Origin of the sequence: Mycobacterium sp. AT1, from assembly GCF_002043095.1 — a bacterium.
Lineage (GTDB): Bacteria > Actinomycetota > Actinomycetes > Mycobacteriales > Mycobacteriaceae > Mycobacterium.
This window is the reverse complement of the sequence record NZ_MVOC01000033.1, coordinates 1-55,991: the sequence shown is the minus strand read 5'-3', so window position 1 is coordinate 55,991 and position 55,991 is coordinate 1. Positions and strand designations below refer to the sequence as shown.

At 67.3% G+C, this 55,991-nt stretch carries 57 protein-coding genes, 2 pseudogenes and 1 riboswitch (1 of these 60 running past the window's edge); of the genes and pseudogenes, 16 read left to right on the top strand and 43 right to left on the bottom strand.

All coding sequences use genetic code 11. From position 1 onward, the window contains the following. The 15 genes from B1790_RS15640 to B1790_RS15575 all read right to left on the bottom strand — a co-directional run. Positions 1-798, bottom strand: partial view of an alpha/beta fold hydrolase gene (locus B1790_RS15640; protein ID WP_233165145.1) — the 5' portion only. It extends 270 nt beyond the left edge of the window; the window shows 798 of its 1,068 coding nt (coding positions 1-798); it begins with the start codon at positions 796-798; the stop codon falls past the left edge of the window. A 23-nt stretch (positions 799-821) separates the two neighbouring features. Beyond that, positions 822-1,991: an alanine racemase gene (gene alr, locus B1790_RS15635; RefSeq protein ID WP_079924174.1), complete on the bottom strand. Its 1,170-nt coding sequence runs from the start codon at positions 1,989-1,991 to the stop codon at positions 822-824. 47 nt (positions 1,992-2,038) lie between these two features. Then, complete coding sequence (locus B1790_RS15630; protein ID WP_079924172.1) at positions 2,039-3,430, bottom strand: glutamate decarboxylase; 1,392 nt, start codon at positions 3,428-3,430, stop codon at positions 2,039-2,041. A gap of 12 nt (positions 3,431-3,442) precedes the next feature. Continuing rightward, on the bottom strand, positions 3,443-4,897 hold the full coding sequence (locus tag B1790_RS15625; RefSeq protein ID WP_079924171.1) for an NAD(P)H-hydrate dehydratase: 1,455 nt from the start codon (positions 4,895-4,897) through the stop codon (positions 3,443-3,445). Positions 4,898-5,040: 143 nt separating this feature from the next. Beyond that, positions 5,041-5,919, bottom strand: a complete 879-nt coding sequence (locus B1790_RS15620) for an SDR family NAD(P)-dependent oxidoreductase (protein WP_079924169.1) — start codon at positions 5,917-5,919, stop codon at positions 5,041-5,043. A 78-nt stretch (positions 5,920-5,997) separates the two neighbouring features. Beyond that, entirely contained in the window at positions 5,998-7,452 is a 1,455-nt protein-coding gene (locus B1790_RS15615) for an APC family permease (protein ID WP_079924168.1), read from the bottom strand. Positions 7,453-7,495: 43 nt separating this feature from the next. After that, positions 7,496-8,833 carry an NAD(P)/FAD-dependent oxidoreductase gene (locus B1790_RS15610; protein ID WP_079924167.1) on the bottom strand — a complete coding sequence of 446 codons (1,338 nt, stop codon included), beginning with the start codon at positions 8,831-8,833 and terminating at the stop codon, positions 7,496-7,498. 18 nt (positions 8,834-8,851) lie between these two features. Further along, the gene (locus tag B1790_RS15605) at positions 8,852-10,282 is read right to left on the bottom strand and encodes an aminobutyraldehyde dehydrogenase (RefSeq protein WP_079924166.1); all 1,431 of its coding nucleotides are present in this window, start codon (positions 10,280-10,282) and stop codon (positions 8,852-8,854) included. Next, the gene (locus B1790_RS15600; RefSeq protein WP_079924165.1) at positions 10,282-10,665 is read right to left on the bottom strand and encodes a hypothetical protein; all 384 of its coding nucleotides are present in this window, start codon (positions 10,663-10,665) and stop codon (positions 10,282-10,284) included. Before B1790_RS15600 ends, B1790_RS15605 begins: the two co-directional genes overlap by 1 nt. Continuing rightward, entirely contained in the window at positions 10,662-12,512 is a 1,851-nt protein-coding gene (locus B1790_RS15595) for an NAD(P)/FAD-dependent oxidoreductase (protein WP_158083826.1), read from the bottom strand. The genes B1790_RS15600 and B1790_RS15595 overlap by 4 nt, the downstream gene beginning before the upstream one ends. A gap of 677 nt (positions 12,513-13,189) precedes the next feature. Then, a complete protein-coding gene (locus B1790_RS15590; protein WP_142271327.1) occupies positions 13,190-14,242 on the bottom strand; it encodes a helix-turn-helix domain-containing protein in 1,053 nt (350 codons plus the stop codon). 133 nt (positions 14,243-14,375) lie between these two features. Beyond that, a complete protein-coding gene (locus tag B1790_RS34700; protein WP_158083825.1) occupies positions 14,376-14,534 on the bottom strand; it encodes a hypothetical protein in 159 nt (52 codons plus the stop codon). A gap of 116 nt (positions 14,535-14,650) precedes the next feature. Further along, entirely contained in the window at positions 14,651-15,406 is a 756-nt protein-coding gene (locus B1790_RS15585; RefSeq protein ID WP_079924161.1) for a siderophore-interacting protein, read from the bottom strand. A 4-nt stretch (positions 15,407-15,410) separates the two neighbouring features. Beyond that, positions 15,411-16,088, bottom strand: a complete 678-nt coding sequence (locus tag B1790_RS15580) for an O-methyltransferase (protein WP_079924160.1) — start codon at positions 16,086-16,088, stop codon at positions 15,411-15,413. A gap of 70 nt (positions 16,089-16,158) precedes the next feature. Continuing rightward, positions 16,159-16,632: a CGNR zinc finger domain-containing protein gene (locus B1790_RS15575; protein WP_233165144.1), complete on the bottom strand. Its 474-nt coding sequence runs from the start codon at positions 16,630-16,632 to the stop codon at positions 16,159-16,161. A gap of 81 nt (positions 16,633-16,713) precedes the next feature. Here B1790_RS15575 and B1790_RS15570 point away from each other — a divergent pair, with 81 nt between their 5' ends. Next, on the top strand, positions 16,714-17,595 hold the full coding sequence (locus B1790_RS15570; protein WP_079924157.1) for an alpha/beta fold hydrolase: 882 nt from the start codon (positions 16,714-16,716) through the stop codon (positions 17,593-17,595). A 13-nt stretch (positions 17,596-17,608) separates the two neighbouring features. Here the strand turns inward: B1790_RS15570 and B1790_RS15565 are convergent, their stop codons facing one another. The 4 genes from B1790_RS15565 to glmS all read right to left on the bottom strand — a co-directional run bounded on the left by B1790_RS15565 (position 17,609) and on the right by glmS (position 21,460). Beyond that, positions 17,609-18,355 carry an SDR family oxidoreductase gene (locus tag B1790_RS15565; RefSeq protein WP_079924191.1) on the bottom strand — a complete coding sequence of 249 codons (747 nt, stop codon included), beginning with the start codon at positions 18,353-18,355 and terminating at the stop codon, positions 17,609-17,611. A 90-nt stretch (positions 18,356-18,445) separates the two neighbouring features. Further along, positions 18,446-18,853, bottom strand: a complete 408-nt coding sequence (locus tag B1790_RS15560) for a VOC family protein (RefSeq protein WP_079924156.1) — start codon at positions 18,851-18,853, stop codon at positions 18,446-18,448. A gap of 90 nt (positions 18,854-18,943) precedes the next feature. Continuing rightward, complete coding sequence (locus tag B1790_RS15555; RefSeq protein WP_079924155.1) at positions 18,944-19,534, bottom strand: TetR/AcrR family transcriptional regulator; 591 nt, start codon at positions 19,532-19,534, stop codon at positions 18,944-18,946. A gap of 57 nt (positions 19,535-19,591) precedes the next feature. Further along, complete coding sequence (glmS, locus tag B1790_RS15550) at positions 19,592-21,460, bottom strand: glutamine--fructose-6-phosphate transaminase (isomerizing) (RefSeq protein WP_079924154.1); 1,869 nt, start codon at positions 21,458-21,460, stop codon at positions 19,592-19,594. Between the two features lie 56 nt (positions 21,461-21,516). Here glmS and B1790_RS15545 point away from each other — a divergent pair, with 56 nt between their 5' ends. Together B1790_RS15545 and B1790_RS15540 are read left to right on the top strand one after the other, a co-directional pair. Continuing rightward, positions 21,517-22,362 carry a dienelactone hydrolase family protein gene (locus tag B1790_RS15545; protein WP_079924152.1) on the top strand — a complete coding sequence of 282 codons (846 nt, stop codon included), beginning with the start codon at positions 21,517-21,519 and terminating at the stop codon, positions 22,360-22,362. A gap of 126 nt (positions 22,363-22,488) precedes the next feature. Next, positions 22,489-23,529 carry an LLM class F420-dependent oxidoreductase gene (locus tag B1790_RS15540; RefSeq protein WP_079924150.1) on the top strand — a complete coding sequence of 347 codons (1,041 nt, stop codon included), beginning with the start codon at positions 22,489-22,491 and terminating at the stop codon, positions 23,527-23,529. A gap of 1 nt (position 23,530) precedes the next feature. Here the strand turns inward: B1790_RS15540 and B1790_RS15535 are convergent, their stop codons facing one another. Further along, the gene (locus B1790_RS15535; RefSeq protein WP_079924149.1) at positions 23,531-24,247 is read right to left on the bottom strand and encodes an SDR family oxidoreductase; all 717 of its coding nucleotides are present in this window, start codon (positions 24,245-24,247) and stop codon (positions 23,531-23,533) included. A gap of 70 nt (positions 24,248-24,317) precedes the next feature. Here B1790_RS15535 and B1790_RS15530 point away from each other — a divergent pair, with 70 nt between their 5' ends. Beyond that, entirely contained in the window at positions 24,318-25,193 is an 876-nt protein-coding gene (locus B1790_RS15530; protein WP_079924147.1) for a LysR family transcriptional regulator, read from the top strand. 28 nt (positions 25,194-25,221) lie between these two features. Then, on the top strand, positions 25,222-25,803 hold the full coding sequence (locus B1790_RS15525) for a GNAT family N-acetyltransferase (protein ID WP_233165143.1): 582 nt from the start codon (positions 25,222-25,224) through the stop codon (positions 25,801-25,803). Positions 25,804-25,808: 5 nt separating this feature from the next. Here B1790_RS15525 and B1790_RS15520 read toward each other — a convergent pair whose 3' ends face one another. The 3 genes from B1790_RS15520 to B1790_RS15510 are packed head-to-tail and all read right to left on the bottom strand — an operon-like array spanning position 25,809 to position 28,830. Continuing rightward, the gene (locus B1790_RS15520) at positions 25,809-27,176 is read right to left on the bottom strand and encodes a hypothetical protein (protein WP_079924189.1); all 1,368 of its coding nucleotides are present in this window, start codon (positions 27,174-27,176) and stop codon (positions 25,809-25,811) included. 2 nt (positions 27,177-27,178) lie between these two features. Then, entirely contained in the window at positions 27,179-27,484 is a 306-nt protein-coding gene (locus tag B1790_RS15515; protein ID WP_079924143.1) for a type VII secretion target, read from the bottom strand. Positions 27,485-27,528: 44 nt separating this feature from the next. Then, positions 27,529-28,830, bottom strand: coding sequence for a transcriptional regulator (locus B1790_RS15510; protein WP_369832355.1), 1,302 nt, complete (start codon positions 28,828-28,830; stop codon positions 27,529-27,531). Positions 28,831-28,995: 165 nt separating this feature from the next. Beyond that, positions 28,996-29,134: riboswitch (cobalamin riboswitch) on the top strand. Positions 29,135-29,171: 37 nt separating this feature from the next. Between B1790_RS15510 and B1790_RS15505 the strand changes: the two genes are divergently transcribed. From B1790_RS15505 to cobG, 6 genes are all read left to right on the top strand, one after another. Then, a complete protein-coding gene (locus B1790_RS15505) occupies positions 29,172-29,381 on the top strand; it encodes a CbtB domain-containing protein (protein WP_079924142.1) in 210 nt (69 codons plus the stop codon). Between the two features lie 40 nt (positions 29,382-29,421). Further along, positions 29,422-30,036: a cob(I)yrinic acid a,c-diamide adenosyltransferase gene (gene cobO, locus B1790_RS15500; protein WP_079924141.1), complete on the top strand. Its 615-nt coding sequence runs from the start codon at positions 29,422-29,424 to the stop codon at positions 30,034-30,036. Then, positions 30,030-31,412: a cobyrinate a,c-diamide synthase gene (locus tag B1790_RS15495; RefSeq protein ID WP_079924140.1), complete on the top strand. Its 1,383-nt coding sequence runs from the start codon at positions 30,030-30,032 to the stop codon at positions 31,410-31,412. Before cobO ends, B1790_RS15495 begins: the two co-directional genes overlap by 7 nt. Positions 31,413-31,438: 26 nt before the next feature. Beyond that, positions 31,439-32,512, top strand: a complete 1,074-nt coding sequence (gene cobT / locus B1790_RS15490) for a nicotinate-nucleotide--dimethylbenzimidazole phosphoribosyltransferase (RefSeq protein ID WP_079924139.1) — start codon at positions 31,439-31,441, stop codon at positions 32,510-32,512. Between the two features lie 492 nt (positions 32,513-33,004). Further along, on the top strand, positions 33,005-33,640 hold the full coding sequence (locus tag B1790_RS15485; protein ID WP_079924138.1) for a precorrin-8X methylmutase: 636 nt from the start codon (positions 33,005-33,007) through the stop codon (positions 33,638-33,640). Positions 33,641-33,656: 16 nt separating this feature from the next. After that, positions 33,657-34,796, top strand: coding sequence for a precorrin-3B synthase (gene cobG, locus B1790_RS15480; RefSeq protein ID WP_079924136.1), 1,140 nt, complete (start codon positions 33,657-33,659; stop codon positions 34,794-34,796). Positions 34,797-34,834: 38 nt separating this feature from the next. Here cobG and B1790_RS15475 read toward each other — a convergent pair. The 7 genes and pseudogenes from B1790_RS15475 to B1790_RS15445 form a co-directional block, all read right to left on the bottom strand. After that, positions 34,835-35,134: pseudogene (locus B1790_RS15475) on the bottom strand (SAM-dependent methyltransferase); the annotation flags it as partial. Between the two features lie 28 nt (positions 35,135-35,162). Continuing rightward, positions 35,163-35,612 (bottom strand): hypothetical protein, encoded by a 450-nt coding sequence (locus B1790_RS15470; protein WP_079924133.1) that lies wholly within the window; start codon positions 35,610-35,612, stop codon positions 35,163-35,165. Continuing rightward, positions 35,609-35,977 carry a glycerol dehydratase reactivase beta/small subunit family protein gene (locus tag B1790_RS15465; protein WP_233165142.1) on the bottom strand — a complete coding sequence of 123 codons (369 nt, stop codon included), beginning with the start codon at positions 35,975-35,977 and terminating at the stop codon, positions 35,609-35,611. Before B1790_RS15465 ends, B1790_RS15470 begins: the two co-directional genes overlap by 4 nt. Continuing rightward, complete coding sequence (locus B1790_RS15460) at positions 35,964-37,916, bottom strand: diol dehydratase reactivase subunit alpha (RefSeq protein WP_079924131.1); 1,953 nt, start codon at positions 37,914-37,916, stop codon at positions 35,964-35,966. Before B1790_RS15460 ends, B1790_RS15465 begins: the two co-directional genes overlap by 14 nt. 19 nt (positions 37,917-37,935) lie before the next feature. Continuing rightward, entirely contained in the window at positions 37,936-38,529 is a 594-nt protein-coding gene (locus B1790_RS15455) for a propanediol/glycerol family dehydratase medium subunit (protein WP_079924129.1), read from the bottom strand. After that, positions 38,526-40,247, bottom strand: a complete 1,722-nt coding sequence (locus tag B1790_RS15450) for a propanediol/glycerol family dehydratase large subunit (protein ID WP_079924127.1) — start codon at positions 40,245-40,247, stop codon at positions 38,526-38,528. The genes B1790_RS15455 and B1790_RS15450 overlap by 4 nt, the downstream gene beginning before the upstream one ends. Before the next feature lie 9 nt (positions 40,248-40,256). Beyond that, positions 40,257-40,685: a diol dehydratase small subunit gene (locus tag B1790_RS15445; protein ID WP_079924184.1), complete on the bottom strand. Its 429-nt coding sequence runs from the start codon at positions 40,683-40,685 to the stop codon at positions 40,257-40,259. A 239-nt stretch (positions 40,686-40,924) separates the two neighbouring features. On the opposite strand from B1790_RS15445, the gene B1790_RS15440 reads away from it, so the two are divergent. The 4 genes from B1790_RS15440 to B1790_RS15425 all read left to right on the top strand — a co-directional run bounded on the left by B1790_RS15440 (position 40,925) and on the right by B1790_RS15425 (position 44,270). Next, on the top strand, positions 40,925-41,698 hold the full coding sequence (locus B1790_RS15440) for a (2Fe-2S)-binding protein (protein WP_142271326.1): 774 nt from the start codon (positions 40,925-40,927) through the stop codon (positions 41,696-41,698). A gap of 274 nt (positions 41,699-41,972) precedes the next feature. Further along, positions 41,973-42,581 (top strand): response regulator transcription factor, encoded by a 609-nt coding sequence (locus B1790_RS15435; RefSeq protein ID WP_158083824.1) that lies wholly within the window; start codon positions 41,973-41,975, stop codon positions 42,579-42,581. Beyond that, the gene (gene cobA / locus B1790_RS15430) at positions 42,544-43,716 is read left to right on the top strand and encodes a uroporphyrinogen-III C-methyltransferase (protein ID WP_369832354.1); all 1,173 of its coding nucleotides are present in this window, start codon (positions 42,544-42,546) and stop codon (positions 43,714-43,716) included. The genes B1790_RS15435 and cobA overlap by 38 nt, the downstream gene beginning before the upstream one ends. Continuing rightward, positions 43,713-44,270, top strand: coding sequence for a histidine phosphatase family protein (locus tag B1790_RS15425; protein WP_079924122.1), 558 nt, complete (start codon positions 43,713-43,715; stop codon positions 44,268-44,270). Before cobA ends, B1790_RS15425 begins: the two co-directional genes overlap by 4 nt. Before the next feature lie 6 nt (positions 44,271-44,276). On the opposite strand, the gene B1790_RS15420 is transcribed toward B1790_RS15425, so the two are convergent. Genes B1790_RS15420 through B1790_RS15410 form a run of 4 tightly spaced genes read right to left on the bottom strand, consistent with a single transcriptional unit; the run spans position 44,277 to position 46,173 of the window. Beyond that, positions 44,277-44,708, bottom strand: a complete 432-nt coding sequence (locus tag B1790_RS15420; protein WP_079924120.1) for an OsmC family peroxiredoxin — start codon at positions 44,706-44,708, stop codon at positions 44,277-44,279. 30 nt (positions 44,709-44,738) lie between these two features. After that, the gene (locus tag B1790_RS15415; RefSeq protein ID WP_079924118.1) at positions 44,739-45,323 is read right to left on the bottom strand and encodes a cob(I)yrinic acid a,c-diamide adenosyltransferase; all 585 of its coding nucleotides are present in this window, start codon (positions 45,321-45,323) and stop codon (positions 44,739-44,741) included. After that, a complete protein-coding gene (locus B1790_RS34695; RefSeq protein ID WP_158083823.1) occupies positions 45,308-45,454 on the bottom strand; it encodes a hypothetical protein in 147 nt (48 codons plus the stop codon). Before B1790_RS34695 ends, B1790_RS15415 begins: the two co-directional genes overlap by 16 nt. Beyond that, a complete protein-coding gene (locus tag B1790_RS15410) occupies positions 45,451-46,173 on the bottom strand; it encodes an MIP/aquaporin family protein (RefSeq protein WP_079924117.1) in 723 nt (240 codons plus the stop codon). Before B1790_RS15410 ends, B1790_RS34695 begins: the two co-directional genes overlap by 4 nt. A 316-nt stretch (positions 46,174-46,489) precedes the next feature. Here B1790_RS15410 and B1790_RS15405 point away from each other — a divergent pair, with 316 nt between their 5' ends. After that, a complete protein-coding gene (locus B1790_RS15405; RefSeq protein WP_079924116.1) occupies positions 46,490-46,888 on the top strand; it encodes a heme-binding protein in 399 nt (132 codons plus the stop codon). A 104-nt stretch (positions 46,889-46,992) separates the two neighbouring features. Here the strand turns inward: B1790_RS15405 and dhaK are convergent, their stop codons facing one another. The 9 genes and pseudogenes from dhaK to B1790_RS34690 all read right to left on the bottom strand — a co-directional run. Then, positions 46,993-47,988: a dihydroxyacetone kinase subunit DhaK gene (gene dhaK, locus B1790_RS15400; protein ID WP_079924115.1), complete on the bottom strand. Its 996-nt coding sequence runs from the start codon at positions 47,986-47,988 to the stop codon at positions 46,993-46,995. Between the two features lie 69 nt (positions 47,989-48,057). Continuing rightward, on the bottom strand, positions 48,058-48,705 hold the full coding sequence (dhaL, locus tag B1790_RS15395) for a dihydroxyacetone kinase subunit DhaL (RefSeq protein WP_079924114.1): 648 nt from the start codon (positions 48,703-48,705) through the stop codon (positions 48,058-48,060). Positions 48,706-48,751: 46 nt separating this feature from the next. Beyond that, positions 48,752-49,531, bottom strand: a complete 780-nt coding sequence (locus tag B1790_RS15390; RefSeq protein ID WP_198952019.1) for an HAD-IA family hydrolase — start codon at positions 49,529-49,531, stop codon at positions 48,752-48,754. Further along, positions 49,528-50,388, bottom strand: a complete 861-nt coding sequence (locus tag B1790_RS15385) for a class II fructose-bisphosphate aldolase (RefSeq protein WP_079924113.1) — start codon at positions 50,386-50,388, stop codon at positions 49,528-49,530. Before B1790_RS15385 ends, B1790_RS15390 begins: the two co-directional genes overlap by 4 nt. Positions 50,389-50,480: 92 nt before the next feature. Further along, positions 50,481-52,301: a GAF domain-containing protein gene (locus B1790_RS15380; RefSeq protein ID WP_079924111.1), complete on the bottom strand. Its 1,821-nt coding sequence runs from the start codon at positions 52,299-52,301 to the stop codon at positions 50,481-50,483. After that, the gene (locus B1790_RS15375) at positions 52,301-53,053 is read right to left on the bottom strand and encodes a 5'-methylthioadenosine/adenosylhomocysteine nucleosidase (protein ID WP_079924109.1); all 753 of its coding nucleotides are present in this window, start codon (positions 53,051-53,053) and stop codon (positions 52,301-52,303) included. The genes B1790_RS15380 and B1790_RS15375 overlap by 1 nt, the downstream gene beginning before the upstream one ends. Positions 53,054-53,072: 19 nt before the next feature. After that, on the bottom strand, positions 53,073-54,605 hold the full coding sequence (glpK, locus tag B1790_RS15370) for a glycerol kinase GlpK (protein WP_255407278.1): 1,533 nt from the start codon (positions 54,603-54,605) through the stop codon (positions 53,073-53,075). Between the two features lie 45 nt (positions 54,606-54,650). Further along, a complete protein-coding gene (locus B1790_RS15365) occupies positions 54,651-55,706 on the bottom strand; it encodes a cobalamin biosynthesis protein (RefSeq protein WP_079924107.1) in 1,056 nt (351 codons plus the stop codon). A 4-nt stretch (positions 55,707-55,710) separates the two neighbouring features. Further along, a pseudogene (locus B1790_RS34690) lies at positions 55,711-55,991 on the bottom strand (magnesium chelatase); the annotation flags it as partial.

Genomic DNA, 55,991 nt, shown 5'->3' with positions numbered 1-55,991 from the left:
CTCGTCGTGCACCTCGAGGGCGTGCAGAAAGCCGACCAGGGTGGCGATAGGCGTGTCGTGCATCATCCTCTCGGAGAACGCGACGACGCTCCTGCTGACCTTCTCGTCGCCGTAGGACGCCGCCCGCAGCACCGGGCCGATCACCGAACTCGCCGCACCGCGGGTGCGGTGGACCATCTTCGGCGCGTAGCGCACGGCGAAGCGGGCGGCTTCCAGCACGGGGTTCTTCAGGACCTCGCCGAGCGGAGAACGCGAAACCCCTTCGGCTGCTGAGGAAATCAGGGCGACGCCGACGACTCGGCTGGGATAGCGCTGCGGATGCTGGCGGGCATGGGACAACACCGTCATCCCGCCCATGGAGTGTCCGACGAGTACCACCGGCCCGCGTGGCGCCATCACCGACAGCACCGTCTCGAGATCCTGTCCCAGCTGGGGGACGGTATAGGACTCGGGTGACGCCTCGCCGGATTGACCGTGCCCGCGCTGGTCGTAGAACACCATGCGGACCTGCGACCCCCACTGTTCGGTCAGCCGCGCCCGTTGAAAGTAGAACGCCCCCATGCGAAGACTGAAACCATGGGCGAAGACCACCGTCAGCGGCGCGTCCTCCGGACCGACCTCCCTGACAGCGAGGGGAACGCCGTCCGACGTCGTCACCACGCATCCTCGGTCGGCGTCGAGAATCTCGAAGTCCTCGTCCAGGTGTGGGTCGACGTCGGTGACGCGGCGTGTCAGGGAGCGCGCCACGGTGGCACCGGCCAGTCCGCCGACCGCCGAGATGCCGGCGACGCCGGCCAACCACTGACCTCTTCGCTTGCGGCTCAACGACTTCCGCCCGACTCGTCGACGTACACCCGAGACACCCGGCCGCGTGGACTGGTGACGACCTCGTAGTTGATGGTGCCCAACGTCGTCGCCCAGTCCTGCGTCGTCGGTCCACCGTCGTCGCCGGGCCCGAAGAGGACGGCGGTGTCCCCCTCACTCACGTCGACCGGTCCCGGCCCGAGGTCGACCACGAACTGGTCCATGCAGATTCGGCCGACGTTCGGTCGGAGTTTGCCGTTGATCAGGACCGACATCCGACCGCTCAGACCGCGGAACACGCCGTCGGCGTACCCCAGCGGGATGAGGGCGACGGTGGTGTCGGCGTCGGCGACCCACGTGTGGCCGTAGGAGACCCCGTCGCCCGCCGCGAGCCGGCGGACGAGGGCGACCGGGCACCTCAACGTCATGGCGGGTCGCAGGCCCATGTCGCCCCTGGCCGGAATCGGGGTCTGCCCGTACACCGCGATGCCGGGACGCACCATGTCGAACGCCAGGTCCGGCCGCGTCATGGCGGCCGGAGAGTTGGAGAGGTGGTGCATCTCGAACTCGACGCCGGCCTCGCGGGCCTGCGTGCGCATCTCCGCGAAGCGTCGAGCCTGGCGGTCGTTGGCCTGGCTGGTCGGATCGTCACCACAGGCCAGGTGAGACATCAGGCCGCGAAGCCTGATCGCCCCGTCCGCAGCCGCGTTGCGCAGCGCAGGCAGCAGGGCCGGGAACTCGGCGGCACCGACGCCGTTGCGGCTCAGGCCGGTGTCCACCTTGACGGTGACGGTCGCGGTGCGGCCCGTGCGTCGGGTCGCGTCGAGCACCTCGCCCAGCTGCCGGGTCGACGACACCCCCAGTTGGACGTCGGCCATCAGGGCGGGTGCGAAGTCGGTGCCCGGCGCATGCAACCAACACAGCACCGGGGCTGTGACACCGTCCCGACGCAGGTCGAGCGCCTCGGAGAGGGTCGCGACGCCGAGTTCCGACGCGCCCGCCTCGACGGCGGCCTGGCCGACGCGCGCCGCGCCGTGACCGTAGCCGTCGGCCTTGACGACGGCCATCACATCGGCAGACCCGGCGAGCTCGCGCAACAGGCGCACGTTGTGCCGGATCGCGCCGAGATCCACCACCGCGGTCGGGACGGCGGTGGAGGTCGGCAGTTCGGTCGGAGGCACGGTCATCAGGCCACGATTGTCTCAGAACCGCCTGCGGCGGCGTTCGAGCCGCCCTAGTGGGCGAACGGCTGCACCTCGTCGAAGTGCCCGTTGGGCTTCAACTCGTCGAGTGTCTTGAGCACGGTCAGCAGGTCGTCTCGCAGTGCTCTCGCCAGGTCGGTGGAGAAGCCCTCGCGGACCACGACCCGCAGCACGGTGACGTCGGTGGCGTCGGCAGGCATCGTGTAGGCGGGTACTTGCCAGCCGTAGGCCCGCAACGCGTGCGAGACGTCGAACTCGGTGTAGCCGCGGTCGCCCGTGAGCTTGAAGCTGACCACCGGTATCGCCGAGCCGTCGGAGATCAGCTCGAAGTGCTCACCGTCCCGCAGCTGATCGCCCAGCCAACGCGCCGTCGTCGACAGGCACGACATCACCTGGCCGTAGCCGGCTCGGCCGAGGCGCAGGAAGTTGTAGTACTGCCCGATGACCTGGTTGCCGCCCTTGGAGAAGTTGAGCGTGAAGGTGGGCATGTCGCCACCCAGGTAGTTGACGCGGAACACCAACTCCTCGGGCAGGTAGTCGGCGTTGCGCCAGACGACGAAGCCGATGCCCGGATAGGTCAGGCCGTACTTGTGGCCGCTGACGTTGATCGACACCACGCGGGGCAGGCGGAAGTCCCAGATCACCTCCGGGTGCAGGAACGGCACCACGAAGCCACCACTGGCGGCGTCGACGTGCACCGGAACGTCCACTCCGCCTTGGGAAGCCAGGTCGTCGAGGGCCGCGCAGATCTCCGCGACCGGCTCGAGTTCACCGGTGTAGGTGGTGCCAAGGATGGCGACGACGCCGATGGTGTCCTCGTTCACCGCGCCGAGAACCTGCTCGGGGGTGATGACGTAGCGCCCCTCCTCCATCGGGAGGTAGACGGGTTCCACGTCGAAGTAACGGCAGAACTTCTCCCACACCACCTGAACGTTGGAGCCCATCACCAGATTCGGCCGCCGCGTGCGCCAGCCGTTCTTTCCGTCGCCGACCTTCTGCCGCCACAGCCAGCTCATCGCCAGACCGGCGAGCATCACGGCTTCACTCGAGCCCACCGTCGACACTCCGACGGCGCTGCTCGGGTCGTCGTCGCGGAGGTTCTCGGCGTGGAAGAGGTCGGCGACCATGCACACGCACCGCTGCTCGATGGCGGCGGTGGCCGGATATTCGTCCTTGTCGATCATGTTCTTGTCGAACGTCTCGGCCATCAGCTTCTCGGCCTCGGGGTCCATCCACGTCGTGACGAACGTCGCGAGGTTCAGTCGCGAGCTGCCGTCGAGCATGAGCTCGTCGTGGATGAAGCGGTAGGCGGCCTGCGGTTCCATCGATTCGTCGGGCATGCGCAGCGTCGGCACTGGCGAGGTCGAGAGCCGGCCGGTGTATGCCGGAGAGATCGAAGCCGACGGTGTGTGCCTGTGTGACATCTGGTGTCCCTTCTAGAGATTCGCGATTGACGAACGGATGTGGCCGAGGATTCCCGAGGCCGACGTTGGGGCGGGCCGTGGTCCCGGGCTGGCAGCCGACAGGCCGGCGGCACGGGCGTGGACGAACGCGGCCATCGCGGCGGCCTCACCGCTGGGCAGCCCGGCGGCCAGCAGCGACCCGATGACACCCGACAGCACGTCGCCCGAGCCTGCGGTCGCCGCCCAGGACTGGCCCGCCGGGTTCAGGTAGACGGGTGGCGTCGACCTGTCCCCCGTCGCTTCGCTCGCCCCAGGATGTTCGGCGATGACCGTCACGTTGCCCTTCAGCAGGACGGTGGCACCGAACTGGTCGGCCAACGCCTGGGTGGCGGCTACCCGGTCGTCTCCCGGCGGGTGGCCGGCCAGCCGGGCGAACTCGCCGGCGTGCGGGGTCAACACCGTCGGCGCCGTGCGACCGCGAAGGAGCTCCGGGTGGGCGGCCAGGATCGTGAGCGCGTCGGCGTCGACGACGACCGGCAGGTCCGTGTCGAGCGCGAACCGCAGGGCGCCCTCGCCGGCATCGTCGGTCCCGATCCCCGGCCCGACCACCCACGTCTGAACGCGACCCGCGTCCTCGGCCGACGACGTGGCGATCACCTCGGGCCAGTGCGAAACGACCTCGGCGGCAGCGGTTCCCGCGTAGCGGACCATGCCAGAGGTGGCGGCCACGGCGGCGCCCGTGCAGAGGATCGCCGCGCCGGGGTAGGTGCTCGAGCCGGCCAGGATGCCGGTCACGCCCTGGGTGTACTTGTCGTCGCGGGGCCCGGGGATGGGCCACCGGGCGGCGACGTCGACCGCTTCCAGACTGACCAGGTCGGCGTCGGGCAGGTCGAGACCGATGTCGACCAGCTCCACCCGGCCGCAATCTCCCAGGGCGTGAACCGGTTTGCGGCCGCCGAAGGTGACGGTCAGCGCGGCCCGGACGTGCGGTCCGTCTGCCGCGCCGGTGGTGACGTCGAGCCCGCTGGGCAGGTCGACCGCCACGACGGGGACGCCGGCATCGTCGACGGCGGCGAAGACGGCTTCGGCGTCGGGGCGCAGTGGCCCGCTGGCGGAGATGCCGACGACGCCGTCGATCACCAGATCCGTTGCCTGCGGCAGGCTTTGGACGGCTTGCCCGCCGGAGCGGGTGAACGCGGCCAGTCCGGCGTGATGGACTCGCTGCGGGTTGAGCACGATCGCGGACGCACGCACGCCACGTCGGCGGAGGAACGTTGCCGCCCAGAGGGCGTCGCCGCCGTTGTCGCCGGAACCGATGACCGCGCAGATCCGCCGGCCGGCGATCCCTCCGGTACGGGCGTGCAATTCGCGCGCGATCGCACCGGCCAGGCCGAAGGCGGCCCGGCGCATCAGCACGCCGTCTGGCAGGCTGGCCAGCAGCGGCGCCTCCGCCTCACGGATGACGTCCGCGGTGTAGTAGTGGCGCACCCGGCCTACGTTACGTGCCGACCCTGTCTGCTTCGGCCTAGTACGGGCGATGACACGCGTTCGACGGCGTAGAGGCGCCGCACGGTGACCCTGTTCATCTCGGAGGTCGCCGTTCTCGGGCTGCCGGCCTCACGCCGCGGTGCTCAGTAGAGCGAATCGAGATGATGGACCGCGGCGATCGAGATTCCCAAGGGTTGGAGGCTGTGGCGGAGATCTTGGTCGAAGACGGCGGCGACGCTCTCGGGCGTGTAGCGAACACCAACCCGCGGTTCAACGACTGCCGGGTGCGACGTGACGCTGACCAGATCCTTGTCCACGCGGATCACCTGTCCGTTGAGGTGCGCAGCGCGGTCACTGAGCAGATACGTGACCACGGCAGCGTTGTCGCTCTCCGACGGATAGTCACGCTCCTCCGGGTTGCTGCCGAGCTGAGCCTCGAGATCGTCCGTCATGTTCGTATGCGCGTTGGGCGAAATGGCGTTCACCCGGATGCCCTTCGGACCCAGTTCGGCCGCCCATGCATACGTCAGGCTGCTCACTGCTCCTTTGGACGCGCCGTAACTAGCGAATTCGGCATGCCCGCACTGGTTTCCAGAGGACACGTTGACGATGGCGCCACCGCCGCCGGCGACCATGGCGCGTGCTGCGTGCACACTCGGAGCGATAGTGCCGTGAATGTTCACCCTCATCACGGCCGCGACCGCCGTCGGCTCGGTGTCCAGCATCGAGCCGACCTGACCGATGATCCCCGCATTGTTGACCAGACCGTCGATCTCCCCGAATTCATCGAGGCAGGTAGCGATCAACAGTGCCGACGCCGCCCAATCGGAGACGTCGGCAGCGAACGAAACGGCCCGTCCGCCGTGCGCGCGAACGTCCGCCGCGACACTTTCGGCGGCCTCCGGGTCGAGATCGTTGACGACGACCGCCGCGCCCTCGGCCGCAATGCATCGCGCGTAGGCAGCTCCCAGTCCAGACCCCGCGCCGGTGACGACGACCCGTCGCCCGTCGAGGATGCCCATCACGTCAGCCCTTCCTGCGTCGAGCCGAGGGGTGCCCCCAGCCGCGAGAGACGTCCTGCAGCGGCAACCGAACCTCGATCACTCGTCATGCGCCGCGGCCTCCTCCCGCCCGATTCGGGCGTAGACGGCGGGCTTCTTCCAGCGGCATATCAGTGCGACACCCGAGCCCGCCAAGATGAATGCCCAGCACAACGCCATGGCAACGACGGCCGACGTACCGGCCAGACCACTGAGCAGGTCGAAACGCACACTCGCGGAGATCAACACCGCGGTCAGGATCAGGCAGACGAAGAACATGAGCGCGGCGTGCATCCGCGACGAGGATCCCGTCCTCATCATGTAGACGCCGGCAGCGAGCGACACGACCACGAGCATGATGATCATGCCGTAGGACAGAAGGCCCGCCGTCGTCGCGTACAGCGTGCCCGAGGCCACGGGCGCGACCGCCATGACGGCAACACCTACCAGCGACAGCACGCTGATGACCATCGACGCTATGTAGGGGGAGCCCTGCCGCGGGTGCGTCACGCCGACCGACGTGGGCAGGATCCCGTCCTGACCGAAGTTGTAGACGTATCGGGTGAGCACGTTGTGGGCCGCGAGCCCGAGCGCGAAGGACGACGTGACCAACAGGACGTTGGCCACGACGTAGCCTCCCTCACCGACGTAGTCGCGCACGCTGGCGGCTGCCGCCCCCGTGACGTCCTCCTCCAGCGCGGCCATGACGGCATTGGGTCCGTAGGCGTTGACGAACGCCCACGCCAGGAGCGCATAGGAGATCGCGATCAGCGCCACCGTGCCGTAGGTGGCTCGTTTGATCGTCCGGTCGGGGTTGGTGACCTCCTCCCGGAAGATGACCGTGGCCTCGAAGCCTCCAAAGCACAGAATCGCGAACAGCAAGCCGGCCGCAAGGCTGCCGGAGAAGATCGAGTCCGGGGTGAAGCTGGTGAAGCCGATTCCGCTGGCACCGCCTCGAACGAACACCGCGACGATGTAGACCAGGATCATCAGGAACTCGCAGCCGAGAAACACGTACAACACCCGGGCCGAAAACTGGATGTTCAGAAAGCCGAGTACGCCGATGGCGGCCACCATGACAACGCCCGCCACCCACCACGGAATGGCGGGCGCTCCGAGTTCGGTCTCCAGCAGATTCATCAGTCCGATTGGGCCGATGCAGTACGCACCGAGGAGTGCGCAGAAGTACGTCAGGATCGCCGCGAAGCCCACTCCGAGTCCAGGAACCTTGCCCAGCCCTACCGACACGATGGCGTAGAAGCCACCCGGCCGCTTCATCGACTGCGAGAGGTTGAGGAGTCCAGTTCCGAGTGCCATCAGCAGGGCGCCGGCGACGAGGAACAGCACAGGGGTGCCCGCGCCGTTGCCTATGAGCATCGCTACTGGCAAGGCCCCCAGGAAGACCACCGCGGGCGCGTTGTAGGCGATGACCGTGAACATCACGTCGAAGACCCCCATTCCACCTCTGAGGCGGCCATCCGAGGGTTTGGTGTCCAATCTGCTTTCAGTGCTCATGGCGAATTAGGCTCCTTTGGGTCATGGGTTGCTTCTGGTGTTGTTAGACAGGGGTCTTCGGCATCGAGTCGACGGCGCCGTGGGACAGCAACTCACCGACCTTTCGTGCCGCGAGCTGCCCGCTCTCGATGGCACCCTCCATCCAGCCCATCCATCGCGGAGCGATGTCGGATCCGGCGAAGGCAACCCGCCCCTCGGCGGCCATGAGGCCACTGTGCCAGCGGGTCAGTTGCCCTGGCGCGAAGGCGACCCACGTGCCGCGGGCGAACTCGTCGGCGTTCCAGTCGTGGCCGTCGACACCGATCACCTCGGCGTCGCCGGGCAAAAAGGCCTTCACCTTCGCTGCGATGTCAGCGGGATCGGTGATGTCGACGACCTCGGGAGAGTGGGCGAACCCAACCATCACGGATCCGTCGTCGATCTCGAATTCCGTTGATAAATAACACATCCCGCCGTCCCAGGCCCACGATGCGAAGTAGTCGGGTGCGCCCGTCACCAGAGTCCAAGGCTTCACCGAGTGTCCGTTGTGCCCGACTGCCGTCGCCCGGACCTTCGGTTCGCTCAACGCGGGCGAGAACTCCACGTCACACCAGGTGTTCAGTGGCGTCGCGACGATGGCCGTCGCGGCTCGGACGGTGTCGCCGCTTCTCGTCGTGACCAGCACGGTGTCGCCATCTTGCTCGATCCTCGCCACTGGACACGACAGCCTTATGTCGGCATCGGCCTCGGCAACCAGGCAGTCGACGAGCGATTTCGTGCCGTTCGCGAATTTCTCGGTGAGCACCGTGCTCATGGTCCACGGACTGTTGCCCATACCGGCGATCCACGTCAGGAACTGAACGGTCGACACCTCGCCGGGCAGGCACCCGTAGTTCAGCGCGACGAAGGCCGAGAAGAACGCGCGAGTCGCGTCGGCGAGGTCCTTCGAGTCCATCCACTCCGCGAATGACACGTCGAGGTCGTCGACCTGCTGTAGGTCCAACGGGGTACCGAAGTCGATTCGCAGAGAATCGTGAATCAGGTGGTAGACGCCGCGTTCGAATCCGGCGATGTCCTCGTAGGGCACCGGCAACCAGCCGTCGCGCTCCGTGCCGTCCAGCCGCATGCGCCAGGTCTGCGGGGCCGGACTCTGAATCGTGCCAAGGGAATAGCGCGCCTTCTCCTTCGCCACGCACGGCTGTCGATGATCGACGCTCCAGGTGCCCCCCAGCTCCACATACTGCTCGGTTCCACCAAAGCGGCGATACCACGTACGCCCGCCAAGGCGATCCCGCGCCTCGAGGAGTAGCACTGTGCGACCCTGCTCTCGCAGATCGCGCATCGCCGTCAGTCCAGCCAACCCGCCACCGACGACGATGACGTCCAGCACGCCCTCTACCATGTTGGCATCCTTTCCGAATTAGACTGCAAGACTGGCCATTACGTGTTTGATTCGGGTGTAGTCCTCGAACCCGTACATCGAGAGGTCCTTGCCATACCCCGAGTGCCGAAATCCGCCGTGCGGCATCTCGGCGACGAGCGGAATGTGGGTGTTGATCCACACGCACCCGAAGTCCAGTTCCGCCGAGAACCGCATCGCGCGACCGAAGTCGCGGGTCCACACCGACGATGCGAGCCCGTAGCGGACGTCGTTGGCCGCCGTCAACGCGTCCGCGTCGTCATGGAAGGTCTGCGCGGTGATGACCGGACCGAAGATCTCGTGCTGTGCCATCTCGTCGCCCTGGCGCATCCCAGTGATGACCGTGGGTAGGACGAAGAACCCGCGGTCCCCCTGGCGGCCACCACCGGTGGTGACCATCGCATGCGATGGAATCCGATCCAACATGGCGGTAACCCGATCGAACTGCGCTGCGTTGTTCAGAGGCGGCACGAAACCGTTTGAATGACGCCCATTTGCGTAGGTAGTCTCGATCGCGGCCACCCTTGCCGTCAGCCGTTCGGTGAACTCAGCCTGCACGCTTTCGTGCACCAGCACGCGGGTGGCGGCGGTGCAATCCTGGCCGGCGTTGAACAGCCCCGCGGTCGCGATGGTCTCGGCAGCCGCGTCTAGGTCGGCATCCTCGAACACGATCACCGGCGCCTTTCCCCCGAGCTCCAAATGCACGCGCTTGACGTCAGCCGCTGCCGACTGCGCCACCGACATTCCTGCTTGCACAGAGCCGGTGATCGACACCATCTGCGGAATGGGATGGGCCACCATCCGCTGGCCGGTCCCCCGGTCGCCTGCGACGACGTTGAGCACCCCGGCGGGCAGTACGCCAGCGGCGATCTCGGCCAGTAGGAGCGCCGAGACCGGGGTCGTATCACTCGGTTTGAGCACCACGGTGTTTCCCGCCGCGACGGCAGGCACGAACTTCCAGATCGCCATCATCATCGGGTAGTTCCAGGGGGCGATCTGTCCGACCACGCCGACCGGCTCTCGACGAATCCACGAGGTGTGGCCCGCCATGTACTCCCCTGCAGACAGCCCATCGAGCACGCGCGCGGCGCCTGCGAAGAACCGGATCTGGTCCACCATCGGGGGGATCTCCTCGACGGCGATCAACGCGGTCGGCTTACCGGTGTTCCTGCTCTCGGCCTCGACGAGATCGCCCGCCCGCGCCTGTAGAGCGTCGGCGAAGGCCAGCAGCGACGACTGACGTTCCGCGGGTGTGGTTCGCCGCCACGACGCGAATGCTGCCTGCGCCGACACGTAGGCCCGGTCCACGTCGTCCTGAACCGATATCGGAGCATCACCGTACTGCTCGCCCGTCGAAGGATCGACCAGTGGCGAACGTTCCGACGTCGACGCGTCGACGTACTCACCCCCGATGAAATTCCTGAGTTCCATTACGCTCCTTCGGTATCCCAGTTGACGGGTGCAATCGACAGCAGCAGCTGCGTGCCCTCCATGCCGCCGTAGCGGACTGTCGCACCCCTCGTGATCACGAGCAGGTCGCCGACGGAGGCCGTCGAGGTGCACTCGTCCTCGCCGGCGAGTTCGACGATCCACGCCTCGCCGCTGATGACGTAGAGCGACTCTTCGTAGGCCAGCGTCCAAGGGTCGGACACCCCGGTGCTGTCGAACACCATCAGGTAGGTGCCGAGCAGGTCGAGGTTCGCTGCGGAACTCCAGTGCGCGATGCGCGCCGGCCCGAACGGCTCGGCGGGCGCGTGCGCGAGCAGTGGGCGCCGCACCCCTGTCCGTCGCGCGTCGAACGCGGAGACGCTCATCGCACTTCCTGACGATGGCGCTCGACCGTCCAGTCTGCGAAGTCGTCGCATCGACTCTGGTCCCAGAATCGGCGCATCGAGAACGGCCAGACCGATACGACCCGACCACTGGCGCCCTTGTACCAGTTGTCGACTCGAGGATCGCCCCAGGCCATTGCCGCGTTCTCCCGATCGATCTCCTCCACGAAGTCCGCCACCACGCGTTTGGGCACGTCGATCGACACCGCGTCGTGATCAGCGGCGAACTCGATCATCCGTAGGATGCGGTCCACGGCGCACTCGATCAGGAATACGAGGCTTCCGTTGACGACCAGGTTGGTGTTCGGGCCGTAGAGCATCGCGAAGTTCGGGAAGCCGTGCACGCTCATGCCGAGATAGGTCTCGGCGCGGTCCTCCCACTGCTCGGTCAGCTCTCTGCCATCCTCGCCGATCACGGTCATCGGTGAGAGGAACCGATCAGCTTGGAAGCCCGTCGCGAACACCAGGACGTCGACCTCGACGTGCCGTCCGTCCGTGGTCACGATCCCGGTAGCCTCGACGTGATCGATGCCCTCGGTGATCAAGGTGACGTTGGGGCGCTTGAGGGTTCGCGCCCACGCTCCGTCATCTCGCAGGATGCGTTTGCTTCCAGGCGGATACGCCGGGACGACGACATCGGCCAGCTCCGGTCGATCACTGAACTGCTCGCGCAACGAGGCCTCCAGGACGTTTCGGAACTCGGCGTTGACCTCGGAGACCGATCCCGGGGCCGTCCAGTCCGGGTCGGCGTGCGTGAAGCGCAACCTGCCCTCCATCGACACCCAGAACTGGTAGAAGCGCAGCCATCGTCGGTAGGCCGGAATTCGTTGCAGCAGTGTCACATACGCTGCGGGGAGTTCGGAGGAGTAGCCGGGTGTGGGCAGGATCCACGGAGGCGTCCGCTGGAACACCGCCAGCGATTCCACCTCTCCCACGATCGCAGGGCCGATCTGGTAGCCACTCGCACCGGTGCCGACCAACGCAACACGCTTGCCCGCCAACGACGCACCGTCCGGCCACACCGCCGAATGCCAACTCTCTCCGGTGAAGGTCGCCAGCCCAGGGATGTCGGGCAGTTTCGGCCTGTTGAGCTGTCCGACCGCGGAGGCCACGAAGTCGAACTCCTCGGTCGATCCGCCCACCTCGACGCACCATCGCTCACCAGTCCAGCTCAGTGACGACACCTCGCAACCGAACCGCACGAACGGCAACACGCCTTCCTCGTCAGCGACGCCCTGTATGTAGCTGCGCACTTCCGCCTGCGTCGAAAAGTAGTGTCGCCAAATCGTTTGCGCAAAGGAGAAGCTGTAGCCGAAGTTGGAGGTGTCCAGCCGACACCCGGGATAGCGGTTCTCCAACCACGTGCCGCCGAGGTCGTGATTCTTCTCGAACAGCACGAACTCGACACCCGCCTGCCTCAGGCGCACTGCCAGTGCGACCCCCGAGATTCCGCCGCCGATGATCGCGACGCGTCGCCCCGCGGCACGGTCACCGAGATCTGGTGGCGGCCGGTCGACATCGACACCCCAGTTCAGTTCGCGGCGCAGAATCGGCAGGTAGCCTGCGTCGCGCTCACCGGTCATGAACTCCAAACAGTCGAGGAGAAACGCGTCCGACAGCGGCCGCAGTTCGAGTGCCGATTCGTCCAGCTCGGCCAGCTGCTCGGCGAGTTCCTTGCGAAGTGCGGCAATGGCTTCCGGGCTCAACCCGCCCTGAGCGAGAGCGCCGACAGCAGGTGTCAGCAGGGCTGGTCGGAAGCGTGCTTCCAGGACTCCGGCGTCGTGCTCCATCGACGCGACCGCCAGCAACAGCGGGATCAACTCCGCCACTGCGAGACCGTCCGCGATCTCATCGCGTGTGAGTACCGCCGCTCCGGTGGAATGGGCGCCAGATGGACACATGGGGATTACCTCTCTCAGACGAGCGATGGAAAAGTCAGCACGCCGCGGCTTGAATCGGCCCACGGTTCTTCATGGTCTACGTCCCAATACCTGATGCCCTCGATCTCCAGGCCATCTGGATTCGGTCCGTACATCGAGATCATCCGGGCGTACTCCGGCGCCCAATACCTGCCGGTGAGTCCGCCCGGCACGCGGACGAGATCTCCGGCGCGCCGGACTCGTCCATGACGTCGCGGGATTGATCAGGTTGGCCCACAATCCCTTCCACTCCGGGCCCACCTGCTGAAGCGGTTCAGCTGGCCAGTACTCCGGTGCAGGGGCCATTGCGGTCGAGGTGGACGTCGACGTCGAATGAGGGTTGTGCCCGGGCGGACGCGCAATCTTATTGCCGCTCATGATCATTGCCTCTCCCGAACCGTGCCGGAACGCCCGCAGGGCTACCGTGCGTTGCGATGCCGGATATTGGTGACGCGAGCCGACGTGATCGGGGCTGGCATCGTCAGAGCAGCGTAAGCAGGGTGAGAGAGACCAACTTGACGATGAGCGACATCGATCTTTGCAATTCGTGCCATGCGTGCGGGATCAGACCGCGGCGGCTGGGGACGCTACTGGTGAAGCGCCCGGTAGACCTTCGGCGGACTGCCGTAGCGGGCTGCGAACGCACGACTGAATACCTGCAGGCTGGAGTAGCCGAATTGGCTTGCGATGAAGCTGATTGACCTGTTGCGAAACTTCGTCGACAGCATCATTTGCCGACACGCGTCCAGTCGCATATCCCTCACCACTGCGGCCACGGTGGTCCCGTGACGCGCGAACACCCTATGCACCGTCCGCGGGGAGAAGTAGAACTCTTCGGCGATCGACTCGACGGACAGCGTCGGGTCATCGAGGTTGTGTTCGATGAAGCGCACGATCTCGTCGTATCGATGTCGCGATCCGAGCTCCGGCAGATTCGGTTGGGTCAATTCGAGCGCGGCCGTGACGAGGAGGTCTGCGATGCTCTTGGAGAGCCGCACGGCACCGGATCTCGAGAGTCCGCCATCCACGCGGTAGAGCTCCATCAGCATCGGTGAGAGCAACCTCCCCATCGGAGCATCCGCGCCGAAAGTCCGTGCAGTCACCTCGTGTGACTCAGCCTCGTTCAGGGCGATCAACTCGCGTGGCCACATGAGATCGATCAGACGCGTCGGTTCATGCATCACCATCGAGTAGGGTCGAGCGCTCTCCAGGAGCGTGAACTCGCCCGGGCCCAGCAACGCGGTGCGCCCATCCTGGACGACCATGCCCGAACCCGTCGCGACCATGCTCAGGATCATCTCGTCGGCCGGGTCGCTGTTGATCAACGGTCGAGTGCGGCTGAACATCTGTGGCGTCCCATGCAGGCTGACCGTCTTCAACCGGTCGAAGTCACGCCGCTCCAACGACGCGGAGAACGCACTATTGGCCACTGGCTCCACATCGACCGCCCCGTACGTCTCCACCAAGGCATCCGACCAGGACCCGATGTTCTGAGTCTGTATTTGCGAGGACCACGCCTCCGGGGCGGCGTCGTGGCTTAACTCATGCGCGTCCGGCGGTATCTCTTCAAGCATGGACACCCCTTCGAGCGGGTCCCGGTCGGGCGGCGCGTAGGCATCAGGATAGCCAATTACGAGCACAGTGCCATGTGATGGCCATGTTCCGCTGCAGTGACGGCCGGCGTCGGCTGCGGATCCGAGTGCGCTGAGCGCGATCTACATGTGCAGTCGTTCCGCGAGGAAGCATGGAGCCCACGACGGCGAACACACACGATCAGTTGAGCACGATCGCGGACGCGCGCACGCCGTTTCGGCGGCGGAACGTTGCCACCCAGAGGGCATCGCGGCCGTTTTCGCCGGAACCGATGACCGCGCAGATCCCCCGGCCGAAGGTGGCCTGGCGCATGAGTACACCGGTGTAGTAGTGGCGCACCCGGCCGACGTTACGTCGTGATGCTGCGTGCGACCGCGGCGATTGTGCAAATGGCGACGGTTGAGCGGCGTGGCGCGTCGTCAGATTCAGAAAGGAGTGGGCGCGCCGCGGCGTTCCTAGTCCATGCCGGTGCGGCCGGGGGTCCAGAAGGGCTTGGTGACGATCTGGCGGCGATCCCAGCCACGCTCGTCGGTCAGGATCCGGCGGAGGCGCTGGATGGTGCGGGCCTCGCCGGCCAGGTACGCCACGCCGGGCTGGTCGGGCAGGTCGAGCGCGCGCAGCGCGTCAGCCAGCACCGCTGAGTCTGCCGCCGAACCAGCGCGCTGGACGTGCGTCAGGCGGTGGGCTAGGGGTAGCGGGGTGGCGTCCGGCTCGCCCTCGACCACGCCGTGAACGTCGGCCTCGGCGGGCAGCGATCGCAGCATCGCGGCAAACGCAACCGATGCCGTCTCCTCCCCGGCGAAGAGGTGATACGGCGCGTCTTGGCGCACCACCAGGTTGCCCTGCGGGCGAGTGAAGTTCACCTCGTCACCGACGGAAACGGTTGCAGCCCAACGCTTGGCCGGTGTCGCAGCTTGACCGTGGTCGAACATGACGACGTCGAGCGTGCCCGCGTCGGGGTCGGCCTGGTAAATCGAATAGGTCCGCAGCGTGTCCCGCGGGCGGAGTCGCACCACCGATTCGCGAAACCCGGCCACCTGCAACCGAATGTGCTGACCCGGCGTCCAGGTCAACCCTTTCAGCCGGTGCCCGCGCAGTTGAATGCGGCGCATGGTGGGAGTGGGTTGGTCGACGACGGTAACGGTGCCCGACAGGAACAGCGCGTCACGCACCGCGTTGAGCAGTGGGGTGGCGCCGACGAGGGTGGCCATTGAACTACGCCGTCCGCACGGACAGTTCGTTGCCGCGCCCCGGCTCGAATGGCAACGGGACCGAACGGTAGCCGTTGACAGGATCGCGGACGTAGCTCAGGTAGTCGCCAGAGGCGTTCTCGCCGAGCAAGAGCGCGCCGGGGCGCAGTCGGGGTTCGAGGAGTTGAAGTACCGGCAGATAGAGGCTGAACGCCCCGTCGAGCAGCACCAGGTCCACGTCCCCGAGGTCGCCGCGCAGCGTCTCCAGGGCGTCTCCGACCCGGACGTCGACGATGTCGGCCAGTCCCGCTGCCGCCAGGTTCTCGTTGGCGCGCTGCGCCTTTGTCGACTCGAGCTCGGTGCCGACCAGGTGGCCGCCCCCGTTGTCGCGCAGCGCCGCCGCGAGGTGAATCGTCGAAACGCCGAAGGACGTGCCGAACTCCACGACGTTCGTCGCCTGCCGGGCTCGCACGCAGACGTAGAGGAATTGCCCGAACTCGGCGGACACGTTCAGGTAGTTGTCGGCGAATCCGCGGTAGAGGCCCCGATAGTCGGCCGCCTCCCTGGCCAGGATCTCGGCCACGGGATCGACGTCACCCCATTCGTCGGCGATCTGTGCCATCAACGCGCCGTCGGCGGTCGCGGCCTCGTCGAACAGTCGCGTGAGTACGCCGGCCACCGGCGCCGAATCGAGGGTGTCCATGCCATCGCCTCCAAAGTTAGGTAACCCTTACTTCGAGGAAGGGTACGCCGCCCGGCGGCCCCGTAAAGGGCTACGTCGCCGCGCCCGCCGTCCGCCCGTAATGCCTGCGGGCCTTCATCCGGTTGCCGCAGCCACTCATCGAGCACCACCGACCGGTGCCTCCGCGGCTGCGGTCGAGCAGGAACAGGTGACATTCGCCGTTCGCGCACGGCCGGAGCCGGCCCGGCATGGTGGACTGCAAATCACCCCAGGCGAGCACCATCCGCGCCGACCAGTCGGCGTCGAGGCGCCACGCGACGGCGTCGCCGACGATCTGGGGCGTTTGGGTGACGCCGCGCAAATAGGCGTCCAGGACGTCGCCGGGGACCTCACCGCGCACCACCCGCTGCAGGTCGTCGCGCAGCCCCCGGGCGTCGTGGACCCGCTGCCCGGCCGCTCCGTTGGCGCGCAGCCACGTCCCGTCGAGCGCCTCGGTGGGCGTCCCGTCGACGACGGGCGTGGTGTTCAGCAGGTCGAGAAGCGCCTCCGACCAGTCACGTTGCATGCTAACCACCATAGACCACTTGACAGGTTAGATACCAGCGCGTTCACTGCTAACCACCAAAACATTTCAAAGGGGTTAGACATGACTCAGCTGGATCACCGCACGCACCACCGCTACGCCGAGATCGCCGGCCGCCAGATCTTCTACCGCGAGTCGGGACGAACGGACGCGCCCACCGTCGTCCTGCTGCACGGCACCCCGGCCAGTTCTCACATGTACCGCAACCTCATTCCTGCCCTTGCCGACAGCTACCACGTCATCGCCCCGGACTACCCCGGGTTCGGCCACTCCGAGCGGCCGCCCGTCGGCGAGTTCGACTACACCTTCGACTCACTGGCCGATCACGTCGACGCCCTGCTCGACCACCTTGGGCTGACGCGCTACGCGCTGTACGTCCAGGACTACGGCGCACCCGTCGGGTGGCGGCTCGCACTGCGGCACCCCGAGCGCATCGCCGCGATCGTCACGCAGAATGGCAACGCCTACGTCGAGGGCTTCGTCGGCGACGCGATGGAACCGTTGTTCGTCTACGGCCGGGACCGTTCCGAGGCCAACGCCAAGCCCCTTCGCGACCTCATCAGCGCCGATGGGCTGAAATGGCAATACACGCACGGTGTTTCGGACCCGAGCGTCGTCGACCCCGACGTCTGGGTCAACGCGCACGCCGCCGTCGCCGACACCGACGAGGCCGTCGAGGTGCAGCTGGCGCTGTTCGCCGACTATGCCACCAACGTCGAGCTGTATCCGCGCGTGCACGAATACTTCCGCACCTCGAACGTGCCGCTGCTGGCAGTGTGGGGCCGCAACGACCAGATCTTCGGCCCCGACGGCGCATTGGCCTTCGGTCGCGACCTGCCCGCCGCCGAGATCAATCTCCTCGACGGCGGCCACTTCCTGCTGGAGAGCAAGCTCGACGCCGTCGTAGCGCTGATCCGCCCGTTCCTGGCGCAGCACCTCGGCTGACGACGGTTGCGCGTCAACGCAATTCGGAGGCCGCGACCCACTCCGTCGGCCGCAACAGCACGATCTCGGGGATGACGCAGGCCCGCGACAGCCGGGTGGTCAGGCGCACGGTCTCGGCCACGTCGCGCGGGGTGATCATCTCCACCGCGCCGCCCTCGCGATAGTCGTCGGCCATCGGGGTGTCGGTGAGGCCCGGGCAGATCGCGGTGGCCTTGATGCCCTCGCCGGCGAGTTCGTCGTGCAGGGCCTCGGTGAACCCCACCACCGCGGCCTTGGACGCGGAGTACGACGACAACATCGCCTCACCGCGCTTGCCAGCGTTGGATGCGGTGTTGACCACCTGCGCTGAACCGCGTTCGCCAACCGCGTTGCGCAGCAAGGGAAGACACTTAGCGGTCAGCAGGATGACCGCCCGGGTGTTGACGGCGAACTGCTCGTCGACGAAGTCCGCGGTGAGTTCGCCGACTGCCTTGGTGCCCGCCACGCCCGCGTTGTTCACCAGCAGGTCCAGGGAGCCGTGGGACTCGCCGTGCGACGCGGCCACCTCGTCGAGGAATTCCTCGTCTGCGAGTGACCCCGCGATCCAACGCAATTCGGCACCGTCGGCTGGCGCCAGAAGATCGGCGGCGGTCCGCAACCTCTCGGGATCGCGACCGACCATCGTCACCGCGAAGCCCTCCTCGAGGAGCACCTCGGTGATGGCTCGTCCGATACCCCCGTAGGCGCCGGTGACGATGGCTGTGCGCGTTTCACTGGTCATCATGCAGGCTTACCAGAATGCGTCGGTCCGCTCGACGGTGACCGACTTGGCCAGGTTGCGCGGCTCGTCGACGATGCGAGGCAGGCTCGCTCAGGCCGGCTTCCGATTCCAGCTCTTGTGCACGAATTCGAGTCGATTGTCGTCGAGGTCGACGACGTTCGCCGCGTAGTAGCCGTCGGAGAAGTATTGGCGCACTGCGGGAATGCCGTCGTCGCGACCACCGGCCCGCAGGGCCTCGGCGTAGGCCGCGTCCACCAGTGACGGGTCATCGGCGACCAAGCCGAGGTAGATCCCGGTCTCGCCGGCCGTCCGCTGGCGGAGCCAAATGCTGTTGCGCCCCGCTTGACTGCTCAGACCCCAGAGATCGGGAACGGTGTCCGGCCCGTTTTCTGAGTCGTACTTGCCAAATGCTTCCCACCCCAAGGGCTTCAAAGCGGCAAGGTAGAACGTCAACGAGCGCTCGGGGTCGCTCACGGAGAGATAGACGTGGTCGATCATCGGGCACAGCTCCCTGGTTGGTGACCGACAATTGGGCGCAAGCCGCGCTGGCCACGGTCACGGCCCATCGTGCCATCTATCAGACAGTTGTCAAATAGTTTGAGCGGAGGGGCCCTCGCGTCCGGGGTGCCTCATCCATTCGGGAAGCAGCGAATACGCCACCAACGCCACGTCGACGGGGTCGCCGTCGCCGCGTGCACCCGTCGCCAGCAGGGCATAGAGGCCAGCCGCGACGTAGACCTCTTCCGCGGCAGGGTCCAACGTCGTCGGTGCGCCGAATTCGGTTCGGAACCAACGCACCTGGGCCAAGACGACGTCGGCCAAACCGGGCAGAACCGTGCCAGAGGGGTAGCTGTCGGCTAGACGGGCCAACGCTCCGTCGACCCGGAGCAATTCGACGATCTTGCGCAGACTCTGCAAGCCGACGGCAGCGGGGTCCGCACCTGCACGTCGCGCGGCGGCATCCTCACTGAGCAGTTCGTCGAAACTGTCGAGCATCGCGTACCAGGCAGCCTCGTCGAGGCTCGTGAAGTGGTTGTAGAACGTGGCTCGGGTAACCCCGGCCGCAACGCTGACGGCGGGGATCGTGAGATCTCCTTCCCGCGCGACCTGCCGGAGCGCAGCCAGCAGGCGGTCGCGGGATCGACGGAACCGCGGATCGTCCGGCGACGAATCTCTCATCCGGCGCGGCGCCTTCTGCTCATCTCGTCAGGTTTGCCCTCACGGTCCGCGCCGCGGCTACTCGACCGTGACGGACTTCGCAAGGTTCCGCGGCTTGTCGACGTCGTAGCCACGGGCCTGGGCCACCCCGGCGGCGAACACCTGCAGCGGAATCGTCGACAGCAAGGGTTGGAGAAGCGTTGACACCGCAGGCATCTCGATGAGGTGATCGGCGTAGGGCCGGACCGTCTCGTCGCCTTCCTCGGCGATGACGATCGTCACCGCGCCACGCGCCTGGATCTCGCGGATGTTGCTCAGCAGCTTGCTGTGCAACATCGCGGCGTTCTTCGGCGACGGCATCACGACGATGACGGGCAGGCCGTCCTCGATCAGAGCGATCGGCCCGTGCTTGAGCTCGCCGGCCGCGAAGCCCTCGGCGTGCATGTACGCCAGCTCCTTGAGCTTCAACGCACCTTCCAGCGCGACGGGGTAGCCGACGTGGCGGCCGAGGAACAGCACCGTCTGCGATTGCGCGAACTGATGGGCGAGTGCCGTCACCGGCTCCATGCACGTCAGCACTCGGGCGATCAGATCGGGCATCGCCTCGAGTTCGCCGAATTCGCGCGCCACCTCGTCGGGATACTTGGTGCCGCGGGCCTGGGCCAGCGCCAGCCCGACCAGGTAGTTGGCGGCGACCTGCGCCAGGAACGTCTTGGTGGACGCGACGCCGATCTCCGGCCCGGCCCGGGTGTAGAGCACTGCGTCGCATTCCCGGGGAATCTGCGAACCGTTCGTGTTGCAGATGGCCAGCACCTTGGCCTTTTGATCCTTGGCGTGGCGGACCGCCTCCAGGGTGTCGGCCGTCTCACCGGACTGCGAGATGGCGATCACCAGCGTGCTGCGGTCCAGCACCGGGTCGCGGTACCGAAATTCGCTCGCCAGCTCGACCTCGACGGGAAGCCGCGTCCAGTGTTCGATGGCGTACTTGGCCAGCAGCCCCGAGTGATACGCCGTGCCGCAGGCGACGATGAAGACCTTGTCGATCTCGCGGAGTTCCTGGTCGCTGAGGCGCTGCTCGTCGAGCACGATCCGCCCGTCGGCGAAATGTCCGAGCAGCGTGTCCGCGACCGCCGCGGGCTGCTCGGCGATCTCCTTGAGCATGAAGTACTCGTAGCCGCCCTTCTCGGCGGCGGACAGGTCCCAGTCGATGTGAAACGGACGGGCAGCGGCGTCGTCCCGGTTGCCGTGGAAGTCGTAGATCGCGTAGCCGTCCGCGGTGATCACGACGGCCTGGTCCTGGCCGAGCTCGACGGCCTCGCGGGTGTGCTCGATGAAGGCGGCGACGTCGGACCCGAGGAACATCTCGCCGTCACCGACGCCGATCACCAGCGGCGTCGACCGCCTGGCGGCCACGATGGTGCCTGGGTCGTCCGCGTTGGCGAACACCAGCGTGAAGTGGCCTTCAAGGCGCGGAAGGACGGCCATCACGGAGGCCACGAAGTCACCGGCGGTGGCGCCGTGGTGGTACTGCCAAGACACCAGGTGGACGGCGACCTCGGTGTCGGTGTCGCTCGCGAACTCGACGCCCTCGGCCTCCAGCTCGGCACGCAACGCGGTGAAGTTCTCGATGATCCCGTTGTGGACGACGGCGATCTTGCCCGCGGCGTCGCGGTGCGGGTGGGCGTTGCGATCGGTCGGCCTGCCGTGGGTGGCCCACCGGGTGTGCCCCATGCCGGTGCTACCGGTCATGCCCTCGGAGTCGGACTCCGCGAGGGCCGCCTCGAGGTTGGCCAACCGTCCCGCGCGCCGACGCACCTCCATGCCGCCGTGACCGTCGAGCAGCGCGACGCCCGAGGAGTCGTAGCCCCGATACTCCATCCGACGCAAGGCATCGACGACGATGTCCCGGGCAGGACGCTGTCCGACGTAGCCGACGATTCCGCACATGGACTATCAGGGTAGTGCAGCCGCCGCCCCAACCTGGTGTGAGCTACGGTCATCGGGTGGCCAAGACGAAGAAACTCTTCGCTGCGTTGACCCGTCGGGGACCGCATCGCGTACTGCGCGGTGACCTGGCCTTTGCCGGTCTGCCCGGGCTCGTCTACACCCCCGAGAAGGGGATGAACCTGCCCGGCGTGGCATTCGGGCACGACTGGTTGGTCGCCGCCGACCGGTACGCAGGAACACTGGAACATCTGGCGTCGTGGGGCATCGTCGCCGCCGCCCCGAGTACCGAAACCAGCTTCGCCCCTTCGGCGCTGAATCTGGCGTTCGACCTGGGTACGACGCTGGACATCATCACCGGGGTGCGGCTGGGCCCCGGCAAGATCAGCGTGCACCCCACCAAACTCGGCGTCGCCGGCCACGGTTTCGGCGGCTCGGCGGCCGTCTTCGCCGCCGCGGGGATGACCGGCCGGGTCAAGGCTGCCGCCGCCCTGTTCCCGACCGTCACCAAGCCCGCCGCCACCCAGCCCGCGTCGTCTCTGCGGGTCCCTGGCCTGATCCTCGCCGACCCGGGTGACCCCATGTCGCTGCGCTCCAACGCCGTCGAGTTGGCCAGGGCATGGAGGCCGGCGACCCTGCGCGAGGTCAAGAAGGTGACCGCAGGCGGGCTCGTCGAAGGCCGCCGCGTCGCCAGGGCGCTCAAGCTGCCGGGCGCCGACAAGGGCACCCAGAAGATCGTGCGCGCGCTCCTGACGGGCTACCTGTTGCACGAGCTCACCGGCGACAAGGCCTACCGGGACTTCGCCGACCCCGAGGTGGCGTTGCCCAAGGCCGACGTCCTCGACCCGTTCTCCGACGACCCGGTCGCCTTGGAGAACAAGGTGGCCGCGCTCCTCAAGCCGTAGGCGTCGCCATCGTGTCGCCGACACTCCGGTTGTTGACGTCACCGTCGGCGCGTCGGGTCGACAACCGCGGTCTCGCGCTCAGACCCGCCTTCCCAACCAACTGGTTGATGGTGATATAACTCCGGGATGCGCACCGGAATCTTCTTGAGTTACGCCAGCGGCTTCAAGGAGGCGGCGAACCAGGTCGTCGAACTCGAGAAGTGCGGGGTCGACATCGCGTTGGTCGCCGAGGCCTACTCGTACGACGCGATCAGCCAGCTGGGCTACCTCGCGGCCAAGACCTCGACCATCGAACTGGGGACCGGCATCGTCCCGATCTACACCCGCACGCCGACGCTGCTGGCGATGACCGCCGCCGGCGTGGACTACGTCTCCGACGGCCGCTTCCGGCTCGGCATCGGCACCTCCGGCCCGCAGGTGGTGGAGGGCTTCCACGGCGTGCCCTTCGACGCACCGCTCGGTCGCACCCGCGAGATCGTCGAGATCTGCCGCCAGGTGTGGCGCCGCGACAAGGTCGAGTTCGACGGCAAGTACTACCAGGTGCCCCTGCCCGCCGACCGTGGCACCGGCCTCGGCAAGCCACTGAAACTCATCAATCACCCTGTCCGCGAACGCATTCCGATCGCCATCGCCGCACTCGGCCCGCAGAACGTCAAGCTCACCGCCGAGATCGCCGAAGGGTGGCAGCCGATCTTCTACTACCCCGAGAAGGCCGACGACGTCTGGGGTGACGCCTTGCGCGCCGGTGCCGCCAAGCGCGACCCCGCCCTCGGCCCGCTCGACGTCATGGTCTCGGCGAGCCTGGCCATCGGCGACGACGTCGACGACCGGCTCGCGTGGGCGAAACCCCAACTGGCGCTGTACATCGGCGGCATGGGCGCGCGCGGCAAGAACTTCTACCACAACCTGGCCACTCGCTACGGCTTCGGTGAGGTCGCCGACCGCATCCAGGACCTGTACCTCGCGGGCAAGAAGGAAGACGCCATCGCCGCGGTACCCGACGAGCTGGTGCGGGACATATCCCTGGTCGGCCCAAGGGGTTTCGTCAAGGAGCGGTTGGCCGCCTACGCAGAGGCCGGGGTCACCACGATGCTGGTGCACCCACTCTCCGGCGACGATCGCGAGACGGTGAAGTTCTGCGAGGAGCTCGTCGAGCTCGCGCACTGAGTCACACCAGCAGGGTGCCACCCTCGACGGTGAGCACCGTGCCGGTGCTGAACGCCTGCTCCATACAGTAGAGGTAGGCCAGCGCGACGTCGGCCACCTCGCCGACGCGGCCGAGTGGAACCCGTTGCGCCTCTTGCTCGTACAGCGCCTGCCGGTCGTCCTCGGACATGGCATCCCACAGGGGGGTGCGGATCAGCCCCGGCGCGACGGCGTTGACCCGGATCGGCGCCAACTCCATTGCCAGCGCCGTGGTCAACGCATTCATCGCGCCGCACAGGCTGGACGGAAGGACACCGTAGCCCGGGGTCCACGCCGCCGTGCCGCTGGTGAGCGTGATCGAGCCACCGGCGCGCAGCCGCGGACCGAACACCCGCGCAACGCTCAGAGCACCGATGAAGCGGGTCTGGAAGAACGCGTTGACGACCTCCGGCGTCAGCTCGGCAAGCGCCGTCATCTCGAGCGGCTCGCCGGCGGTGTAGACCAGGTGGTCGACGTCGCCGACCTCGGTGACCAGCCGGTCGAGCGCCCCGGGATCGGCGAGGTCGACGGTGGCGCCGCGGGCTCCGGCGGGGAGTTCGGCCAGGGCCCGGTCGACGCTGGTGCGACGCCGGGACACGACGATCACCGTGGCACCGCGGTCGGCCACCGCGCGTGCGACACCGAGTCCGATGCCCGAGGTGCCGCCGACGACGAGGACTTTCGCGTTCTTCAAGGTCATGGCTCCACGCTCCACCGGCCGGCGCCGTCCGTCCAAGACCCTTTGCGTCGCCCAGCGATACCGTGGAGGTATGAACAGGCCGGATCTCGACATGCGCAAGCTGCGCTACTTCGTGGCCGTCGCCGAGGAGCTGAACTTCGGGCGGGCCGCGAAGCTCCTTCACATTGCCCAGCCGGTGCTGTCGCGCCAGATCCGGGCCTTGGAGGGCGAACTCGGCGTCCGACTGCTGATCCGCGACACGCGCGGCGCCACACTCACCGACGCAGGCAGCCAACTGCTGCAGGACGCGCGCTTTCTGCTTGCGGAGTCAAAGGCCTTGCAAGAGAGGCTGTCCCGATCCGCCGTTTCCACGCGAGTCCTGCGGGTGGGGGTGATGCCGGGGTTGTTTGCGACCGCCGCCGTGCGGAACTTCGAATCGGCGAACCCCGCTCACCGCGCGAAGGTAGTCCCGATCGGGGCGGCCGAACAGCTCGAGTTGGTGCGCACCCGCACTCTCGACGTGGTCTACGCCCGGGAGCCCGTCGACCATCGCGGGCTCGGGACCGCTGCGCTTCTCGAGGAACCGCGGGACGCGCTGCTGTCCGTCGACGACCCCCTGGCCGGTCGACGGTCGGTGCGACTTGCCGAGCTGGCTTCGCACCGCCCACTGCAGGATCAGGCCGCCGTGCCGGAGTGGTATGCCGTCGCGACACCCGAACGACGGCGCGCCACTCACCGCGCGGCGTCCACCATGGAGGAGAAACTCGAGCGCGTCGCCGCCCACGAGGGCTTCGCCATCGTGCCGCGGTCAGCGACGGCGTTCTACCGGCGGCCCGACGTATGCGTCGTGCCGATCGAGAACATGCCGCCCGCTCGCGTCACGCTGATCTGGGATGCGGCCGTCGTCGATCCGGTCCGCGACGCGTTCGTCGCCGCCGCGCTGGCCTGCCGCGACCAGACCGTCTGAGCGTCCAACCACGAGCGAAGATGGTCTGGTGCCCAGCGCGTTTCCTCCCGCCCTGCCGAAGGGCGCCTTCTCGACGTCGGACCAGCCGCGGATCACTGTCGGAGACGCCCTGCTGAGACCGTGGATCCTCGAGGACGCCGCGGCCCTCGTCGCAGCGTTCGACGACGAAGCGATTCGGCGTTGGCACATCAGGCGCGCCGACACCGTCGACGAAGCACGAGAGCTGATCACGAGCTGGCAGCGCAGCTGGACCGCCGAGACCGAGTTCAACTGGGCGATCGTTGGTGCCGACGACGCCTTGCTGGGCCGCATCGCGTTGAAGGGCGTCGACCTGTTCGACGCCAGCGCTGAAGTCGCCTACTGGATGTGCCCCTCGTCGCGCGGCCGCGGACTGTGCCCGCGGGCCGTCGTCGCTCTCTCGGAGTGGGCGTTCCACACCGGCTTCCACCGCCTCCAGTTGCAGCACTCAACCCTCAACCTCGCCTCCTGCCGCGTGGCCACCAAGGCCGGGTTCCGCGAGGAGGGCACGCGACGCGGTGCGGCGTTGCACGCCGACGGCTGGCACGACATGCACGCCCACGCCCGCTTGAGCGGGGACGACGGCCACTGAATCCACTACTCCCCGACCTGCGGTAGCTCGTCGGCCGCGATCTCGCACGGCGTCGGCTCCGCGTCCCCGGCGAGGGGCTGTGCCATGGCATCGGGCAGATCCTGCACCGCAGGCGGCGGCGCGGGCGGCTCCGGAGGTGGGGTAGGCGCGGGTTCCGGAGTCGGGGGCGGTTCGGCTGCGGGGTCGGCGACGGCCTCCTCTGCCTCCTGCGGCTCTGCGACTTCCTCACCCTCCTCGGCCTTCTCGTCCTCTTCGCCCGACTCCGTCTTCTCGTCCTCTTCCGGATCCTCGTCGTCCGGTGGCTCGTCCAGGTCCTCGCCAAGATCGACGGACTCGTCGGAATCGGCGAGGTGGCCGGGATCGGAAGGGCCGCCGGAGCCCGCCAGGTCGCCACCCGAGCCGACCAGCCCACCGATCAGATCCGACAGCTGTTGTCCGAATCCACCGAGGCCGGAGCCCGCCGACCCCATGGACCCCAACGACGGGGCACCCGCGCCGAGGTCGCCCGACGAGGGCATCGGCGGCGTCACCGGTGGACTCAGGGGTGGGGCAGCCGGCGCGACCGACGCCGGGGCGGACCCGACGGACGCCGCGGGCACGGTCTGAACGGCCGCGGGTTCGGGCCGGGACGCGACCACCGGCACGGGCTCCGGCTGTTCCGTCGCGCTCCGGTCACCCCGCGGGCCGAGGGTGCCTGGCACGCCGAACACGACGACCGGCGCGGTGATCCGCGCGATCGCCGCGTCATAGGCGGCGTCGACTGCCGAGGCGGCGTCACGCATCGCCGCCACCCACCCGGCTCCGACCTCCAGGTCGACGAACGGCGTGACCTCGAGGTCGATCAGCTCGCTGGCGGCGGCGACGTCGCCGACCCCGGTCTTCACCGTCGTGGCGGCGGTCATCCACTCGGTCCGCCGCGGCTGCTGCGTGCCGTCGACCGCCTCGGTGGCGAGCACCTTGGCGTCGACCGCCTGCCACAGGGCATCCCGAAGGGTCGCCACCGCGCCCGCGGCCGCCCGCACCGCCGCGCTGACGGCGGTCGCCGATTGACAACTGCCCCAGAGGAATTCGCGGGCGGCCATCGCACCCCGGCCCGACCAGGCGGCGTCGAGATCGGTCATCAGGTCGGCCTGCATGCGGGCGGCGTCCTCGGCGGCCGACGCGGCAGCCGCCAAGGCACCGTGATCGGAGTCCAACGCTCTCAGGTCGAGACCGTCGTCGCCGGAGTACCAGTCGCGCACCTGCGCGGCGTGCGTCGTCAGGTCCGGATGCTGGTAGCCGAGCCGACGGCACGCCGCCACGTACTCCTCGACGTCGCCGACTGCGGGTCGACCGTCGGCGAGTCGGGCCGCGACGTCGAACTGGTTGGCCATCGTCACCCCAGCCGCGCGGCGCCGCGCGCGTCGCCGTCGACGTAGCGGTCGGCGGAGGCCCGCAACGCGGCGGCGATCTCGCGCATCGCCCTGGCCCACGCGTGAGTCTGGTCGACGACGTCGTCGACCGCGCGTCGCACCGCGTCTCCGCGGGCTACGTGGTCACGGCCGGCGAGGGCCCCGTCGAAGACGAGGTGGCCAAGCCGCCCACGGGCCAAGCCGTCGACGGCGTCGGCGATCGCGTCGCATCGGCCTGCAACTCCGAGGACCGCTCCGACGTCGACGCGCGCGGATTCAATTTCTCCCATGCCCGGTTAGGACGCAGCGCGCGGGCGTCTGGTTCCAGGTCGGTTCAGGCCAGGTCCATGTCGAGCCCCGCGAGATGACCGCGGGCTCGGGCCTGGCCGACCGATCCGGCGCCTGCGCCGTCGTGCAGCAGCCGCCAACCGTCGCGGTCGTCGCGTCCCTCCGGCAGGTCCAACCACCGGCGCAGCAGACCCATGTCACGGGTTGCCACGACCGCGGTCCGCAAGCTCGTGCTGAGCTCGGTCCGAAGGCGCGCGATCGCGGGCGACATCGATTGCGGCAAAAGGGCACCGGTGTACTCATCCAGCGCCGGACCCACCCGGCCGGACCGAAGTTGGTCGAAGACCTCGCTGACGTCACTGACGACCGGTTCAAGCAGTCGATACGGTCGAGACCCGACCATGACGGGGTGGATGACCCGTCGCAGCCGCGACATCTCGGCGCGGACCGTCACCACGTCGAGGTCCTTGTCGTCGAGCATCATCGCCAGGTGGTCGGCGCTGAGACCCTCGGGGTGCTGGCTCAGCAGCACCAGGATGTCGGCGTGCCTCGGCGTCAGTGACGCGCTGCGCGTCCTGCCGGTGTCGTCGACGAACTGCCACCGCGGACGATCGGCGCCCAGCACCCGCAGATGCGCACTCGACGATTGCTCGGCGCCCGCATTCGGCCCGGTCAACCGGAGCAACGCCAGATGGTTCTCCACGGCGACCGCGGTGGCACGAACCAGCGCCAACGCCTGGCCCGACGCCACCTCGGCGCCGCCGGTCAGATCGATCGCGCCGAGTAGGGCGCCGGTGGTGGGGTCATGGACGGGTGCCGCGGTGCAACTCCACGGCTGGACGACGCGGGAGAAGTGCTCGGAGCTTCTGATCTGGACTTCGCGATCAAGCGCGAGGGCGGTTCCTGGCGCATTCGTTCCGACGCGACGCTCGCTCCAGTTGGAGCCGGGCACGAAGTTCATCGCCTCGGCGTTGCGGCAGGCTTGCTGGTCGCCCTCCACCCACAGCAACGTGCCGTCGGCAGCCGTGACGGCCACGACGACACCCGAGTCTGCCGCGTCGTCGACCAGTAGACGCCGAATCACCGGCAACGCCGATGCCAACGGATGCGTGTCGCGCATCCGGGCCAAGGACAGCGTGACGTCCGACGACGACGCCCCTTCACTGTCCGGATTGACGCCCTTGGCCAGGCTGCGGCACCAACTCTCCGCGACGATGGGTCGAATCGCGGTGGAGGCCAGAAAGGCCGAATCGACTTCCCCGGCGACGAACATCTCGTGCATGGTGCGCAGCGCCGTCGACGTAAGCCACGACGGCGGACGGCCGTCCAGCGCCCTCGACGAACCCACTGCAGATCACGCTCCTAGTACCGGCAAACTCCACGGCCAAAGCTTCGAGGCCCGTCCACCCCACCCGTTGTCAGAGTAGTCCTCCTGCCCGAATGGAGGGGCCGTCTCCGCCCAAGTGCATTGGCGTCGCTCATATGAGCGGCGCCAACCTGCCGCCGATCGTCCACTATTCGGCTCGGGTGGTCTATCATCGCTGTGCGCTTGGCGTACAGGAATCTGGTGTGAATCCAGAACGGACGCGCCGCTGTGAACACACTGAAATCTGGTGTGTGAGTCAGATGTTGGGCCAAGTGCATCCTGAACTAGCGGGGTCGCGTGACGCCCCGAAAGGAACTTCTCGAATGACGACTCGTCAAACCGGCGTAGCGGTCCGCCCGCTGTCCGCGTCCCTGCCCTCCGCAGCCTGGCTCGCTGGCACCGCCTTCCTGGCATTGGTCCTGTTGTACTTCGTCGGCCTCGATCAGGGCGCCACGTCGGTGTTCGGCAGCGACACCCACATTCACGAATTCATTCACGACGCCCGCCATCTGCTCGGATTCCCTTGCCACTGACCCGCCAGCGCGGCACCCAAAGCGCGAAGGGATAGCGGCCATGCCACAGGGACGCCCGCTCGTCGTTCCCGACGACGGCCGCACCACCCGGGCCCGTCGCAACAGCCCGGTGCTCGCCGTGCACACCGGCCCCGGCAAGGGAAAGTCGACTGCCGCCTTCGGAATGGCGCTGCGCGCCTGGAACTCGGGTTTCGACGTAGCGGTGTTCCAGTTCGTCAAGAGCGCCAAGTGGAGGGTCGGCGAGGAGGCCGTCTTTGCGCGCCTCGGTGACCTTCACCGCGAACACGGCATCGGCGGCAACGTCGAGTGGCACAAGATGGGTGCCGGGTGGTCGTGGTCCCGAAAGGCCGGCAGCGAGCAGGACCACGCGGCTGCAGCGGCCGATGGCTGGGCCGAGATCGCCTGCAGGCTCGCCGATGAACGGCACGACTTCTACGTGCTCGACGAGTTCACCTACCCGCTGAAGTGGGGCTGGGTGGACGTCGACGACGTGGTCGAAACGCTGTTGGCGCGTCCAGGCAGCCAGCACGTCGTGATCACCGGCCGAGATGCACCACGTCGACTGACGGATGACGCCGACCTCGTCACCGAGATGACGAAGGTCAAACACCCCATGGATGCCGGACGCAAGGGCCAGAAGGGGATCGAGTGGTAGCCACGACGCCCGCGGTGGTGGTGGCCGCGCCCTCATCGGGTAGCGGAAAGACCACGGTGGCAACGGGATTGATGGGTGCACTCAGACGCGCCGGGAATCGGGTTGCGCCGTTCAAGGTCGGGCCCGACTTCATCGATCCCGGCTATCACGCGCTGGCCGCTGGCAGACCTGGCCGCAACCTCGACCCGGTGTTGGTGTCCGAAGAGCTCATCGGGCCCCTGTATCGGCACGGCTGCGCGGGCGCCGACATCGCGGTGGTCGAGGGGGTCATGGGCCTGTTCGACGGCCGCATCGACCCGGAGTCGGTGGCGCCCGCGGTCGGATCGACGGCCCACGTCGCGTCGCTGCTGAACGCTCCCGTCCTACTGGTCGTGGATGCCAGCGGCCACAGTCAGAGCATTGCCGCCGTGCTGCACGGGTTTTCGACGTTCGACACCAGAACCCGCATCGGCGGAGTCATCCTCAACAGGGTCGGCTCCCCCCGCCACGAACAGGTGCTCCGACAGGCCTGCGAGTTCATCGGCATGCCCGTGCTCGGCGCCATTCCGCGCGCGACCGAACTGTCGGTACCGTCGAGACATCTCGGCCTCGTCACCGCAGTGGAGCACGGCAACCAGGCAAGGGCCGCCGTCGACGCGATGACGAGCCTGGTGGCACAGCACGTCGACCTCGCAGCCGTCGCCGCCCTCGCGGCAGCGAACGTCACTGCGGCACCGTGGGATCCCGTCACGGCGGTCGGCGGCCCCGTCGACGGTCACCCGGTAGTGGCCGTGGCCGCAGGCCGGGCGTTCAGCTTCAGCTATGCCGAACACACCGAAATGCTGCGTGCCGCGGGCGCCGTCGTCGTCGAATTCGATCCCATCGTCGAGTCACTGCCGGAGCGCACCGATGCGCTGATCCTGCCCGGCGGGTTCCCCGAGCAATATCTTCCCGAACTGTCCGCCAACGTCGAGGTGCGGCAGCAGATCCGCGAACTGGCCGAGCATGCGCCGATCTACGCCGAGTGCGCTGGGCTGACGTATCTGATGACACGACTCGAGGACCACCCGATGTGTGGGGTCTTCGACGGCACCGCCCACTTCACCAAGCGACTCACCCTGGGCTACCGAGATGCCGTCGCGGCAGGCGATTCCGTCCTACATCCGCTGGGCCATCGCGCCGTAGGACACGAATTTCACCGCACCACGGTCGAATTCGACGCCGCGTACCCGCCGGCATGGTCGTTCCTCGTCGGCGATGTCACCAAGCACGACGGCGCGATCCGCAACAAGGTGCATGCCGCCTATCTCCACACCCACCCGGCGGGCCAACCCGACGCGGTGCGCAGTTTCGCCGCGAGCGCCGTGCCGGTAGCGGCCGCCCAGCCAAGTCGATGAGTACCCCTGAGCAGAACGGAGATCCAATGGACTTCACGACGGTGACCGCCCCGGATGCCAACGCCGAGCGCGCGGCACGGGCGCGCCAAGACGTCCTTACCAAGCCCAAGGGCGCCCTCGGCAGGCTCGAGGACCTCTCGGTGTGGGTGTCGGCATGCCAGGGCGAATGCCCACCAAGACAATTCGCCCGCGCCCGCGTGGTCGTCTTCGCCGGTGACCACGGCGTCGCACAGGCCGGGGTATCCGCCTACCCGCCGGAGGTGACGGCACAGATGGTCGCCAACATCGACTCCGGCGGTGCCGCGATCAACGTGTTGGCCGGCGCCGCGGGCGCGACGGTACGCGTCGTCGACGTCTCCGTCGACTGCGATCAACCGCTCTCTGAACGGATCGGCGCGCACAAGGTACGCCGCGGCAGCGGAAACATCGCCGTCGAGGACGCCATGACCGAGGCCGAGACGATCGCCGCGGTGACGGCCGGTCGTCGCATCGCCGACGAAGAGATCGATGCGGGCGCAGACCTCCTCATCGCTGGGGACATGGGCATCGGGAACACGACCCCGACGACGGCTTTGATCTCGGCGCTGACGGGACGGGAGCCGGTCGCGCTGGTCGGCAGGGGAACCGGCATCGACGACGCGGGCTGGGCCCGCAAGACGGCCGCGGTGCGTGACGCGCTGTACCGTGCGCGCGGCGCCACTGCCGATCCGCTTGCCCTGCTGCGCATCTGCGGCGGGCCGGATCTCGCCGCCATGGCCGGATTCTGCGCGCAGGCAGCCATCCGGCGCACCCCCCTACTGCTCGACGGCGTCGTCGTGACCGGCGCCGCCCTGGTCGCGGAACGGCTGGCCCCCGGCGCCAGCAGTTGGTGGCAGGCCGGCCATCGCTCCACTGAGCCCGCCCACTCGATCGCCCTGGCACATCTGGGCCTCGAACCCGTAGTCGACTTGGGGATGCGACTGGGCGAGGGCTCCGGCGCCGCGGTGGCGCTGACCGTTCTCCGGGCGGCCGTCACGACCCTGTCCTCGATGGCGACCTTCGGCGAGGCCGAGGTCTCCGACCGCGATGACGCCGGTGATCGGGCTACCCCGGTGTCCTGAGCACGTCATCGACGCAGCAGCTATACGTCCTTGATCAACCCTGCGCCCCAACGGATCTGGTCACTAGGCGACGCGGGGCGCAGGAAGATGCAGTCGGCGTCGAGGGGCTGGTGACGCCGGGAATGAACTCGACGTTCAGTGTCAACGCTTCACGGTCGCGAATCTCGTCGAAACATGCTGCGCCACTGCGGATGTACGGTCACAAATCTCGCGGAGAAGTCCGACGAGCGATTGCTTCACGCGGCGTTGCCTCGGCTCGCCGACTTGTCAAGAAAAGGAGCGCCACGACATCCTGCATCGCGTCGATTGCCAAGTCGCGATCTGCCGTGGACCACCCGGGCCGATACCGATCACCCTCGGCGTGGGAATTTCCGAGAAGAGATGGCGCCCCGGCCTGGCCACCCCTCCCAACACTCGACGGAACCTGTTCTTTCGGACGGTATTCGGTGTCCAGTACCGGATGACGACGTGCCACGCGGTTACGGTGGGGCGATGTCCGGTTGCTCCTACGACTACGTGCACGACGGCGTCGAAATCGATCGTCGTTCCTTCGAAACCATCCGCGCCGAGAGCGATCTCACGGGCTTCCCAGAGGGTGCCGAGAGCGTGGTGGTCCGCATGATCCATGCGAGCGGGCAGACCGATCTCACCGATGACACCCGGATCAGCAGCGGTGCCGTCGAGGCAGCACGAACGGCCTTGGCGGCGGGCGCGCCGATCCTGTGCGACGTCATGATGGTCGCCTCCGGGGTGACCCGTTCGCGACTGCCCGCCGACAACCACGTCCTGTGTCTCGTTGGCGACCGTCGTATCCCCCGTCTCGCTACCGAACTCGAAACAACGACAACCGCTGCTGCAGTGCACTTGTGGGCCCCGCTGCTGGACGGCGCGGTCGTGGCCATCGGCAACGCCCCCACGGCGCTTTTCGCACTGCTGGAGCTCATCGATGCCGGCGCACCCAGGCCCGCCGTCATCGTCGGGGCACCCGTCGGCTTCATCGGTGCCACGGAATCGTGCGACGCCCTGCTCGCGCGGAGCGATCTCGAGCACGTCACCGTCCTGGGCAGACGCGGCGGCTCGGCGATCACCGCCGCAGCCGTCAACGCGCTCGCCAGCACCGCCGAGTAGGCAGCGACTCGATCGAATGATCAGAACCCGTGACGAGGACGTGTGCCCGGGCACCCTGCAGGCACATTCGGCCGCCGACGGCGGGTTGGCCCGTGTGCGTCTGCCCGGGGGAATGATCAGCTCGGCACAGCTCTCCGCCCTGGCCCGGGTGGCCTCGTCGGCCGGCTCGGGAATCCTCGAACTGACCTCGCGCGGCGGCGTGCAGCTGCGCGGCATCACCGACCTCTGCGCGGTCGTAGACGCCGCGACCGCGGCAAACCTCCTGCCGTCAATCACCCATGACCGCGTCCGCAACATCGTGTCCTCTCCACTGTCGGGCCGTTCGGGAGGATTCGGAGACGTTCGACCGTGGGTCGGCCGGCTGGACGACGCCATCCAGAATTCAGCGGCACTGGCGAGTCTGCCGGGGCGGTTCCTGTTCGGCATCGACGACGGCCGCGGGGATGTTGCCCAACTGGAGGCCGACGTCGGCGTCCGGGTGCTCGACGACGCGGCGGCGCCGTCGGTTGCCCTGTCCCTGGCCGGCGTCGACACCGGAGTGCGCCTAACGGCTGCGGCGGCGATACCGGCGATGATCACCGTCGCCAAGCGGTTCACCCAGCAGCGCGGAAAGCACTGGCGAATCCGCGAGATGTCCGACCGAAGCACGCTGCTCGAGGCCTTCGGGATCGACCGATCTCCCCTGCACCCGCTGCCGACGACGACGGCACCTCCGGTGGGCTGGATCGAGCAGGAGGACGGGCGGATCGCGGTCGGTGCGGCGGTGCCGTTCGGCGTCGTTCACGCCGGGGTCGCCCACGCCATGGCCGCGTTCGGCGCACCGCTGATCGTCACTCCGTGGCGTTCGGTGCTGCTCTGCGATCTCGACGGCGCCGACGCCGTCGACGCCTTGCGCACCCTCGCCCCGAGGGGGCTGGTCTTCGACAAGGCCTCCCCCTGGCTTCAGATCAGCGCGTGCGTCGGTAATCAGGGTTGTCGGCACTCGGCGACCGACGTGCGGGCGGACGCCACCGCGGCCGTCGAGGCAGCCAGGGACGCCGGGAAACGGCAACACTGGGTGGGGTGCCAACGAGCCTGCGGAAGTCCCCCACGCGGCGAGGTACTGGTCGCGACCGGTGCCGGCTACCGCCGTCTGACGCCAGAGGTCCGAGACTGAATCCGCTGCGGTGAGCCCGAGAGGTGCAGGGCCAGGATGACCCCGGTGATCAAGAGGCTACGGCCCACTTCGGGGATCGTCAGCTCCCGTCCCGCGGCAGCGGCTGCGGCGCCGAAGGCCGTCACTCCGGGCACCAGCTCTCAGTCGATGCCGTGGCGCTCCAGCTCGCGTAACTGCCCCGCCGGCGTGGAGTACACGGACAGGTCACCCGAATGCAGGCGCGCGACGTCGTGACCCGCGGCACGAGCTAGAGCGATATCGTCGACGACGTCCGACAACGGCATTCGAGCCGTGTTGACGAGGGTGGCGCCCGCCGGGCACCGGGTCAGCATTCCTGCAGTACCACCGATGAAGTAGACGGTCACCTCACCCCGCCGATGCGCAGGATTCAGAGGGGTCACGGTCCCCGAGGTTCAGCTCGGCGAGTTCGATCATGCTTCGCCAGAACCTCTTCCGCTCCAGACGGGTGTGCCCGATGACCACCGAACGCCATTGGGCGATGAAGGGCGCGAAGTAGCGACTCTCGTCGAGCAATTCGGCGGTGTCGGAGACCAGTTCGCTTCCGACAGGCTCGGTCGCGTTCAGCGTCCGCCACATTCGGGCGGTGATCCGAACTCGACGCCGATGCTCGACCAGGGCCGAGAGCAGCCACCGGATCGCCCGGCGTTCGTCGTCGCTGATCCAGGTGGCGTCCCCGCAGCTGTTCAGGAAGGCCTGTTGCGCCTTGGTCGACTCGTTGAGCTCTTGCAGGACGCGTACCGCCTCGATGCGCATCTGCGCGGCGGGCATCTCGGCGGCGGCGGCGATGGCAGTCACGATACCCGTTGCGTACGAAGGGGAATACCCACGACGATGCGGGCCGCGTTATGACCAAGAATACGAGCCACCGTCGGTTCTGCCGGACCGCCGGAGGCCAATTCGGACAGTGGCTCCGGCAGCTTGTCGTGCTGGACGGACACGCGCCCATCGGCGTCGATACCCACCCCGACGCTCAACGACGACCGTCCTGCGGCCATCCGTGCGAGTGCCTCTGCGTCGGTCCGATTCCGCGGCCGCTCGACGATCGACGGCACACCCTCTTCCTCGATCCCGGCCAGGACCTCGTTCTCGACCTGCCCACCCATGGAACTGAGTACCAGGATGGCTGGCTTCTCGGCCTGGCCGCCCTCAAGCACGAGCACCCACCTGAGGTTGCACCGCCGCAAGGTGGCCGTTGGCGTCGGCGGGCACGCGCGTCTCGTCCTGTGCCGTCTCGTCCGGTTCTACGGTGTCAGCCGTCGCACGGGACGCCGCGTAGGACGCGACCAGACCGGACGCCACCGCGTTGCGCGGCCCCTCGGTACCGCGGACATTGCCCGTCCCGCAGACGATTCCAAAGGGCGCCACGGCGTCGGCTATCAGCTCGGGGATTTCGAAGTCCAGCGCGCAGCCGCCCAGCAGCACCACGAAGCCGATCTGACGCAGATCGCCACCAGGGGCGATGCTGCGCAGCGCCCGCAGCGCGTTCACGACGAACACCCGCTCCTTGGCCGTTCTGCGCACGGTGCGAATCCGGTCCAGCGAATGCCGGGTGGGAATGGGGTTCATCCCGGTCTCGCCCAAGGCCACCACGCGTGCGAATGCCGTTGGCGGCAAGGGTGTCTCGAAGAACTGGACGGTGCCGTTCTCCAACCGGATGTGGAAGAAGCTCTCGGCCTTGCCAAGCGGACAGCGCTTGATCTCCTCGGCCAGCTCGAGGTTGTCCAACCCCAGCTCGGCGTCGATCAGCTTGGTGACCAGATCACCGGCACCGGCCAGATGGGTGGCGTCGGTGTGGTCGTTGGTCTCGATCACCGCGGCATCGGTCGACCCGCCACCGAGATCGAGCACGACCAACGGCTTGTCGGTGCCCGGCGTGGTGAGCGCCCCGAGGACCGCCATCTCCGCTTCGACGCCGCCGACGACGACGTCGACCTTCGTGGCGCCGGCCTCGCGCAGATGAGTGGTGACCGCCTCGGCGACGGCCTTCATACCGCTTTCCTTGGTGCGGACCATCGCCGCCAGCGCGACCGCGTTCTCCAAGGCCACCTCACCGGCGACACCGCCCCGAACCTCTTGCGGCACAGCGGTATCGATGGCGAGTAGATCCTGAATACGCACATCGGCCAGGGCGTGGTTGGACAGGTCGGCCATGCTTTGGCGAACGTTGGCGATCATTCCGCCGGTGTTGGTGCCCGCCTCGCCCATGACGTCGACCAACGGGCTGACCCGCTGCACCTCGGCCATGATGTCGGCAGCACCACGGGATACGTCGACCGTCGCCTTCTTCTGCACCCCGATCAGGTCCAACGAACCCGCCGGGATGGTCCGGTCCTCGACGTCACCCGACGGCGTGCGCACGACGACGGCTGAACGGTTGCCCGTCAACGCCCGCGCAACCGGCGACACCACCTTCGTTTGTTCGGGATCGAGACCGAAGATGGTCGCCAAGCCGTAGGCATTCGACAGCGTCCTGATGGACTGGCCGGGACCGGCGACCTCGACGGCGGCCACCATGCCCTTGGGCACCAGGTCCACCCGCGACACCTCGTCGATGATGGGGATCTTGGTGTTCAGACGGTTGGCGACCAGGACGGCGTCGTCGTTGCAGAGGATCGCGCCGGTGACGTCGACACCCCGGTCTACCGCTGCGTTGATGGCGTTGGCGGTGAAGTCGAAGTCAACGCCTCTCGCCACCAGCACGATGATCGGCTCGCCCGGTGTGGCGTCGGCCAAGGCCTCGAAGTCGACGATGGTGCCGACTCCGAGCCCCTTGCCTCCTGGCGTCCGCGGGTCATGTCCGATCATGGTCGACTCGGTGATGATGGTCTCGGTGATGGTCTCCATCGCCAGCCCACTGATCACCGGGGTCGCCTCGTTGAGCAGGATGAGGTCCAGGTCGGCCAACTGCATGCCAGCCCGTTCCAATGCCCACGTCACTGACTTAGCGACCCCGTCGACGTTCTTGACAGTGCCCTTGATGCCCGTCGTGCGGGTCAATGCCGCACCGACGTAATCGACCGACCCGTCGGGGCCGATAGTGGCGAGACTGGCCTCCGTCGTGGAGTTGCCAATGTCGACCCCGACGATAGTTCGAAACACCCGCGTCAACTCTCTTTCGTCAGACCGATGCCGCGGAATACTCGGGAACGACCTCGACCGTCGGTGCTCCCTTGCGAACCAACTCGGTCTCCTTCAGGTGCAACAGTGCTGCCTTGGCCTGCCAGCGGGGGCGGGCCATCTGATCGTTGAGCGTCGGAACCGGTTCCGGGGACTCACCTTTGGCGTACTGCGCGGCGTTCGAGCCGATGCTCCGGTAGGTCTCCAGCGTCAACAGCGGACATTGCGGGAACAGTTCCAGGCTCGACAGTCGCGGCAGATCCCGCTGGTGGATCATCGCCGTGCCGCGGGCCAAGATGCCGATCCCGATGCCGGAGCCCGACAGCTTGGCCGCCGTGTGAGCCATCAGCGCCAGGTCGGCACTGTGCTGGAGGCGGATGATGCGGGCACTGACCTCCTGCTCCTCGATGCCCGCAAGGATCTGCCGGATCACCTCGGCGTGCGGCAGGTCGACGATGGTCTTCGAGAACAGGCTCCCGAACGCCGGCGATATGGCCAGCACCACCTCGTCGGAACGCTTGCCGCGCTCAGCCTTTCCGACCTCGTTGAACGAGATCTCGCGCTGGCCTTCATCCGTATTGGTCGACACGGTCATTCCACCTCCACCTCGGGATTGGATGCGCTCGTCACGTGGCGCAGCTTCTTCATCTCTTCCCAGCGCGCACCGGAGGGTCGATACCCGGTGCCGGGGCCGGCATAGTCATTCGCATCGTTGACGGCCGATAGCGGCTGCAACTCCTTGGTCAGAATCGCCGAGGTCTGCAGCAAGTCGCCCGAAACACGCTGGCGCAGAACGGCCAACAGGTTTTCGGCGACATCGGAGAAGCCGGTCGCCTCCAACGCCTTCACCAGATCCAGGCCTGTGACGTTGCGATCCATCACCTGCTGAGCACCCTTGAGGTCCTCCAGCACGTCCCGAGGAATGAGTTCCTTGGAGCCGTTGGCGTACACGGCGGTATCGACCTCGGCGTCGCTGATCGGCGGCAGGTCCAGGTAGCGGAACACCGCCTGCAGCGCCTGGGCAGCGCGGGTGCGCACTGCCAGGATCTCGGACTCCTTGACGTGCCGAAGACCGCCGTCGATCTGGAGATCGCGCTGGATGGTGTTGAAGTCGTCGTAGTCGTCGCTGTCGAGGTTCGAGCCCGCGAACATGTTGTCGTAGTTGGGCATCGAAGAGTACCCCGAGCACACGAAGTCCGTGCCCGGCATCATCTGCGGCATCAACCGTGCAGTCCGGCGCATGGCCGAGTGTGAGAACGACTGGTCGTTTCCCGAGGCGCATTCGAGATCGACCGACGAGGCGATCAGGTTCTCCGCGGCGACCGCGCGGATGCCCGCGGGCACCGCTCCCGGCACGCCGATGCACGAGATCGAGCCGTTCTGCAGGCCCTGCACACCCGCACCCTTGGCGATCAGGATGCACCGGATCTCCAAGTACAGCATCGACTTACCCTGCGCGTTGCCCATCTGCACCTCGGAACCGGTGCCGGAGGTGAAGCGCATCTTGATCCCGCGCGATGCGTATGCCCCGGCCAGGAACGCCTTCGACCACGGGGTGTCGTCACCGTCGACGAAGACCGGCTCGGTGCCGTACACCGAGATGGTCTCCGCGTAACCGGTGATGCCACGCATACCAAGGTCGAGCTCGGTGGCCTCCTCCAGCGCGCACTGGGTCAGAGGGCCACCGGTGCCGACCTGGCTGCCGATCTGCTGAGCCATCGCGACCAGCGGGGCGTAGCGCACCACGCCCAAAGTCGTTTCCACTTCCGAGAATCCGCGAATCGACGCCTCAGCGGCATCGCAGGCGACCTGAAGCGGATTGTCCCTGGCACTGGTGCAGTGCCCCTGGTTCGCCGGTGTGCGACGGGCACGCATCTTCTGCATCCCCATCATGATCTCGACGATGTTGAGGTTCTTGGCCACCGCGAGCAGCTTGGCAGGCGTCAGCCCGTTGGTGACGGCGATGACCTCTTGGCGGGTCACCGCCGGATCCACGAACATGCGCGCGATGTCCTGCGCCGAGAGCGCCATCGCCTGCTCGGTAACCTCGGCGGAGATGGCCTTGTCGGCGATGAACTGATCGATGAAGTCGAAGTCGGCGCGCTCGACGCCGTCCATTTCCACGATGACGCCGTTCTCAACCCGCACACTCGGCTGAGGGTCGAACTCGCTGTCCATCGCGACCATGCCGACCTCTGGCCACTCCTCGACGAAGCCGTCGAGGTTGACCGGGCGGTCCTCCAGGATCTGGGTCCGGAGAGAATGGCGAGTGCCGTCACCGGCACCGGGCTTCTGAATTGCTTCTGCACTCATTATTGGCTCCTATTCGCCCGTTGCCAGGATGTCGCGTCGCTCGTAGACGTCGGCCGCCTCGAGTACCAGTTCGGCCAGCAGGGTGGCGTCATACTGAGTCGTCAACTCCTCGGCGATCGCCTCGAGCTCTGCCTTGGTGGACGCGTTCGGTCGCAAGGCGTTGTAGATCTCCAAGACTCGGCTGTCGGATATCGCCGTCATCTCCGCGGCGCGGCGAAGATTGGCGCCCAGCTGCTTCCGTCCTGCCTTCTCCGACACCTGCGCCTGTAGCCGCAGGGTGTCCGGAGTGATTCGAAGGTCCGTGGCCTGAACCTCACCCGACACCACGGCCTCGATGGTGATGTCGTCGATCGACTTGCCGGTGGGGGTGAAGAGCAGATCCCTTCGGTGGACACTCAGCGGATAGTCCACCGCGGGATCGAGGGTCGGTTGCGTCATGCACTGCTCCAAGAGGTGAGGGGTGGCACATAGCCACCCAACGTCCACATACGTGACCTGGTCGGCCCCGTGCGGCCCATTGTGGCTGACATCACGTTGCATCAACGTTGCAGCGATGAGCGCTCGTGAATGAGCTGGTAGAGCTCGTTTCGACGGCACCCTGACCGTTCGGATGGGAACGCAACGGGGTTCGCCGATCCGCGGCCCGGCCGCCTTCACCGCCACTACCGTTGGGCACCATGACCGGCACCCCAGCATCGTCGGATAAGCCGGCGGCGTCCCTCGACGGGCCCGCCCTCCTCGCGGCCACCGCCCGACTGGGCGGCTACTTCGACATGTCGTCACAGGGTGCCGACCAGGGTGCGCACCTGGCGACGCTCACCGATGCAGCGACGCTCACCGCCTTCGTGGATCGCACGCGAACGGCGATCGCGAGGTCGATGGCATGCGACGCGAACAGCATTCCCATGCGGCTTGCGGCGTCGTCATTTCAGTTGAACGTGGTGTCGCGGCTCATCTCCCCCGTGCTCGGAGCGGCCGTCGTGGGCGGTGCCGTCCCCATGTTCACTCCGGAGTCTGTGAGATGGCTGGCGACGGAAGGGCATTCGCCGTCCTTCGAGACCATTGACGTCGCATGCGAATCGGCTCCGACTGCGATTCGCGCGGCCGAGCTGATCTCCGACTCCCTGCTCACCACCATCGTCGGCCCGTTGAACGAGGCCCTCAAGACGTCGGCGTCGCTGTCGGATCGCGTCAGTTGGGGCAACACGATCTCGGCTGCCAACGGCGCGGTCACGGTGATGGCGATGTCCCGGCCCGAGCTGGAGCCGTCCGGCCGGGCGCTGGTACGTGCACTCCTCGACATCGGCCCCCTGCGAGACACCGGCGACTTCGACGGCGGCCGGTTCGTCCGGCGCAGCTGCTGCCTGTTCTACCAAGCGCCGTCAGGGGGTCTCTGCGGGGACTGTGTGCTCGCGGTGTCTGACGGGTCACAGCAGACCCAGGTGCATTGAGTTCGTCTCTTTGCAACGTCACTGCAACGCACGTCGCGTTAGCATTCGCCCGCCGATCGGCAGGACGGAGTCACACATGGGTTGGTCACAACCGCACTACTCGCCGATTCACCCGGCACGACGCGGATCCGAGAGTGGTTCGCCGCGCGGAATCGCCGATGCGCGTGGAGGTCTCGTCGAGAGCCCCAGGCTTCGCACTGCGTTCGTGATGAACGACGAGCTACTGTTGCACGGGCTGGCACACGTTATGGGGCTAGCCGATGGTGTTCAGATCGTGGGTGACGTCCGCCACGGCGCCGGACTGGTCGATCGACTCCGGTCGATGCGTCCCGAACTGTTGGTGGTCGACGGGGACCCCGACCTCCCGCTGTCGACTCTCCTCGCCGAACTCGATCCGGTCCCCAAGGTGATCGTCGTGATCGACCGCGAGGAATCCCCGGCGCGCGCGCTCGATCTGATCCGGGCCGGGGCCGACGCGCTGGTGGACCGTCGCTCTTCGTCGACGGAGCTTCTCAACACCGTGACGAAGGTCCTTGATGGGCAGACCGCACTCGATGCCTACAGCGTCAGTACCCTTATTGCAGAGCTACGTTCACAAAACACCGAGCACGAGCTGGACTATGCGCGCATCCTCACCCGCCGGGAGAAGGAGGTGTTGGCCCTGCTGACCGACGGTTTGGACAACCGGGCGATCGCCACCGACTTGTTCATCTCCGAGGCGACGGTCAAGTTCCACCTGCACAACATCATGGACAAGTTCGGCGTTCACAAGCGAGCGGCATTGGTGTCGGCCGCACTGCGAGGACTGAGCCGCCACGACCGCGAACGACAGGGACGACAAGGGGGTGCCGGTGGCTTCCGGTCCGCAACGAGCACTCGCTGACGACGCGTTCCCAGGCGCATCCGCGGACGCGCTCTCGGTCCAGCTCCCCGTACGTGGCCGACCGGTCACCGTCGTGGGCTCCTCCGGTCGCGCGATGACCACCACCGGGTCGCTGACGGGCGCAGGCGCAGTGGTGACCGTAGTGTCACCCTCACCCACGGCATATCTGTCCGACCTCGCCGACCGTGGGCTGATCGCCATCCGGCAGCGCGCTTTCGAGAACCACGACATCGACTCGGCCGCACTGATTTTCGCATGTACGGGAGACCAGGAGCTCGACGCCGACATCGCAGCCCGCGCGCTCGAACGCGGTGTGTTCTGCATCGTCGACCAACCACGGCGCTCGCCCGCCACCAGCGGTCGCGCGCGGGTCGGCCGAGTCACCCTCGTCGGCGGGGGCCCAGGCGATCCTGGACTCCTCACCATCGCGGGCCGTGATGCGATCGCACGCGCGGACGTCATCGTCGCCGACCGGCTCGCCCCGGTTTCGGTTATCGGCGAGCTCGCGCCGCAAGCCCTGGTGATCGATGCAGCCAAGATCCCTGGCGGCCGCCGGATGGAGCAGAGTGAGATCAACGCGCACCTCATTCGCCATGCATTGGCAGGCAGGGACGTCGTAAGACTCAAGGGCGGAGACGGTTTCGTGTTCGGCCGCGGCGGCGAGGAGGCCGACGAATGCGTTCGGGCAGGCATCACCGTCGATGTCATTCCGGGCGTGAGTTCGGCCATCGCGGCTCCCGCATCGGCGATGATCCCGGCTACGCACCGCGGTCTGACCCAGGGCTTCACGGTGATCTCCGGACACGTGCCCCCCGAGCATCCCGAGTCGGCGGTGAACTACGCGGCGCTCGCGGAGGCGAATACGACGATCATCCTGATGATGGCGGTCGCGAACCTCGACGCCATCGCCCACGCGCTGATGGACGGCGGAATGAGTGCTGACACCCCGGCGGCGGTGGTCGCCGATGGCAGCCTGGCCAGCCAACGAGAAGTCCGGGGCACCCTCTCGTCCATCGCCGAGGCCGCTCGCGCGGCCCACATCGGTGCGCCCGCCACGACCGTGATCGGCGCGGTGGCGGGATTCGTCCCCGGTCGTGCCGCCCCACAGAGGACCGTGGAACTCAACGTTCGATGATCGAACTCGTGGGCACACCGCGCAACCACCTACTGTGGCTGGTCCGCCACGGTGAGTCCACGTGGAACGCCCTCGGCCGCGTGCAGCGCGAGGTCGCCCATCCGCCGCTGACAGCCCGGGGCACCACCCAGGCCTACGCGGCCGGATATGCGTTGCGAGACAGGAAGATCAACCGCATCGTCTGCTCGGACGCCGTCCGCGCACGACAAACCGCCCAGGCGATGGCGACAGTGCTCGGCGTCCGGACCACGGTTGACGAACGCCTGCGAGAACGCGGTTGGCGACGCACCGGCACCCTCGCCGACGCCGACTCTCACCGCCCGGCGCGTCTCGAAGATCCCTCCGAACGGGTCCGACTGGTGCTGTTCGACCTTGCCGCGATGGATGGGTCCACGGCGGTGGTGACGCATGGCGACATAGTCTGCGCGATCCTCGACATGCTGCATGCCCGCGACGCCACCACGCGCCAATGGCGTAGTGGGACCGACGTTCCAAACGGATCGGTGGTGGTCGTCAACCTGCGTCGACTGAGCCGACTGGTCGAGTTCCCTTAGCCTCCGCTACTGCAGGGCGGCGTCTACGGTGACCGCGACGCTCGACAACGCGCGGCCGATCGGGCACACCGACGACGCCGTGTTCGCCAACTCGACGAACCGGTCGTTCGTCACGTCGACACCCCGTCCACGCACCAGCAGGACGATGCCGGCGATCCCGAAGTCGACCTCCGGGCCTCCCTGCGTGACGACCGCCTCGACGTGCAGGTCGGTTTCCGCGTCCGGCCCAATGTCCAGAAGGGCCGACAGCTGCATGGCATAACACGACGCGTAGGCGGCGGCCAGGAGTTCCTCGGGTGAAGTGGTCGAGGTTTGGTCGGCCGCCCGTGTTGCCAGAGAGTAGTCGAATCTGGCTTGCCCGGACGACGTCAGCTCGATCGAGCCGGAACCGCCCACCAACGGCCCATGCCATTCGACGGTGGAAACCCGTGTGCTCATGTGTGGCCTCTCCGAGCCAATGTCAGTTGGTCATGTGGTCGTGGCGACGCCTCGGTCGCCGCCCGGGCGCCAGAGAACGTCCCCGTTGGGGTTCTCGAATCGAGACAGGATGAACATCAAATCCGACAGGCGGTTGAGATACCGCAGGGCGCAGTCGTTGACCGGGGCCGCCTCGGCGAGCACCCATGCGCTGCGTTCTGCCCGCCGGGCAACGGTGCGGGCGTGGTGGAGGTGTGCGGCGGCGATCGTGCCCCCGGGAAGGATGAAGCTGCTGAGCTTCGTCAGGCCCTCGTTGAACTCGTCGCACCACGATTCCAGTTGAGACACTTGCTCTTCGGTGACGCGCAACGGCGGGTACTCCGGTGCCTCGACGATCGGCGTGCACAGGTCCGCGCCGACGTCGAACAGATCGTTCTGGATGACGCCGAGAACCGCGGCGGTGCGCTCACCGACCCCACCGGAAGCTATCGCCAATCCGATCACGGCGTTGGTCTCGTCGCAGTCCGCATAGGCTCCGACGCGGGCGTCGGACTTGGCGACCCGGGACATGTCCCCCAGCGCCGTCGTCCCGGCATCTCCTGTGCGCGTGTAGATCCGGGTCAGATGAACCGCCACGTCTCCCCCTTCTGATCTCCGCGCCAGGCATCCCCTGCCGCTTTCATGCCCACCGTGCTCAACCACCGCGCCCCGGCCCGAAGGCCGAGGGCGACGGGGAGGATCAGGCCGACCATGGCGTGCACACTCACGACGCCACCGCGGGCAGGATCGACGCCACCCCGGCGGCGAGTGCGGCGCCGATGAGCGGCGACACGATGGGCACCCACGAGTAACCCCAACCGGGGTCAGCCTTTCCGGGAATCGGGAGGATCGCGTAGGCGAGGCGTGGTCCGAGGTCGCGCGCCGGGTTCACTGCATAACCTGTTGGTCCGCCGAGCGCGAAGCCAATGGTGATGATGACGAACGTGACGCCAGCGAAGCTCAGCGACGAGTTGGCCGCAGGGTTGCAGAAGATGAAGATGATCAGGACGAAGGTGCCGATGATCTCCGTGACCATGTTCCAAGGCTTGTTGGGAATCGCGGGCGACGTGCAGAAGATGCCGCGCGTACCGGAGTTGTCGTCGTTCTTGTCGAACTGCAGTTTGAACGCGGCCCAACACAGCGAGGCGCCCACGAATCCGCCGAGCAGCTGCGCCGCCCAGTAGACCGGCACGCTCGACCACGGAACTCCGCCCTGCAGCGCTACCGCGAAGGTGACGGCCGGGTTGATGTGACCACCCGACGGGGCGGCGATGCTGGCGCCGGCGAAGACGCCGAAGCCCCAGCCGAGCACGATGATGAGCCAGTCACCTCCGCCTCCGTGTGAGTACGAGTTCTTCAGCACCACAGCGGCTACCGAGCCGTTGCCCAGGAGGCACAGCACCGCCGTACCCAAGAACTCCCAGACGAAGATGTCGATGTTCGACACTGACCACAACCTCTCTCAACGGCCGTCGCGGACGCCGCACGATGCGACGTGGCCGGAATTGTCCGGCCGTGCGCGTTGAGTGTTTTCGAACCCAGGGGCAATTCGGGCGCTTTGCGGCTGGTCCAGCACAATTACTGGCCCACAGGTGGGCTTTTTGGATAGGCTCTCGACGGCCAGCCGTGAAACAAGGGCGAAATGCATCTCGTGTTCGAGCTGCGGCACTACCATCGGCCGCACTGCCTCGCTCGGCGAGGCTTCCTCAAAACCGTTGCCGGTAAACCTAGTTGCCGGAAAGCCCTATCCGAAAGGCTCGTCAATGACTGCCATCACTCTGGCCGCCGCCACCAAGGTCGTCGAAGCGGCGATTGCGAAAGCGGCCGACATCGGCCAGCCCATGAACATCGCCGTGGTCGACGACGGCGGTCACCTGGTGGCGTTCGCCCGGATGGACGGCGCGATCAAGGCAAGCATCGACATCTCCACGAAGAAGGCGCGTACGTCGATTCTGATGAATGCGCCCACGGCCGCCTTGATGCCGTTGGTGCAACCCGGCGCCGAACTCTACGGCCTCGAGCAATTGTCAGGAGGGCTCGTGATCTTCGGTGGTGGAATGCTCCTAACCGACGGTGACACCGTAATCGGAGCGATCGGCGTCAGCGCCGGCAGCGTCGAACAGGACATCAGCGTCGCCGAGGCGGGCGTCGCCGCCGTCTGACCCCGGTCAGGGGACCTCATCCAACAGCGCCCACCGGCGCCTCTCGACTTCGAGAGGTTCCGGTGGGCGCCTTGGTTTCGCGGTGTGCGCGACGGTCGGGGCCGTCAGAAGACTCTGATGGGGCTCTCGGCCGGTTCGGCGAGAAGCGACGTCACCTCGTCGTCCAGTCGGACGAGGGAAACCGAGCAGCCCGCCATGTCGAGCGACGTGCAGTATTCGCCGACGTAGTTGCGACGCACGTTGATTCCACGCGCTACCAGCTGATCGTGCGCCCGGCCGTACAGCAGGTACAGCTCGCTGATCGGCGTGCCGCCAAGACCGTTGATCATCAAGGCGACGTCGTCGCCCCTGCCGTAGGGAAGGTCGCTCACCACAGCCTCCACTAGCTCGTCGACGATGGTGTTGGCGTCTGCGAGCTTCTCCCGTCGGCGGCCTGGCTCGCCGTGAATGCCCACGCCCATCTCCATCTCGTCGTCCCCAAGATCGAAGAGCGGTGATCCCTTCGCGGGCGGTGTGCACGACGTCAGCGCCATGCCCATCGTCCTGGTCACCGCGTTGACCTTCTCACCGATCCGGATGAGCTCGTCGAGATCGGCGCCCTTCTCCGAGGCAGCGCCCACCGCCTTGATGACGAAGAAGTTGCCCGCCACTCCGCGCCGGCCGACCGTGTACGTCGAGTCCTTCACGGCGACGTCGTCGTCGACGACGAGGGTCTTGATGAGGACGCCGTCGGCTTCGGCCATCTCCCGGCCCATGTCGAAGGCCATCCGGTCACCGGTGTAATTGTTGATGATGTGCAGCACACCCTTGGGTGAGGCCAACAGCTTCGACGTCTCCAACACGTAATCCATTGGTGGGGCTGCAAATACATCACCAGGGCAGGCCGCGTCGAGCATTCCTCGGCCGACGATCATGACGTGGGCGGGCTCGTGGCCAGAGCCGGAGCCTTGGACGATCGACACCTTGTTCTCGTTGGGCGCGTCCACGCGCATGATCAAATTGTATTCGGGCACGTATTTCAACGTGTCCGGGTTGGCCACGGCAAGACCGTGCAGCATTTCGGAGACGAACTGTTTGGGATCGTTGACGAACTTCTTCATCTCGTTGCCTTCCTTGGCATTTGGTGGATCCTCACGGCAATGGTGGCCGTGGTCGTTTCGGTGACGGATTCAGGCGTCGGCAGCGTTCTGCTGCCATGCCTCGGCGATGGCCTCGACGATCACTGCGACCGCGACCGCGCCTGCGTCGAGAGTTCCGATGCTTCGCTCCCCGGTGTAGGAGGCGCGTCCACGCCTCGCCTGCAGCTCGCGCGTCCCCTCCGCCGCTGACCGCGCAGTGTCGGCTGCCGCTCGCCGCGCGGCTGCGGGAGCGAGACCGTCCTTGCCGGCCTGCGCGATCGATGCGGCGGTGGGCGCCAAGGCGTCCAGGAGCGTCTTGTCGCCAAGTTCCGCACCGCCGCGCGCCTTGATGCCGTCGACCGCGGCGTCCAGCATCGCGGCGATCCGTGCCATGTCGAGACTGACCGCACCCGCGGCGCAGGTGGCTGCCCGGAGAAAGCCCGTGCCCCAGATGGGGCCGGAGGTACCGCCGATCCGGCTGGTGATCACGACCGCGACCTTCTTGAGGAACGTCGACGCGTCGCTGCGATCGAAGGTGTCCCAGTCCGCGAGAACGATCTCGAACCCCCGTGCCATCGAATAGCCGAAGTCGCCGTCACCGACTACCGCGTCGAGGTCGCCGAAATACTTCTCGTTCGCCACCACCGTTTCGGCCATCACGCGGACTGCTCGATCGACGTCGAAAATCGTTGCCGCCATGCAATCATCCTTTCTCTTGATCGGGTCGGGTAAACGACGCGTGGCCTCAGGTGACTAGCGACGCCACGGTCGTCGCGTCGACCCAGTCGCCGACCGGCACGGCGCGGGGATTGAGGAGAACCTCGACCGGCTCGGCACCGGGCTCCCCCAGGTCCGAGACCACCAGCGCGGCCCCGTCGAAGTCGTCGTCTCGGGTGTAGCCGTTGACGGTGACCAGACACTCGATACCGGCGGCCCGCGCCGCGCGGAAACCGTTGGCGGAGTCCTCGATCACGATCACCTCCGATGGCGACACTCTCATCGCCTCCAGCGCAAGGAGATAGATGTCGGGAGCTGGCTTCTTGTGAGCCACCACGTCGCCGGCGAGCACCACGAATTCGGCGGCCGCCTCCCGGCCGACGACGTGCTCCAGCACCGATCGCACCGCTGGCTCGGCCGAAGTCGAGGCCACGGCCAATTGCCAGCCGGAGGCCCTCGCCTGGCGTATCAGCCGAGCAATGCCGGGCCGACCCGGAAGGCGGCCACTCGAGACGATCTCGGTGTAGATCTCCGTCTTGCGGCGGTGCCAGCGTGCAACGACCGCGCGCTGCTCGCCGACGTCGGTCGGCAGTTTGGCGGCCGCCACGAATTCCGGTGTCAGCAGGCTCATCATGCGTTCCTTGCCGCCGCCGATGGCCAACTTTTCGCCGTACCCCCGCTCGGTCCACTGCACCGGCAGGTCGAATTCTCGGAACGTTTGGTTGAAGGCAGGCAGATGGCCGAACCGTTCGGTGTCGGCCAGTACGCCGTCGCAGTCGAAGATCAGCGCCTTCACGGGGGTCGTCACCACGTCTTGCCTGCGCTGCCGAACGTGTCGATGTAACCGGCTGCAAGGGTCTCGACCGTCGAGCCGACGCTCGAGAAGAGCGACGGCGGGTCCCACTTGTCGCCTCTTTCGGCTTCCCGCAGAAAGCTCAGATTGGACTTCATGTAGGCGACCTTGAGAGCCGTGGAGATGTTCACCTTCGCGCAGCCACGCGCGATGAGGTCGGTGAACTGCTCCTCGGTCATCCCGGTGCCGCCATGCAGCGCCACCGGGACGCCCGTGGCGTCGACCAAATCGCTGACGCGCTCATTGTCGAGGGTGGGCTCGGCGATGTACACGCCGTGGGCGTTGCCGATGGACGGCGCGAATACGTCGACGCCGGAGCGTTCGATGAAGTCGACCGCGACCTCGAGAGACTGCCGGTCCGCGACGTCATCGGACCCGATTCCGTCCTCGACGCCGGTGATGGCTTCGATCTCCCCTTCGACGTGCGCGCCGACCGCCCGCGCTTCGGCGACGACCTCGATCACCTGACGCAGATTCTCCTCGACGGGCAAACGAGACGCGTCGAACAGCACCGAATTCCAGCCGGTGCGAAGGCAATCGGTGATGACCTCCCGTTCCGGGCAGTGGTCGAGGTGTAGGCAGACCGGGACCTCGATACCCGCGGTCATCGACGTCCACATCCCGTACAGCACGTCCATCCCGATTGACCGCACCGTCTTGACCGAGGTCTGAACGATGAGGGGTGAACGACGTTCGACAGCAGCTGCCAGCACGGCCTCCATCGTCAGATCGTTGAAGACGTTGATGGCGGCGACGCCATAGCGCTGCAGGAGGGCGCGATCCAGGATGTCCTTCAGGGCGACGACGGGCATAACGCCCAAACTACGGCCAGAATGTGGTCATTCACATGGGGAGGACTACCCGTTTCCCGGTGGGGGTTTCCCCTCCCGTGACGTCTCGTATCTCACGGACGTCGCAGCAGCGCAACCAGTTCCGTACGGTTGTGCACCCGCGACTTGCGCAGCAGCGAGCTGACGTGCTTGCCGACGGTCTTGACCGAAATGGTCAGTTCCGCGGCAATCACCTTGTCCGGCAGCCCCTTTTCAAGCAACGCCCGGACCTCCAGCTCACGGCTGGTCATCGTCTCGCCGTCCGGACGCAAATCGCGATGCAGAGTTCGTGCCGAGGTTCCCGAGAAGAAGGCTTCACCACGGGCGGTGGCGAGGACGGCCTGTACCAGTGCCGCACCGTCTGCACTCTTGTCCAAGCAACCACGAGCCCCCGCCCGGAGCGCGGCCGCGAGCCGGTGGTCGTCCCCCGGTTCGGACAAGCACAGCACCGCGGCGTGACCAGCGCTGGCGAGCGTGCGGGTCAGGTCGGCCACGTCTGGCTCGCCGTCGGCGGTGTCGAGGCTGGCCACCACCACGTCGGCATGAACGGCCTGCTGAAGGATGACGGCCTCGGTCGTGCCGGCCACCTCCCCGACCACCTCGACGTGCAGACCGGCCTGGGTCAGCAGCCGTGTGACGCCCGCGCGAACGAGCGGACGCGATTCCACCACCATCACGCGCAAGGGCCTGCCGGTGTCCGCCGGCTCGGGCCGCTCCGTAGGGAAGCGAACCCGCAGGCTCGTGCCCCAGCCCGGAACCGAACGGAGCTCGACGAGTGCGCCCACGGCATGCGCGCGATCGGTCATCCGCCTCAGACCCGATCCCGCGTCAGCTGCCAAACACCGCTGGTCGAACCCCTTGCCGTCGTCCTGCACGAGCAAGGACACTCCGTCGGGCTCGTAGGCGACACCGAGGCGGATGAGGGTCGCGTCCGCGTGCTGGACGGTATTCGCCAGAGCCTCCTGCGCGATTCGCAAGGCCTCGTGGGTTCGCGCCGGATCGAGCTGGGTCGGGTGTCCTGCGACCACCAACCGAGCATCGAGCCGTCCCGCTCGCCGTACCCACTCGACCTCGTCGGCGAGCAGCTCCTCCAACGTCCGGTCGTCGAGCGCCCGACCGAGCAGCCCCGACATGGTCCGACGAGTGTCCGACAGCGCGATCCGCGCCTCACGATGGGCGGCGATTACCAGGTGCTCGGCATCGGCACCGGCACCACCGGAAAGCGACTCCTCGGCACGGGCCAACTGGGCGACCATCCCCACCAAACCCTGGTTCAGGGTCTCGTACACCTCGCGCAGCAGCCGCTCCCGCTCTGCCGCAGTGGCTTTCGTACGCGCCCTTTCCTCCGCGACGTCGTGCAGTCGCGCGTTGGTCAGCGCGACCGCCGCATGCTTTGCGAAGAGCTGCAACAACTCCGCGTCTCGGACGCCGAAGATGCGTGAGTCGTCGCGGCTGAAGACCACGCACACCCCGGTGATCGACCCTCGCCACTCCAGCGGCACGCCGATGACACTGCGCAACGTCGCCCGATCGGCTGCGTCCACGTGGCCGCCCCGCACGTCGTCATACCGGTCGAACCACACCGGCCCACGACGGGCGACGACGGCGCCCGTCGTGCCCTCGCTCAGCGGGAACACTTGCCCCGACTGGCAGCGGATGCCGATGTCTGCTTCCTTACGGTAGGTGCCGGCGGCCTCGTCGACGCTGGCGATCGACCCCGCATCACAACCGAGAAGTTCGGTGCAGCGCAGGAGAATTCGCTCGAGCAACGGGCGCAACGAGAACTCACCCGCGAGATCCGCCGCCACGGCGGTGATCGCCTGCGCCGCGGCCCAGGACGGCTCCTCCGCGATCGAGGAGACCGGGCGCGACGACGCGTCCAATCCGACGTCCACTACAGGACTCCGACGATCCGCCGCACCAGGTGCGAGGAGATCGCGGCTACCTCACTGACGAACGCCGCGAAGTTCAGGTCCGAATCGTGTCCTGCGAGATCCGACAATGCGCGCACGACGATCCACGGGATGCCGACGTTCTCACACACCTGAGCGACTGCGCCACCTTCCATTTCGACCGCCAGCCCATCCAGGTCACCGTGCAACCGCTGCCGGGTGACATCGCAGTGCACGTACTGGTCACCGGTCAAGATGGTGCCGAAGACGACGCGTGGTGGACGGTCGCGGCCACCTGCCGAACGCGACAGCGCCGGTAGCGGTACGCCGTCCAGTCCGGCACGCACCCTGGCCAGCAGGTCGGCGTCCATCGAATATCCCAGTGCGTCAGTTGGGTTGATGAAGGAGACGTGCCCCGCCTGATACCTGAGCAAACCGTCGTTCTCGATCCGGCCGACGTCGTGCTGAACGATCCGGTCGGCGACCACCACGTCACCGATGTGCAGCGCAGGGTCGAGTCCGCCTGCGACGCCGGAGAACAGGATCAGTCGGCACTCGAATCTCGTGGCCATGAGCGTCGTGACGACCGCCGCGTTGACCTTGCCCATTCCGGAACCGGCCAGTACGACGCGACGTCCCTCGAACCATCCCTCGTCGAATTGGAAGCCCGCAACACTCGTCGTGTTAGTTGTCTCCAACACTTCCCGGAGATGCTCGAGCTCTTCGGGGATGGCGCAGAGCAGGCCGATCGTCACGACAACGACTCCGGAAACCTCAGGAGACGTCGACCCAGTCGAGCGTCCGTTGGACGGCCTTCTGCCACCCTTCGTATCCGGCCGTGCGTTGATCGTCGCTCCAGGACGGCGTCCAGCGCTTGTCCTCCTGCCAGTTGGCTCGCAGATCGTCGGGGTTGGCCCAGAAACCGACGGCCAACCCGGCCGCGTAGGCGGCGCCCAGTGCGGTGGTCTCCGCCACGACGGGCTTGACCACGTCGACGCCGAGCACGTCGGACTGAATCTGCATGCACAGATCGTTGGCGGTGATACCGCCGTCGACCTTGAGAACCTCGAGGTGCACCCCGGAATCGGCTTCCATCGCGTCGACCACGTCGCGGCTCTGGTAGCAGATCGCTTCCAGGGTCGCCCGCGCCACGTGCGCATTGGTGTTGAACCGCGACAGCCCGACGATGGCGCCGCGGGCATCGGAGCGCCAGTATGGTGCGAACAGACCGGAGAACGCGGGCACGAAGTACACCCCGCCGTTGTCCTCGACCTGCCGTGCCAGCGACTCGCTCTGGGCAGCGCCGCTGATGATGCCGAGTTGGTCCCGCAGCCACTGCACGGCCGATCCGGTGACGGCGATCGAGCCCTCAAGGGCGTAAACGGGTTTCGCGTCACCGAACTGGTAGCAGACGGTCGTCAGTAGCCCATTCTCGGAGCGCACGATCTTCTCGCCGGTGTTGAGCAGCAGGAAGTTGCCTGTGCCGTAGGTGTTCTTGGCTTCACCGGGCGCCAGGCACACCTGCCCGACCATCGCCGCCTGCTGATCGCCGAGGATGCCCGTCACCGGCACCTCGCCACCCAGTGGACCGGTGTCCAGCGTGACGCCATAGGGCTCGGGGGACGACGACGGCACGATCGTGGGCAGCATCTGCCGTGGAATGCTGAAGAACGACAGCAGCTCGTCGTCCCAGTCGAGCGTCTCGAGGTCCATCAGCATGGTCCGGCTGGCGTTTGTCACGTCGGTGACGTGCACGCCGCCGCGTGGACCGCCGGTGAGATTCCACACCACCCAGCTGTCACTGGTGCCGAAGATCGCGTCGCCCCGCTCGGCAGCCTCGCGCACGCCGTCGACGTTCTCGAGGATCCACTGCACCTTGCCAGCGGAGAAGTAGGTGGCGGGCGGCAGACCGGCCTTGCGCCGGATCACGTCGCCACGTCCGTCGCGGTCCAGCGCGGTGGCGATCCGGTCGGTGCGGGTGTCCTGCCAGACGATCGCGTTGTAGTACGGCCTGCCGGTCTTGCGGTCCCAGACCAGCGCCGTCTCGCGCTGATTGGTGACGCCAAGGGCGGCCAGATCGCCGGTCTGCAGCTTGGTCTTGTTGAGCACCGAGGACAGGACCGACGCGGTCCGCTCCCAAATCTCGACGGGATTGTGTTCGACCCAGCCGGCCTGCGGCAGGATCTGGTCGTGTTCGAGCTGGTGCCTGCCCACCTCGGCACCGTCGTGATCGAAGATCATGGCGCGGGTGCTGGTGGTGCCCTGGTCGATCGCAGCGACGAACTCAGCCAACGGTGCTCCTCTTATTGGGGCGGAAGCGACCCGCCCGGACCCAGGTGAAGACTTCCGACGCTAAACGTCTCGGGGTTGCAGTGAGGTTGCAACGACGCATTTCCAGAAATTGGTCCCTGGAGCTGCGCGGACACCTAAAATACCGATGCCCGTCGGGCGAAGTCCGCCTCGTCGCGTCGCACGCCATACCGGTCGGGGTGCGACCGACACGCCGGCCGCCAGCACTGCCGCACCCCACCCCACCCGGCGGGCCAATTCGACGGCGACCGGAACGTCGTCGGGCGCGGGCAAGCGTCCGTCGCCCATCAAAGCTCGGTGCTCGACGCGGTTGCCGTAGTAGGTGTTGGTCCCGCCGAGGCGAATGCCAAGGGCCCCGGCGAAACTGGCCTCGACCACCCCGGCGTTGGGGCTCGGATGGCCTCTCGCGTCACGCCGCCACGCCGCCAACGCCCCGCGGGGGTGGCGCCCCATGGCGGAGGTCAGCAGACCAGCCAGCCGAGACCCGGGAAGCCCGATGAGGTCGTCGAAACGAGCTGCTGCCCAGCCGAATCGCTCGAATCGGGCGTTGTGGTGACCCACCATCGCATCGAGGGTGTTCGCGGTCCGATGCATGACCAGCCCCGGCACCCCGAGAGTCGCACCCCAGACGTACGAGGTGACCACCGCGTCGCTGGTGTTCTCGGCCACCGATTCGATGACGGCCCGCGCGATCTCATCCGGTGTCAAGTCCGCGGTGTCGCGTCCGACCAGGTTGCGCAACCGTCGCCGCGCGCCGTGAACGTCGTCGGCGGCGAGGAGGTCGTGGACCGCCTGGGCCTCCCTCTCCAACGAACGCCCGCCGAGCACAGCCCAGGTGACCACCGCCGTCAACACGGTGTGCGCCAGGGGATTTCGCGCCCTACGCTCCGCGAGCACTGCCAGCGCGGTCGTGCTGCCCACAAGGATGGTCACGTAGGCGACACCGCGCCGACGATTGTCGGCGTACATCCGTCGTTCCAGCGCCCCCGCCACCGCGCCAAGGCCGGCGACGGGATGCCACCGCCGGGGGTCGCCGAACAGTCGATCGGCGACATGGCCGAGCAGCAGCCCCGCGGCGCGAGATGACCTCGTACTCATCGGATCAGGCCGCTCCCTCGCGGGTGGCGCCTCGTACGATGTCGGTGAGCGCCTCGGCGTTGACTTGCGACAGCCAGACGTGTTCGGCGGCCATGTGCTCGGCCAGCACCCGCGCCAATCCCATCCGCATGCGTCCGCTCTCGCAGTCCACCACGATTGCGGAGATTCGCTGAGCGGCGACGTACGCCGCGGCCCGCCGCGACCGTTCGAGCGCGTCGGCTCTTGCGGTTGCGCGGCCGTCGGTGACGACCACCAGAAGCGGCCGGCGACCCGGGTCGCGCAACC

What these genes read in the sequence shown, in the direction of transcription:
- B1790_RS15365 (WP_079924107.1), bottom strand. Translation starts at nt 55,706, where the DNA reads ATGAGTACGAGGTCATCTCGCGCCGCGGGGCTGCTGCTCGGCCATGTC.
- B1790_RS15570 (WP_079924157.1), top strand. Translation starts at nt 16,714, where the DNA reads ATGACTCAGCTGGATCACCGCACGCACCACCGCTACGCCGAGATCGCC.
- B1790_RS15520 (WP_079924189.1), bottom strand. Translation starts at nt 27,176, where the DNA reads ATGGCCAACCAGTTCGACGTCGCGGCCCGACTCGCCGACGGTCGACCC.
- B1790_RS15440 (WP_142271326.1), top strand. Translation starts at nt 40,925, where the DNA reads ATGACCGGCACCCCAGCATCGTCGGATAAGCCGGCGGCGTCCCTCGAC.
- dhaL (WP_079924114.1), bottom strand. Translation starts at nt 48,705, where the DNA reads ATGGCGGCAACGATTTTCGACGTCGATCGAGCAGTCCGCGTGATGGCC.
- B1790_RS15420 (WP_079924120.1), bottom strand. Translation starts at nt 44,708, where the DNA reads ATGAGCACACGGGTTTCCACCGTCGAATGGCATGGGCCGTTGGTGGGC.
- dhaK (WP_079924115.1), bottom strand. Translation starts at nt 47,988, where the DNA reads ATGAAGAAGTTCGTCAACGATCCCAAACAGTTCGTCTCCGAAATGCTG.
- B1790_RS15555 (WP_079924155.1), bottom strand. Translation starts at nt 19,534, where the DNA reads ATGAGAGATTCGTCGCCGGACGATCCGCGGTTCCGTCGATCCCGCGAC.
- B1790_RS15580 (WP_079924160.1), bottom strand. Translation starts at nt 16,088, where the DNA reads ATGGACACCCTCGATTCGGCGCCGGTGGCCGGCGTACTCACGCGACTG.
- B1790_RS15605 (WP_079924166.1), bottom strand. Translation starts at nt 10,282, where the DNA reads ATGGAACTCAGGAATTTCATCGGGGGTGAGTACGTCGACGCGTCGACG.
- cobG (WP_079924136.1), top strand. Translation starts at nt 33,657, where the DNA reads ATGATCAGAACCCGTGACGAGGACGTGTGCCCGGGCACCCTGCAGGCA.
- cobT (WP_079924139.1), top strand. Translation starts at nt 31,439, where the DNA reads ATGGACTTCACGACGGTGACCGCCCCGGATGCCAACGCCGAGCGCGCG.
- B1790_RS15450 (WP_079924127.1), bottom strand. Translation starts at nt 40,247, where the DNA reads ATGAGTGCAGAAGCAATTCAGAAGCCCGGTGCCGGTGACGGCACTCGC.
- B1790_RS15615 (WP_079924168.1), bottom strand. Translation starts at nt 7,452, where the DNA reads ATGAGCACTGAAAGCAGATTGGACACCAAACCCTCGGATGGCCGCCTC.
- B1790_RS15575 (WP_233165144.1), bottom strand. Translation starts at nt 16,632, where the DNA reads ATGCAACGTGACTGGTCGGAGGCGCTTCTCGACCTGCTGAACACCACG.
- B1790_RS15585 (WP_079924161.1), bottom strand. Translation starts at nt 15,406, where the DNA reads ATGGCCACCCTCGTCGGCGCCACCCCACTGCTCAACGCGGTGCGTGAC.
- B1790_RS15385 (WP_079924113.1), bottom strand. Translation starts at nt 50,388, where the DNA reads ATGCCCGTCGTCGCCCTGAAGGACATCCTGGATCGCGCCCTCCTGCAG.
- B1790_RS15565 (WP_079924191.1), bottom strand. Translation starts at nt 18,355, where the DNA reads ATGACCAGTGAAACGCGCACAGCCATCGTCACCGGCGCCTACGGGGGT.
- B1790_RS15600 (WP_079924165.1), bottom strand. Translation starts at nt 10,665, where the DNA reads ATGAGCGTCTCCGCGTTCGACGCGCGACGGACAGGGGTGCGGCGCCCA.
- B1790_RS15515 (WP_079924143.1), bottom strand. Translation starts at nt 27,484, where the DNA reads ATGGGAGAAATTGAATCCGCGCGCGTCGACGTCGGAGCGGTCCTCGGA.
- alr (WP_079924174.1), bottom strand. Translation starts at nt 1,991, where the DNA reads ATGACCGTGCCTCCGACCGAACTGCCGACCTCCACCGCCGTCCCGACC.
- B1790_RS15425 (WP_079924122.1), top strand. Translation starts at nt 43,713, where the DNA reads ATGATCGAACTCGTGGGCACACCGCGCAACCACCTACTGTGGCTGGTC.
- B1790_RS15445 (WP_079924184.1), bottom strand. Translation starts at nt 40,685, where the DNA reads ATGACGCAACCGACCCTCGATCCCGCGGTGGACTATCCGCTGAGTGTC.
- B1790_RS15535 (WP_079924149.1), bottom strand. Translation starts at nt 24,247, where the DNA reads ATGACCTTGAAGAACGCGAAAGTCCTCGTCGTCGGCGGCACCTCGGGC.
- B1790_RS15610 (WP_079924167.1), bottom strand. Translation starts at nt 8,833, where the DNA reads ATGGTAGAGGGCGTGCTGGACGTCATCGTCGTCGGTGGCGGGTTGGCT.
- B1790_RS15455 (WP_079924129.1), bottom strand. Translation starts at nt 38,529, where the DNA reads ATGACCGTGTCGACCAATACGGATGAAGGCCAGCGCGAGATCTCGTTC.
- B1790_RS15530 (WP_079924147.1), top strand. Translation starts at nt 24,318, where the DNA reads ATGAACAGGCCGGATCTCGACATGCGCAAGCTGCGCTACTTCGTGGCC.
- B1790_RS15405 (WP_079924116.1), top strand. Translation starts at nt 46,490, where the DNA reads ATGACTGCCATCACTCTGGCCGCCGCCACCAAGGTCGTCGAAGCGGCG.
- B1790_RS15560 (WP_079924156.1), bottom strand. Translation starts at nt 18,853, where the DNA reads ATGATCGACCACGTCTATCTCTCCGTGAGCGACCCCGAGCGCTCGTTG.
- B1790_RS15630 (WP_079924172.1), bottom strand. Translation starts at nt 3,430, where the DNA reads ATGTCACACAGGCACACACCGTCGGCTTCGATCTCTCCGGCATACACC.
- glmS (WP_079924154.1), bottom strand. Translation starts at nt 21,460, where the DNA reads ATGTGCGGAATCGTCGGCTACGTCGGACAGCGTCCTGCCCGGGACATC.
- B1790_RS15620 (WP_079924169.1), bottom strand. Translation starts at nt 5,919, where the DNA reads ATGGGCATCCTCGACGGGCGACGGGTCGTCGTCACCGGCGCGGGGTCT.
- B1790_RS15505 (WP_079924142.1), top strand. Translation starts at nt 29,172, where the DNA reads ATGACGACTCGTCAAACCGGCGTAGCGGTCCGCCCGCTGTCCGCGTCC.
- B1790_RS15540 (WP_079924150.1), top strand. Translation starts at nt 22,489, where the DNA reads ATGCGCACCGGAATCTTCTTGAGTTACGCCAGCGGCTTCAAGGAGGCG.
- cobO (WP_079924141.1), top strand. Translation starts at nt 29,422, where the DNA reads ATGCCACAGGGACGCCCGCTCGTCGTTCCCGACGACGGCCGCACCACC.
- B1790_RS15485 (WP_079924138.1), top strand. Translation starts at nt 33,005, where the DNA reads ATGTCCGGTTGCTCCTACGACTACGTGCACGACGGCGTCGAAATCGAT.